Origin of the sequence: Kitasatospora sp. NPDC085464, from assembly GCF_044541955.1 — a bacterium.
Taxonomy (GTDB): Bacteria; Actinomycetota; Actinomycetes; order Streptomycetales; family Streptomycetaceae; genus Kitasatospora.
The window spans coordinates 1-57,671 of record NZ_JBITTM010000055.1; the positions used below are offsets into that span (position 1 = coordinate 1).

Here is a 57,671-nt window from a genome sequence, read left to right on the forward strand (position 1 = left end):
GACAAGCCTTGATAAATTCCGCCTATCGCGCCACAGGAATCACCTCTTTGACGCCCGGCGGCCGCGGCCGACACACTGGGATCGAGAAATCCAGGAAGCTCCGAAAAGGCGAACGGCGGAACATGAGGACCATCGACGATCCGGTCGACGAACTCCCCGCCGGTCCGTCCGGACGGATGGCCGCCCGTGGTGTCCCGACGGCGCCCGCCCGCTGGCTCCCGACGGCGCCCGCCCGCTGGCTCCCGGCGGCGGCCGCCGTGGCCGTCGCCGCCTGGGGCGCGAACCAGTTCACCGCCCTGGCCACCGTGTACCGGGAGCGCACCGACTGGTCGGCGCTGTCACTGGCCGCGATGTTCTCGGTCTACCTGGTCGGGCTGGTTCCCGGCCTGCTGCTGGGCCGGGCCGCTGCCGACCGGTACGGCCGTCGCCGGGTGGTGCGCGGCGCACTGGTGCTGTCCGCCGCCGCGAGCGCCGTCCTGGCCGCGGCGGACCAACCGGCCGTGTACGCCGCCCGGGCGGCCACCGGCTTCGCCGCCGGGCTGGTCTTCGTCGCCGGGACGGCCTGGCTCCGGGAGCTCTCCGGACCGTCCGTCCCCCCGGCCGTCCCGGCCCGCCGTGCGATGTACGCCACCGGGGCCGGGTTCTCGGCGGGCGCACTGGCAGCCGGGGTGCTCGCCGAGTGGCTGCCCGGCCCGATGGTGCTGCCCGCGCTCGCCCACGCCCTCGGCTGCCTGCTGGTGCTGCGCGCGACCCGTCGGCTGCCGGAGACCGCGCCGGACCGCCACCCGGGGCCGCCGACGGAGGCCGCCGACGGACACGGCGACCTCGGCGACCATAACAACCACGGTGGCCCCGGCGACGAGCACCGCAGGACCGTCCGGCACCCCCGCTTCCGCTACGTCGTCCTCCCCGCCAGCCCGGCCGTGCTCGGCTCCGCCACCGTGGCGTACGTCGTGCTGCCCCCGCTGGTCGCCGACCGCGTCCCCGGTTACGCGCCGCTGTTCGGCGGCCTGGTGGCGGCACTGACGCTCGCCGCGGGCGTCCTCGCCCAGCCCCTCGCGGCCCGGCTGGACGACCGCGGCAGTGCCCGGGCCACCCTCACCGCGATGGCCACCGTCATCGCCGGGCTGCTGATCGGCGCCCTCGCCGCCGGGCGCGACTCGGTGGGGCTGGTGGTGGCGGCCGCCGTCGTCCTGGGCACCGGGTACGGGCTGACGCTCGGTGCGGGGCTGCACGAGGTGGAGCGGCTGACGCCGGGGACCGCCGAGCGGCCCGACCGCACCGGGCGGACGGAGCCCGCCGCCCCGGCCGGCCCGTCCGCCGGTCCGTTCGCCGCTCCGAGCGCCGCCTCGCTCTACCAGAGCACCACCTCCAGCGGCTTCCTCACCCCGCTGCTGCTCGCCGGAACGGCCGGCCACGCCTCCTACCCGGCCCTGCTGACCGGCATGGCCGCGGTGGGCCTGCTCTGCCTGGCCGTGACGGCCGCGCACAGCCGCCGTCACCTGCCCGAACCGGACCGCGCTGCGCACCCCGGCCGCCGGAGGAGCGAGGATTCATCCGTAGCGTCCGCCACGACGGCGTCCACGACCCGGCCCACGACGTGCCCCGTGAGATGACCCATGAGGTCACCCACGACGTGATCCACGCCCGGTCCGCGACACCGTCCACGGCGCAGCCCGCACCGACCGATCCGAGGAGCCGACGACCATGGGCCGAGTGACCGTACAGCGCAGGGTGCTGCGCCTGCGCCAGGGCACGCCCACGCACCGCCCCGACACCCTGGCCGCCGAGGAGCCGATGGAGATCCGGGTCGGCGGGCGCCCGCTGACGGTGACCATGCGCACCCCGGGCAGCGACTTCGACCTGGCGGCCGGCTTCCTGGTCAGCGAGGGTGTGCTGCACGCCGCCCACCAGGTGGCCGGGATCCGCTACTGCGCCGGCGCCACGGCGGACGGCGGCAACACCTACAACGTCGTGGACGTCGTCCTCGCGCCCGGCGTGCCCGCCCCCGACGCCTCGCTGGAGCGCAACTTCTACACCACGTCCTCCTGCGGGCTGTGCGGCAAGGCCAGCCTGGACGCGGTGCGCACCACCGCGCCCTGGAGCGTCGCCGAGGACGGGCTGCGCGTCACCCCCGCGCTGCTCTCCGCCCTGCCCGACCGGCTGCGCGCCGCCCAGAAGGTCTTCGACAGCACCGGCGGCCTGCACGCGGCCGGCCTGTTCGACGCCGACGGGCGGCTGCTGTGCCTGCGCGAGGACGTCGGCCGGCACAACGCCGTGGACAAGGTGGTCGGCCACGCCCTGCGCGAGGGCCTGCTGCCGGCCCGCGGCACGGTGCTGATGGTCAGCGGCCGGGCCTCCTTCGAGCTGGTCCAGAAGGCCGTGATGGCGGGCATCCCGATGCTGGCGGCGGTCTCCGCGCCGTCCTCGCTGGCCGTGGACCTCGCCGAGGAGACCGGCCTGACCCTGGTCGGCTTCCTGCGCGGCGACTCGATGAACGTCTACACCCGCACCGACCGGATGGACACGGGGCCGGACGGCTCCGCCCGGGAGGCCGACTAGATGCTCTTCCGCCAGCTCGAATACCTCGTCGCCCTCGCCCGGGAGCGCCACTTCGCCCGCGCCGCCCAGGCCTGCCACGTCTCCCAGCCCGCGCTCTCCGAGGCCGTCCGCAAGCTGGAGGACGAGCTGAAGGTGCTGCTGGTCCGGCGCGGCCGCGCCTACGAGGGGCTGACCCCCGAGGGCGAGCGGATCGTGCTCTGGGCGCAGCGGATCCTGGCCGACCGGGACGCCCTGCGGGACGAGGTGGACGCGCTGCGCACCGGGCTGAGCGGACGGCTGCGGATCGGCTCGGTGCCGACCGCCTCGGGCGCCGTGCCGCTGCTGACCGCACCGTTCTGCGCCGCCCATCCGCTGGCCGCCGTGCAGCTGTCGACCGACCTCCGCGCGGAGGAACTCCTGCGCCAGGTACGGAACTTCGAGATCGACGCGGGCATCACCTACCTGCCCGGGCCGGACGCGGACGAGCTGCGCGCGCTCCCGCTGTACGAGGAGCGGTACGTCCTGCTGACCGGTCCGGCCGACGAGCTGGCCCGCCACCCGAGGGCGACGTGGGCGGAGGCCGCCGGGCTGCCGCTGTGCCTGTTGCACACGGGCATGCACGGCCGGCGGGTGCTGGACGAGGTGTTCGCGGAGCTCGGGCTGGCGCCGACCCCGCGGGTCGAGACGGATTCGGTGGCCTCGCTCTTCGCGCACGTGCGGACCGGCCAGTGGGCGAGCATCGTGCCGTACGCCTGGCTGCACGTGTTCGGCGTGCCGCACGGCATGCGGGCCGTCCCGCTGGTGGAGCCGGTGCACAGCGCGCCGATCGGCCTGGTGATCGCCGCCCGGGAGCCCGGTTCGGTGATGGCCCGCGCACTGCTGGAGGTCGCCCGCCGCACCGGGATCGCCGCCGTCCTCGGCAGCCTGCCGGCGGCCTGGCGCCCGCCCGGCGGCGCGGGCGGTGGCCCGGGCGGTGGCACGGGCGGTGGCACGGACGGCAGCGCGGGCGGTGGCACGGACGGCAGCGCGGGCGGTGGCACGGACGGCAGCGCGGGCGGTGACCCGGGCCGTGACCCGGGCGGTGGCAGGGGCGGCAGCGCGGGCGGGCCCGGTCCTGCTCCGTTCGCCGGCCCCGACCACCCGGCGTAGCCTCGACCCGAGCGACGGGTGTCCGCCGGGCTCCGAGCCGGCCCCCGACGCCGGGGTTGTCCGCCGAGCCGCGGGCCCCGGGCGAGTGCCGGGTGTCCCCCGAGTCGCGGGCCCCGGGCGAACGCCGGGTGTCCGCCGAGCCGCGGGCCCCGACCCGAGCGACGGAAGGCCAGTGCCGTGACCACCTCCGACGACGCCGTGGCGTCCACCGGCGAGCCCGAGCGGGAACCCGACGTCGGCCCCTCCCCCGCCGGGCCGCCTCGGTTCGCGCCGTACCACCACCCCGCCGCTGGCTGGGGCGCGGCCAAGAGCGTGACGCGCTTCCTGGCGCGCGAGGGCGCCTACCTGGACGGGCCGCGGGCGGTCAAGCGGATGAACCACGAGGACGGCGGCTTCGACTGCCCCGGCTGCGCCTGGCCCGACGACACCAAGGGCCTGCACCTGGACATCTGCGAGAACGGCATCAAGCACGTCACCTGGGAGATGACGCGCAAGCGGGTCGGCCGCGACTTCTTCGCCGCCCACTCGGTGACCGAGCTGTCCGGGTGGAGCGACTTCGCGCTGGAGGACCAGGGCCGGCTCACCGAGCCGATGGTCTACGACGCCGCCACCGACCACTACGTGCCGATCGGCTGGAAGGACGCCTTCGAGCTCGTCGGCCGGACGCTGCGCGGGCTGGACGACCCGAACCGGGCCGCGTTCTACACCTCCGGCCGGCTCGGCAACGAGGCGACCTTCCTCTACCAGCTGATGGCCCGCGAACTGGGCACCAACAACCTGCCCGACTGCTCCAACATGTGCCACGAGGCCAGCGGACGGGCCCTGCAGGCCGCGCTCGGCACCGGGAAGGGCACGGTCGACCTCAAGGACTGGGAGGTCACCGACGCGCTGTTCATCCTGGGCGTCAACGCCGCCTCCAACGCGCCCCGGATGCTCACCTCGCTGGCCGAGGCGTACGCGCGCGGCGCGCAGATCGTGCACGTCAACCCGCTGGTCGAGGCGGCGGCGACCCGCACGATCATCCCGCACGACTTCACGGACATGGCGCTGAACAAGGCCACCCGCACCAGCACGCTGAACCTCCAGCCGCGCATCGGCGGCGACATGGCGCTGCTGCGCGGCATCGCGAAGGCCGTCCTGGAGCAGTCCGCGACCGACGACAAGGCGCTGGACCGGCTGTTCATCGACCGCCACACCAGCGGCTTCGAGGCCTACCGGCAGGTCTGCGAGTCCACGCCGTGGGAGGAGATCGAGCGGCAGAGCGGGCTCGACCGGGCCGGGATCCTCAAGGCCGCACGGATCTACCGCGACGCCGACCGCTCGATCTTCAGCTGGTGCCTGGGCGTCACCCAGCACGAGCACGGCGTGGACACCGTCCGGGAGATCGTCAACCTCCTGCTGCTGCGCGGCAACCTCGGCCGCGAGGGCGCCGGCCCCTCCCCCGTGCGCGGGCACAGCAACGTCCAGGGCAACCGCACCTGCGGCATCGACCACCGACCGGCCGGGGAGTTCCTGGACCGGCTCGCCGAGGTGTGCGGGATCGAACCGCCGCGCGCGCACGGGCTGGACACCGTCGGCACCATCGAGGCGATGCGGCGCGGCGCGGTCACGGTGTTCGTCGGCATGGGCGGGAACTTCGCGCTCGCCGCGCCGGACACCCCCTGCACCCACGAGGCCCTGGGCAGGTGCGAACTGACCGTCCAGGTGAGCACCAAGCTGAACCGCAGCCACCTGGTGCACGGCCGGGCGGCGCTGATCCTGCCCTGTCTGGGCCGCACCGAGAAGGACCACCAGCGCGGCGGGGTGCAGTCCAGCTCGGTCGAGGACTCCATGAGCATGGTTCATCTCTCGGTGGGCATGAAGAAACCTGCCTCATCACACCTGCTGTCCGAGCCCGCGATCATCGCCGGAATGGCCCGCGCCGCCCTGCCGGACAGCCCCACCCCGTGGGAGTGGTACATCGAGGACTACGACCGGATCCGCGACACCATGGCGCAGGTCCTGGACGGCTTCGAGGACTTCAACCGCCGGGTGCGGCTGCCGCTGGGCTTCCGGATCAAGCAGCCGGCCCGCGAACTCGTCTTCCTGACCCCGTCCGGCAAGGCCGAGTTCTCCGCCGCCCCGCTGCCCGACGTCGTGCCCGGGCCCGGCACGCTGGCGCTCGGCACGATGCGCTCGCACGACCAGTGGAACACCACCATCTACTCGGACGACGACCGCTACCGGGGCGTCAGGAACCTGCGCACCCTGGTCTTCCTCAACAAGGACGACATGCGCGAGCGCGGCATCTCCGAGTTCGACCGGGTGGACGTCACCAGCACGGCCCGGGACGGCAGCACCCGTTCGGTGACCGGCTACCTGGCCGTCCCGTACGACATCCCGCGCGGCTGCGCGGCCGGGTACATGCCGGAGATGAACGTGCTCTGCGCGCTCGGCGACCACAGCACCCAGAGCGACCAGCCGATCATGAAGCACCTCAGGGTGACGGTCACGAAGTCCTGAGCGCGCTCATTCGGTCGGCTGGGGCGTCCAGCGGTGCAGGCCCTTGCGGTCGTAGTAGCGCGTCATCCCGAAGCCGAACAGCAGGGCCAGGGCCACGCCGATCGCGATCATGACCCAGCCGCGGGTCAGGCCCGCGTCGCCCCGGGCGTCGAAGAACAGGATCGCCCGGATGCCGTCGCTCAGCTGGCGCATCGGCTCGAAGACGCCCAGGAAGCGGTAGAAGCCCGGCACCGCCTGCAGCGGGACGGTCGCGCCGGAGGAGGGCAGGGCCAGCGCGATGAAGACGAACATCGACACCAGCTGCCCGATCCCGCCGAACGCGGCGTTGATCGCCTGCACCCCGAGGCCGACCGCGAGGCTGGCGCAGTAGGCGAAGAGCCAGAGCATCGGCTGGTGCGGGGCGTCCATGCCGAGGATGCCGACCGTGCAGAGCAGCACCAGCGAGGTGGTGAGCAGCATGATCCCGGCCGTCATGACCATCTTGAGCAGCAGCGTCTGGGTGCGGTCGATCGGGACGGTCGGGCGGCGGGTGTGCCAGGGGCCGATCTCGCTGTCGCTGTAGCCGAGCGCGCCGTCGACCCCGCTGTGGATGATGTTGCCGCCGATGAACCCGGTCAGGACGGCCAGCAGGGTGTAGTAGAAGGCGCTCAGGCCGAGTCCGCTGTGGCCGCCGATCGGGTGGCCGACCTGGGTGGCGACGGCGATCGGGTCGGCGAGCAGCAGGCGCGCGGTGGACCCGGTGTCCGGGCCCGGGGCGGGTGCGGGCGGAACGGCGGCGAGCAGGTCCCGGCCGGCCGCCTGGGAGGCCTGGTGGACGGCGTTCTGGGAGATCTGCGAGGCGATCGAGGAGCCGAGGCTGCCCATGCCGGGGTTGGTCAGCACGGTCACCGTGGGCCGCTGGGTGGCGCCGCCGGTGACCAGCGCGGTGACGGTGGCGGTGAAGTCCTCGGGGATGACCAGCGCGCCGTAGACCTTGCCCGAGGCGAGCTGCTCGCTCAGCGCGGCCTCGTCCACCTGCCGCCACTCGACGGTGCTGTCGGGCGTGCCCGCGACGATCGCCGCGGCCATCCGGGTGCCGAGGTTCTGCGGCTGTCCGGGCGGCGGCGCGCCCCGGTCCGCGTTCACCAGGGCGATGGGCAGGCGGTGCAGGTGCCCGGTCGGGTTCACGATGCCGCCCATGTAGAGCAGCGAGAGGACGACGGCCAGCAGGCCGCACAGGACGGTGGGGAAGAGCCACAGCTTCGGGTGCCGGGCGAGTGCCAGCGCCCGGGCCTGCCCTGGGGCCTCCTCGGAGCCTGCGGTCGCCATGCCTGCCACCCCTCGGTTCCGGGCACGGCCTGGTGCCGCTGCCGGTACGGCGGGAAGTCGTTCCGTGGCGACCGGACGGCCAAACCCGGGGCCACCCGGGTGGGCGCACCCGGAGGCAGAAGGTAAAGATTCTACCAAGTACGCAAGTATCGGCCTCCGCCGGGGCTAAGCTCTGACGAGTTGGGGTGAACCGGTGGTCGCGTCGCGCGGACCGGTGAACTCCTTGCCGCGTCGATGACTCGCACCACGGGGTGCGCCGGCCGGGAGGAGGCGAGAGACATGGAATGCAGTAGTCCGGGCCACAGTTGCCCCTGCCCCCGCTTGCCCTCGTTCACCTCCGGCACGCGGTAACGACCTTCCCTGCTCGTCGCTCCGACGACGCATCGAATCAGCACGCGGCTTCGCCATGCCCGAATGCGCCATGAGGTGCACTCATGGGACGACTCATGAGACCTCCTCATGGCCCGGCTCATGAGGCGCGCTCATGGCCGCGGCTCATGAGACCTGCTCATGGGTTCGTCCATGAGGTGCACTCATGGGCGGGCTCATGAGCCTGCCTCATGAGGCTGCTCCACGGGCCCGCTCATGAGCTTCCCTCATGGGCCTGCCTGCCCATGAGGCTTCCTCATGGGCCCGCACCGCCGCGCGCCGATGCACCGCGCCCGCCTGCAGGGAATCACCGCCGCGCGCCTCCGGCCCGCCCCGCCCACGCGGGGCCCACAGGAGGAACTCATGACCACGACCACCCGCACCACGACCACCCGCACCACAACCGGTCCCACCACGACCGGTCCCGTCACCCACGACTCCGGCGCCACGGTTCCCGCACCGCGTCCGGCTGTCCTGGACGACGCCCACGTCGGCGACATCAAGGGCGCGTTCGGCACCATCCGCCTCGATGACGCCGCCCCCGCCAGGGGCTCTCCGCCCGGCTGAAGACCCTGCTCGCGATCGTCGGCCCCGGGCTGATCGTGATGGTCGGCGACAACGACGCCGGCGCGTTCTCGACGTACGGCCAGGCGGGGCAGAACTACGGCACCCAGCTGCTGTGGACGCTGCTGATGCTGGTCCCGGTGCTGTACGCGAACCAGGAGATGGTGCTGCGCCTGGGCGCCGTCACCGGCGTCGGGCACGCCCGGCTGATCCTGGAACGGTTCGGGAGCTTCTGGGGCGCGTTCAGCGTGATCGACCTGTTCCTGCTGAACGCGCTGACGCTGGTGACGGAGTTCATCGGTGTCACCCTCGCCGCCGGCTACCCGGGCCTGCCGAAGGCGGCCGCGGTGGTGCTGGCCGCGGCGGTCATCATCGCGTCCGCGTTCACCGGGTCGTTCCGGCGCTTCGAGCGGGTCGCGGTGACGCTGTGCGTCGGCTCGCTGCTGCTGGTGCCGGTCCACTTCCTGGTCCACCCGAGGACCTCGCAGATGGCGCACGACTTCGTGACGCCCGCCGTGCCCGGCGGCGCGGGGCAGTCGGCCCTCCTGCCCTGGCTGACCGTCCGGCAGAACGTCGAGCTCGGCCTGGAGGCCCGCGGGGTGGCGCCCCGCGAGCGCGCCCGGGCCGCCGCCCAGGCCATCGACCTGATCGGCCTGACCGGCTTCGAGTCCGCGCACCCCCGGGAGCTGTCCGGCGGCATGCGCCAACGGGTGGGCTTCGCCCGGGCCCTGGTCGTCGAGCCCGACGTGCTGCTGATGGACGAGCCGTTCTCCGCACTCGACGTGCTCACCGCCGAGCACCTGCGCGGCGAGCTGCTGGAACTGTGGGACTCCGGCCAGTTCCCCACCCGGGCCGTCGTGCTGGTGACCCACAACATCGAGGAGGCGGTGCTGATGGCCGACCGCATCGTCGTCCTCGGCTCCCGCCCTTACGGCACCATCCGGGAGACCGTCGAGGTCGGCCCGGAACGGCCGCGCGACCGCGACTCCGCCGCCTTCGCCGAACTGGTCGACCGGGTCTACCGGGTCTACCGGGTCTACCGGGTCTACCGGGTCTACCGGGTCTACCGGATCATGACGGGCCGCCCCAAGGACCCCCGCCCCGGCGGCCGTTCCGACGACCACGGGACGGGCAGCCGTACGGCGGACCACGGCGCCGACCGCCGCACGGCGCACGATCCACGGCGACGACCTCGTGCTCACCCCGGACGGCGCCGCGTTCGCCGACGCCGACCCCCGGGACGCCCGCGCCGTCTTCGCCGCCGCAGCCCTCGACGTCCCGCTGGTCAAGCTGATCGTCAACAGCCTCGGCGACCGGCCGGGGCCACCGTCCGCACCGGCTTCCTCCGCGACGTACTCGCCCGCCACCACACCCGCGAGCAGACCGACCGGCAACTGGAGACCGCCACCGACTGGGGGCGCTACGCCGGCCTCTTCGCCTACGACGCCGGGCGGCAGGAGTACCGGCTGGAACCGTCCGCTCCGGCCCGCTGAGGAATCGGTCAGCCGGCCTGGCCGGCAGCCGGGCGCCGGCGCACCGCCCGTACGGCGCGGGCGAAGGGCTGCGGCGCGGTCGCCCCGGCCGGGGCCGCGCCGTCGTCACCACCGTCGCCGCCGTCGCGGCGGGAGGACAGGTCGTGGGCGATCAGCGCGGCCTCGGTGAGCAGGCCGCGCACCTCGGTGGCCCGGTAGAAGATCCGCGTCCCCTCCCGTCGTGCCACCACCAGCCCCGCCGCCCGCAGCTTCGCCAGGTGCTGGGAGGTCGCCGCCACGTGCGCCCCCAGCAGCTCGGCCAACTCGCTCACCGGCAGTTCCCGCCGGCTCAACGCCCACAGCAACCGGTACCGCGACGGATCCGCCACCGCCTTCAACACCGCGACGGCCCGCTCCGCCGCCTCGGCGTCCCAGGCCTCCTGTTCCGCACCACCCATACACCGATCGTACCGACGCCGTCCCGCCCCACCCACGGCCGACCTCCGCCCCGCCCCGGCCCGGTGCGGGCCACCCCCCGTCCGGCGCGGCCCCGCCGGGGGCGGGGTGTCGGCGCCCGGCCGCCGCCGCGGGGCCGGCTCAGCGCACGTCGACGGTGAAGTGCCGCTCACCCTGGTCGGACTCGCCTGGACGGCCCGCGTGATTGGGATCGTGCAGGGTGATGGTGGCGTGGCCCGGGTTGGGGCCGGCGCGGAAGACGAAGTAGTAGCGGCCGCCGGAGCCCGCCGAGCCGGTGGCGCCGACGAGGTCCCGAAGGCCGACGTTCTTGACGTACTCGTCGCCCACGGTCTGCACGGCGGCGGGGTCGGGCGCCGGGTCGGCGACGGTCCAGACCTGGCCGGTCACCCGGTGGGCGCTGACCTCGACGGAGAACAACTCGCCAGGCTTGACCGCCAGTTCACCGGAGGCCACGGTGAACACCGTGCCGTGGTCGAGCTTGCCGGCGCTCATCCGGTGGACCACCACCGCGCCCGCCACGCCCGCGACGGCCAGCAGGGCGACCGCCGCGATCAGGATCCGACGCCAGGTCACGAGGTCGCCTCCCGGTGGGTGACCCGCAGGGCCAGGACGGTGGCCACGGCGTCCAGCCAGCGGGCGACCAGCAGGTCCCCGGTCGGATCGCCGACGACCATCGAGGCGGCCTCCAGCCAGCCGCGCGCCACCGCCGCCGCGGGACCGGGCAGCGGCTCGGGCAGCGCGGCGGCGTAGCGGGTGCCGCCGGAGCGGACCACCTCGCCGAGGAACACCAGGGCGCGCGGCAGGACACCGAGCCGGTCGACGGTGATCGCGGCGGCCACCGCGCCGTCGCCGAACAGCGTGGCGCGGTGCGGGCCGGCGGCCGGCAGGCCGAAGCGCAGCAGCACCTCGACGTCCAGCTCGGCGAGATGAGCGTCGCTCATGGGGGGAGGGGTGGTACTCACCTACGGCCTCACTTGGGCATCTGGACGTGGTCGGCGATCGGCATGTTCCCGCCCTGCGCCGCACCCTCCATGTGGTTGTTGATGAAGTCGTTCTCGCTCACCCAGACGGTGTAGCCCCAGGGGTTGTAGATCTCCAGCTGGTCGCCGCGGTGCCCGATGATCATCATCTGGTGGCCGTCCGGCCGGAACCAGGTGTCCTCCTTGACCCCGATCGGCACCGGCTTGCCCTGGTCCACCGCCGACTCGACCTGGGCCAGCACGTCCTTGCGCTGCTCCGGGCCCTCCAGGTCGACGGTGTGGTAGCCCGCCCCGGTGTGCTTGCCGATCTCGTCGTTGGCAGCGTCCTTGGACTCCCCGTCGCTCATCCCGTCCTGCCACTCGTTCCACCAGTTCTTGGAGTCGTAGACGCGGTCGGTCTCCTTGAGCCAGCGGTCGTACGCGGCCTTGCCGTTGTCGTACTGCGGGTCGCCAGGGTGCCCGCCGGTGGTGAGCTGGAGGGAGTACAGCGGGTCGACCATCGCCCGGGCGGTGACGGTCGAACCGGCCACGCAGGTCGGCTTGTCGCCCTGGTTCCACGCCACGCCCAGGTAGGAGGTGTCCCGCTGGTTCGTGGAGGAGGAGTCGATCTGCACCGGGGACAGGCGCTGGGCCAGCCAGGAGGGGTCGCCGCCGTGCTCGTGGATCTGGTCGTCGAACGCCTTGATCTCGTCGTAGCCGTGCCCGGCGGCCAGCGCCTTCATCAGGTAGGCGCGCTCCTCGGGCGACTTGCTGCCGGCCAGCAGCTGGTCGAAGCGGGCCCGATCGGCGTCGCTCATCTTGTCCATGAACTGGCCGGCCCGGCTCACGTCGTTCGCCGTGAGGATGTTGCCGAACTGGTCGCTGCCGGCGACGGACGCGTCCGCGATGACCAGCTTGTCGGCGGCGCCGAGCCCCTTGTTCTTGAACTTACCCGCCAACGCCTTGCCCGCGAGCGCGTTCAGCTCGCGGGCGGCCGCGCGGCCGGCGTCCTCGGCCTTCACCGCCGCGTCGAAGATCGACTTGATGCCGTCCTTCGCCTTGCCGTGCGCGGTGTGCATCTTGTCGTCGTCCCAGTTGAACGGGTCCGGCGCGCCCGAGACGGTGATGTCGTGCAGCAGGCTCAGCGCCTCGCTCAGCGGCGCGTGGCCCTGCCCGTGCAGGGTCTGCGCCTCGCTGAGCGCGGAGGCCAGCGCGTTGAGCTGGTCCCGGCCCTTGCCCAGCATGTCGCGGCAGCGCGTCAGGTCGTCGGCGGAGGCCTTGACCACCTCGGCCGCCTTCTCGCCGACCTGCCCGGTCCAGGCGTCCGGCAGGTGCTCGGCGCTGACCCTCGCCACCTTCATCTGGATGACGTCCAACTGGCTGTTCGCCGTGTTGTACGCGGTGGCGAACTCGCCGAGCTTGCCCGGATCGCCCTTGGGCGCGGCCAGTTGCAGGGCGTCGTGGACGGCGTACTTGAGGTCACCGGCGCCCCACATGCCGTGGGACTCGTCGATGGTCTTCTTCAGCCGCTCGGCCTGCTGGCGCTGACTGCCCAGGTCGGCGAACGGGTTGAGCGGGTCGACGCTGTGATCGGGCACCGGTCAGCCCCCCTGCTGCTGGTACTGCTGCTCGACACCGTGATCGGTGTTGGTGTAGTTCGCCGCGGTGGTGTGCACCTTGCCGCCGAGGTCCTTCAGCGCATCCACGTTCACGCCCAGCTCGTCCTGCCAGGCCTGCCAGAACGCCTTGGCCGCGTCGCCCGCGCCGTACTCACCGAAGGTCCCCTCGCCGGACATGCCCAGCCTGCCCAGCGCGTCCTTCACCGAGCCGACGTCCGTGCTCGCCGTTATCAGCTGGTCGCCCGCGTCCCCGAGCTTGTCCGGGTGGGCACTGAACCCCGCCCCGGCACCGTCGCTGCCCATGACATCTCCCCCGATACCCCGTCATACAGTCCGAAGATCGCCGGACAGCATACCGGCAGTTCCGCCGCCCTCCCTCCCCCGAGCACCGGCTTCCACGGGCAGTCGCACAACCCGCCCGATCTCCCCGGAACGGTCACACGATCAAGAGGATCCCTTGATGCACCGACCGGTTCGCCCGGCCACACGGTCCTTCGGTCGGGCTGCCACGCCGTCAGACCGCCGGGTCACCTGGTCTCCGGGTCTCCGGGCCGGCCCGGTCGTCCCGTCGGGCGGCCCGGCCGGCGTTCCGGGCGGGCGTTCCAGGCTGGTGTCGATGCGCAGGTCAGAGGGGGTGGAACCGTTCCAGCGTCCCGGGTTCACGGGGAGGGCTGGCGGGTGGGACGGACGGCGGACCAGGGTGGTGGTCGGCGGCCGGAGGCGATGGCCCCGCCGCCCGGTCCGCTCCTTTCCTTCACCCACCACTGTTACGGGGGAACCTCCATGCCCGTTCGCCGTGCCCTGTTCGTTCCGGCAGCCCTCGCCCTGGGCGCCGCACTCACCCTGACCGCCTGCCAGTCCGGCGGTGGCACGGGCGATGCGCAGCAGGGTGCCAAGCCCACCCAGGCCGCCACGGCCGGCGCAGCCGGCGCAGCCGGCGGCACCACCGGTGCTCCCGCCGCCGCGGCCGCCAACCCCACCGGCGCGCCCGGCGCGCCCGGCGCGCCCGCCGCGAACGGCACCAAGGCCCGCCCTACGATCCCCGCCGCCAGTTCCTCCCACGGTGGCGGCGGGGAGGCGGCCGGCGGTGAGGCGTACGCGTACGCGCACCCCTGCGAGGCCGCCAAGCTGTCGGTCCGCGTGACCACCCGGGCCGAGGCGCCCGGCCAGCGGGTGATCGAGGTGCGCAACCAGGGCACGGCGGCCTGCGGCCTGAGCTACTACCCGCAGCTGAGCCTCGGGGACTCGCACGCCGCCGACCACGGCCAGGACGTCAGGCCGCTGGTGCCCGGCGGGCTGGGCGGTGCGCCGGCGTACCCGGTGGCGGCCGGTCAGACGGCGTACGCGGTGCTCGACCTCAACCCCGGCGGTGCGACGGGCGGCGCGGCTTCCGGCATCGACGAGCTGAACGTGCTGGCCGACGGCGACCACATGGCCAACTCCGACACCCACAACTTCCCGCTCGGGAGCGGCGCCAAGGTGGGCAAGCCGAAGCTGGGCCTGTACCGGGGCAGCGTCGCGGAGGCCGCCGCGTCGGCGGCCGGCGCGGACCGGCAGTCCTGAACAGGGCCGTTGCGCTCCCCCTCCTCCGGGCACTCGCCCGCCGAACCGGTACCGTGAGCTGCGGATTCGACGGGATCCGCAGCCGGTTCGGGGTGAGGGGTACGCAGCGCATGAGCGTGGAGACCGACGAGTTCGCGGCGATGCTTCGGGAGCTGAAGGAGCGCTCCGGCCGCAGCTACGGCGTGCTGGCGACCCGGCTGCACGTCAGCACCTCCACGCTGCACCGCTACTGCAACGGTGCCGCCGTTCCGGCCGAGTACGCACCGGTGGAGCGCCTCGCCCGGGTGTGCGGGGCGGGCGACGAGGAGCTCGTCGAGCTGCACCGCCGTTGGATCCTGGCCGACGCGGCCCGCCGCCGGGAGGCGGGCCCGAAGCCGGACGGCCCGAAGCCGGACGGCGCGAGGACCGAAGGCGCGAAGGCGGACGAGGCGAAGGCGGAAGGCGTCGGGACGGAACCGGAGCGCGGACCGGAGTCGTCCTCGGCGCCGAAGGCCGCACGGGAGCCCGCACCGGAGCCTGCGCCGGAGCCCGCACCGGTCCCCGCCATGGCTCCCGCGCCGGCCGGGGAGGTGGAGCCCGTGCACCCCGTGACCCCCGCCGCCGAACCCCGCCACCGCACCCGCACCCGCGTGCTGCTGAGCGCGGCGGCCGTCGCCGCCGTGGCCGTGGTGGTCTCCACCTTCGTCCTGCGCGGCCCCGGAGGCACGCCGGACGCGGCGGGCTCCCCGACGACGACCGCCACGGCCGCCACGACCGCGCCGGCCGCCTCGTCCGCCGACACCGCGGCCCCCGTGGCGGCCGCCGCACCCACGTCCCCCGCGGGCACCCCCACCGGTGCCCCCTCCCCGACGGACTCCCCCACGGACTCCCCCACTCCGACGGGCACCCCCGAGGACGTCCAGGCCCCCTTCCACGTCAACGTCCTCACCGACAACTGGGGCAGTCCCTGCGGCCAGTGGTTCCTCTCCCCGCGCACGCCCGGCCAGGTGACCCGCCCGCCGGACACCGCCGCGCGCACCGGCAGCTGGGCGGCCGCCCAGCACGCCGTCCCGGCCGGGCACCTGCGGCTGCAGCTGACCGCCCAGGGCGCGAGCGCCACGCCGGTGGTCCTGCACGCCGTGTACGTGCACATCGTCAGCACCCAGCCCGCCCCGAAGTGGAACGCCTACACCCCCGGTGCCGGCTGCGGCGGAGGTCTCACCCCGGCGTCGTTCGCGGTGGACCTCGACTCGGCCGCACCGCACGCGGTCCCCGCCCCCGGCTCGGAGGGCGCGAAGAAGCTCCCCGTCACGGACTTCCCCTACCGGGTCTCGGACACCGACCCGCAGGTGATCGACGTGGACGCCACCACCCGTTCCCAGGACGTCTCGTGGTACCTGGACCTGGTGTGGAGCAGCGGGGACCGCCAGGGCACCCTCACCGTGAACGACAACGGACGCCCGTTCCGCACCGCGGGCCTGCACGGCGCGCCGAGCTACTTCCACAACGGCACCGCCTGGGCACCGAGCCCCGCCGAGGACTGAGCGCCTCGGCGGGGCCGGTCGCGGGGCCCGGTCGGCCGGGCCCCGGTCAGCCGAAGGCCGAATCAGACGGCCAGGTCAGAAGGGCCAGGTCAGTCGAGGTTCTTCTCCAACGCGGCGAGGTAGTTGCGCATCAGGTGGTCACGGATGCCCTCCCCGGGCGGCGCGAAGGACGCCTCGCCCAGCCCCTTGGCCCTCCCCGCGAGTGCGGCGACCAGGCCGGTGTCCTCCTGGATGGGGCCCGCCGCGTCGAACCGGCGCAGCTCCGGGACGTGGGTGAACGCGGGCTCCGGCGGCAGCTGGGGGACGATGTCGTTGTTGTTGACGAACCGGTGGGTCCGGCCCCGGAGGCGACCGCGACGGGGGACTGCCTCTCTTCGTAACCGCCGCCGCCCCGGCTGCCCCCGCGACGCCACGCCCCACTCACTCGAACAGGCCCGCGGCGGCGGCGGTCCGGCGGCCTCGGGCGACGTCCCCGTGCGACGTATACCGTCCGACTGACGGCCGTTAGCATGACGGGTGAGGCGCCGGAAGCCGGTGTCCGGTGGGCGGATTCCGCCACGGAGCTGAGGAGTTGACGATGGGTCGCGCATTCCCTCTGGTTCGGACGACCACCCCCGTTCCGGAGGCGGAACGACGCTCCGTCCTCGCCGCTCCGGGCTTCGGCAAGCACTTCACCGACCACATGGCCACCGCCACCTGGACGCCGGGCGAGGGCTGGCACGAGCGCCGGGTCGGCCCCCTGGCGCCGTTCTCGCTGCACCCGAGCGCGTCCGTGCTGCACTACGCGCAGGAGATCTTCGAGGGGCTGAAGGCCTACCGTCACGCCGACGGCGGCGTCTGGCTGTTCCGGCCCGAGTTCAACGCGCGCCGCTTCGCCCGGTCCGCCGAGCGGCTCGCGCTGCCCGTGCTGCCGGAGGAGGACTTCCTCGCGAGCGTCGAGGAGCTGGTCCGCGCGGACGAGGCGTGGGTGCCGGCCCCCGACGGCGAGGCGAGCCTCTACCTGCGGCCGTACATGTTCGCCTCGGAGGCCTTCCTCGGCGTCCGGCCCGCCGAGGAGGTCACCTACTCGGTCATCGCGAGCCCGGCCGGGCCGTACTTCGCCGGCGGGGTCACCGGCATCACGCTCTGGGTCAGCACCCGGTACACCCGCGCCGGGCGGGGCGGCACGGGCGCGGCCAAGTGCGGCGGCAACTACGCCTCCAGCCTGGCCGCGCAGATCGAGGCGAGGCAGCACGGCTGCGATCAGGTGCTGTTCCTGGACGACACCGGCGGCGAGGGCGGCCTGGAGGAGTCCGGCACGATGAACCTGTGCCTGGTCACCTCGGCCGGGGAGCTCGTCACCCCCGAGCTCGGCACCATCCTCGACGGCGTCACCCGGGACTCGATCCTGACCCTCGCCGCCGAGTTCGGCCTGACCCCGGTCGAGCGCACGGTCGGTTTCGCGGAGCTGCGCGCCGGCGCCGCCGACGGCACCGTCACCGAGGTGTTCGCGGCCGGCACCGCGGCGGTGATCACCCCGATCGTCGCGTTCAAGGGCGAGGGCTACGAGTTCACCGTCGGCGGCGGCGCGCCCGGCAAGCACACCCTCGACATCCGCGCGCACATGCTGGACATCCAGTACGGGCGGGCCGAGGACCGGCGCGGCTGGCTGCGGCGGGTGCTCTGACCGGCCGGCGGCCCGCCGCGCCCGCCTTCTTCTCTACGTCAACGCAATTGTCATAACCTGGGGGCATGACCGATCGCGTGGTCCCCGAACCGCAGCGGAGGCGTCGGCGCCCCACCAAGCAGGGCGTCGTCCTCTCCGCCGAGCTGATCGTCGACACCGCGCTGCGCCTGATCGGACAGCACGGCGCCGACGCGCTCACCGTACGGCGGCTCGGAGCCGCGCTCGGCGCCGACCCGAGCGCGGTCTACCGCTACTTCCACAGCACCGACGACCTGCTGATCGCCATCGCCGACGAGCTCATCGGCCGTGCCCAGCACGGCTGGCAGTCCACCGGCGACTGGCGGGCCGACCTGCGCGCCATCGGCCTGCGCATCCACTCCGCGTACCAGGCCCATCCGCAGGCCGCCCTGCTCGCCGCCCACCGCACCACCGGGCGCGCCCACGAGACCGCCGCCGTCGAGACCATCCTCGGCATCCTGCGCACCGCCGGCTTCCCCGACCCGGAAGCCGTCCGGATCTACCACGCCTTCGTCGACCAGAGCCTCGGCTTCGCCGCCCTGGACGCGGCTGCCCTCGCCCTCCCGGCCCCCGCGGCGGCCGCGGACCTCGGGGTCTGGCAGGCCTCCTACGCCCGCCTCGACGCCACCACCCACCCCCACATCGCCGCCACCGCCGGCCTGCTCACCCGCGACATGCGCCGCAGTGGCTACCCGTACGCGCTGGACCTCCTCCTCGACGCCGCCGAGGCCCGCCTGCGGACGGCGGAGCCCGGCCAGACGGGGCCCGGCCGGGACGGCTGACGCGCACCCGTCCTGGCGCGCAGCCGACTGTGAACCGGCACCGGCCCACAGCGTTCGCCGGGCACGGCTCCGCCGGTGGCGGGCGCCGTGCGCCCACCACCGGCGGCCGTCGCCCGGCTCAGTCCGCCGCGTGCACCAACTCCCCGCCCACGTACGTCCGCAGCACCCGGGCGTGCGCGATCTCCTCGGCCGGCCCGGTGAGGATGTCCCGGTCCAGCACGACCAGGTCCGCGAGCCACCCGGCCGCCAGCACGCCCGCGTCATCGTGGCCGTTCACGTACGCGGACCCGGCGGTGTAGGCGGCGATCGCGGACGCGAGGTCGAGCCGCTGCTCGGGCAGGAAGACCCGTCCGTCGGTGGCGTCCGGCTCCATCCGGTTGACCGCCACGTGCAGGCCGGCCAGCGGGTCCGGGCTGCTCACCGGCCAGTCGCTGCCCGCCGCCAGGGTGGCGCCCGCGCGCTGCAGGGCGCCGAACGGGTACTGCCAGGCGGCGCGTTCCGGGCCGAGGAAGGGGATGGTCAGCTCGTCCATCTGCGGCTCGTGGGCGGCCCACAGCGGCTGGATGTTGGCGATCGCGCCCAGCCGCGCGAAGCGGGCGAGGTCGTCCGGGTGCACCACCTGGAGGTGGGCGAGGTGGTGCCGGGCGCCGCGCCGGCCGTTGGCGGCGCGGGCGGCCTCGACGGCGTCCAGCGCCTCGCGGACGGCCCGGTCGCCGAGCGCGTGGAAGTGCACCTGGAAGTCGAGCGCGTCCAGTTCGGTGACGTAGCCGCGCAGCGCGTCCGGATCGACGAAGCTGAGGCCGGAGTTGGCGGTGGCGCAGCCGCAGCCGTCCAGGTACGGGGCGGTCATCGCGGCGGTGAAGTTCTCCGCGATGCCGTCCTGCATGATCTTGACCGATCCGGCCCGGAACCGTCCGTGGCTCAACTCCTCGCGCCGCCGTACGAGTTCGGGGATCTGTTCGGCGCCGCGGTCGCGTCGCCACCAGAGCGCGCCGGTCACCCGGGCGGTCAGGGTGCCGGAGCGCGCCGCGGCGAGGTAGGCGTCGGACGGGTCCGGCTGGCCGTTGAACTCGCCGAGCAGTGCGTCCTGCCAGCCGGTGATGCCGAGCGAGTGCAGCAGCCGCTGGGCGCGCAGCAGCCCGTCCAGCCGGTCGGCGGCGGTGGAGGGCGGCAGCAGCCGGGCGACCAGGGCGGTGGCGCCCTCCTGGAGCGTGCCGCCCGGGGTGCCGTCGGCCTCGCGCTCGATCCGCCCGTCGGCCGGGTCGGGGGTGTCGCGGGTGAGGCCGGCGAGCTCCAGCGCCCGGGTGTTGGCCCAGGCGCCGTGGTGGTCGCGGTTGGTGAGGTACACCGGGCGGTCGGGGACGACGGAGTCGAGCAGGTGCCGGGTCGGCAGTCCGCCGTCGAAGCTCTCCATCGACCAGCCGCTGCCGGTGATCCACTCCTGTCCGGGGTTCGCCTGCGCGTACGCCCGGATCCGCTCCAGGTAGTCGGCGACGCCGACCGTCCCGGTGAGGTCGCAGGTGGCCAACTCCGTTCCGCCGAAGACCGCGTGGATGTGCGCGTCCTGGAAGCCGGGCAGCAGCAGCTTGCCGGTGAGGTCCACGACCTCGGTCTTGGGCCCGATCAGCTCCCGGACCTCGTCGTGCCCGACGGCGGCGATCCGCTCGCCGACGACGGCCAGGCTGCTCGCCCTCGTGCGGGCGGCGTCGCCGGTGTGGACGGGTCCGCGGGTGAAGACCAGATCGGCCTGGGTCATGGGTGGTGCTCCGTTCTCGTGTCGCACGGTTCGTCGTTGCGGGCTTTCGGCTCCGGCTCCTTCACCTTCCGCCCTCGCCTTCGTCCTCGTCCTCGCGCTCGCCTTCGCCTTTACCGTCGCCTTCAATCTCGCCCACGCTAGGCCTCCTGCGCGGCCGGCGCGTCGCACGCCGTCGGCTCGTTCTGCGGGAAGTACGGCGAACGCCGCCGCCAGCGGGCCCAGGCCGCCGCCGGCAGCCCGGTGACGATCATCAGCGTCACCACGGTCAGCTCGAACCACCCGTTGTCGGCGGCCAGTTCGAAGTGGTCGGTGGAGTCGTAGAAGGTCCAGGTGAGGTAGCCGCCGACGGCGAGCAGCGCCGCGGCGCCCAGGAGCGGGCCGACGACCGCGCGCAGTCCCTGCACCGGGTCGGTGCGCAGCAGCCCGCGGAACCGGACGGCGGCGGCGACGGCGGTCAGCGCGTAGTAGAGCGCGACGATGACGCCGATCGCGTTGACGGCGGCGGAGATGAGGTCGTTGACGGTCGGGATGGCGATCGAGGTCAGGGCCAGGGCGACGGCGATTCCGGTGATGAGGAGGGTTCCGGCGGCGGGTGTGGCGTGCCGGGGGTGCAGCCGGGTCCAGACCGGTCCGAGCACCCGGTCGCGGCCCATCGCGTACAGGCCGCGGGCGGTCGGAATCACCGAGGACTGCAGGGACGCCACCGCGGAGAACATCAGTGCGATCAAGGGCAGTGCGGCGAGCGGCTGGTGGGCGAGCTTGGTGCCGAAGTAGGTCAGCCCGTGCGCGCCGTTGTCGGCCAGCTCGTCCATCGGCAGCACCCGCTGGAAGGCCGTGCCGGCGAGCAGGAACAGCAGCAGCATCACCACCAGGGCGATCATGCCGCCCCGGGAGGCGTCGCGGGGGTCGCGTACCTCCTCGCCGACGCTGAACACCGACTCGAAGCCCCAGTAGCAGAACACCGCCAGCACCATGCCCTGCGCGACGGCGTCGAAGGACGGGATGTCGAAGGGGTTGAACCACTGCGGCGAGAAGGGCTGGTCACCCGCGAACAGCCCGTACCCGCAGAAGCCGAGCAGCACGGCGTACTCGAACACCAGCAGTGCCTTCTGGAGCCGGGCGGCCATGTCGAGCCCGCGCACGGCGACCAGCGCGGCGCCGATCAGGATGACCAGGCCGAGCAGGGTGCACTGGACGGTGGAGTCCGCGTCCAGCCGCAGGCCGGCGACGCTGCGCAGGTGCGCCTCGCCGAGCAGCTGGATGACCGACGAGCCGGTGACGGTGGTGGTGTACGCCATGAACACCACCGTGCCGACCGTGTTCACCCATCCGGTGAGGAACCCCAGCCAGGGGCTGAGGGTGCGGCCGACCCAGCGGTAGCTGGAGCCTGCGTCCGGCTCCACCGCGTTCAGCCGCCCGTACCCGCCCGCGATGGCGAGCACGGGCAGGAAGGCCAGCAGCATGATCGCCGGCAGGTGCAGGCCGACCACGCCGGCCATCAGGCCCAGGCCGATCCCGATGCTGCTGGTGGCGGCCGTACTGGACGCGGCGATCACCGCGCCGTCCAGCAGGCCGAGGGACTGTCGCATCACGACGTGGGAACTGCTCGCGCTCGCTCTCGGGCCGCTGCCCGTGTCCTTCACCGTCGATGCCAACGGATCACCGCCTAGGTCGTGGGGGTGCACGTGTGGGGAAGCACGTGTGAGGGGGACGCACGCGCCGGGAAGGCGTGTGCGGAAGGTGCGAGTCATGAAACCGGCGACGCCGGAACACGTCAATGCTGTTGTCATAAGGCCGGACACGCCGCGGCTTTGCCCTCCGCCCGCCTTCCCGACACCGAGGATTCACGTGCGGACGGAAGCTGCGTTCACCTCGGTTGTCGACGTTCCTTCCGCTCACGGCCGTCGAACCCCGTCGACGGGACCCCGTCGACGAAGCTGTGTCAACGAGAGGGAACCACCGATGCTCCAGCGAAACCGCCGGTCCGCCACCACCCTCGGCCTGAGCGCGGTCGCGCTGGCCGGCGCCCTGTCGCTCACCGCGTGCGCCGGCGACGACAACAAGACGGGGACCACCACCGCGAACGGTTCCGCGGCCACCGGCGGCACCCCCTCGGTGACCTGCGGCAAGGGCGGCACGCTCCTCGGTGCCGGCTCCACGGCGCAGGCCAACGCGATGGACCTGTGGAAGACCACGTACTCGGCCGCCTGCCCCGGCACCACCGTCAACTACAGCGGCGGCGGCTCAGGCGCGGGCATCCAGCAGTTCACCCAGGGCAAGGTCCAGTTCGCCGGCAGCGACTACGTGCTCAAGCCCGCCGACGTCGAAGCCTCCAAGGCGGTCTGCACCGGCGGCAAGGCGATCGGCCTGCCGATGGTCGGCGGCCTCGTCTCCCTCGTCTACAACATCAACGGCGTCGACAACCTCGTCCTGGACGGCCCGACCGCCGCCAAGATCTTCAACTCGCAGATCACCAAGTGGAACGACCCGGCCATCGCCGCCCTCAACCCGGGCACCCAGCTGCCGGACGCCGAGATCCAGTCCTTCCACCGCTCCGACGACTCCGGCACCACGTACAACCTGACCTCGTACTTCGCCAAGACCTCCGGCGGAGCTTGGCCCGCGGCCCCGGACAAGGCCTGGAAGGGCACGGGCGGCCAGTCCGCCAACGGCAGCGCCGGCGTCTCCGCCCAGATCAAGCAGGTCGACAACTCCATCGGCTACGTCGAGCTGTCCTACGCCCAGATCAACAACCTCAAGTCCGCGAAGATCTCCACCGGCGCCGCCCAGCCCGTCGAGGCCACCGCCGCCAACGCCGCCAACACCTTCGCCACCTCCACCGTCGTGGGCACCGAAGGCGACCTCGCGCTCTCCCTCGACTACGGCACCAAGGCCGACAACGCCTACCCGATCGTCCTGGTCACCTACGAGGTCGTCTGCGACAAGGGCAACAAGCCCGACAGCCTCGACACCCTGAAGTCCTTCTTCACCTACACCATCAGCGACGACGCCCAGAAGGCCATCGGCGACAAGGGCTACGTCCCCCTCCCCGGCACCATCAGCAGCCAGGTCAAGACCGCCGTCACCACCCTCGCCTGACCCACCCCCGCCCGCCGGGCCCCCGGGGCCGGCGGGCGGTTCCGCCGGCCCCGGACGTGGAGGACCGATGTCGGTGCCCGGAGCCAGAATGGGGACATGCCCTCCTTGGAGACCACGCCGAAGATCCGCGCCCGGATGAGCAAGCAGCGCAGTCACGACACGGGTATCGAGGTCACCCTCCGCAGAAGCCTGCATGCGGCCGGGTTCCGCTACCGCGTCCATCGCAAGCCGCTCAAGGGTGTGCGCCGCGAGGCCGACATCCTCTTCGGCCCGGCGCGCGTCGCGGTCTTCGTCGACGGCTGCTTCTGGCACGGCTGCCCCGAGCACGCGACGTGGCCCAAGAACAACGCCGAGTTCTGGCGGGAGAAGATCGAGAAGAACCGCGCCCGGGACCGGGACACCGATGCCCGTCTCGCCGAGGCAGGTTGGCTGTCGGTCCGCGTCTGGGAGCACGAGAGCGCGGCCGAGGCCGCCGAGCGGATCGCCGCCCTGGTCGACGAGCGGCGGCCCGGGCGCAGCCGGACCGTCGTGGAAGAAACGACCGAGTACATCGCTCGGCCGGTCGCCGGCTAGACTCTGGCCACATGACCAGCTCGGACGCCACGGCCTCATTCCCCGCGAAACCGCACATTCTGGACCTTTTCGCCGGTCCGGGTGGTCTTGATGTGGCCGCGAGGATGCTCGGCGTCGAATCGCTCGGCATCGAGTGGGACAAGGACGCCTGTGAGACGCGCTACGCGGCCGGGCTCAGGACGTGGCACGCGGACGTCAGCGAGGTCCGGAGCAAGCGCTTCGAGGAACTCGACGCGGATCTGAACGTGCTGGCGGGCGGTCCGCCCTGCCAGACGTACTCGGTGGCCGGCAATGGTGCAGGTCGCAAGGCCTTGGAGAAGGTCAAGAAGCTCATCCACCGGTTGGTGGACGGGGCCGGCGAGGACGAGATCGACGAGCAGTTGGAGAAGATGGGCGGCGATCCCCGGACCGCCCTGGTCCTGGAGCCGCTCCGGTACGCCATCAAGGCCCTCGGCTCCCCCAACCGGGACCGGCGACCGTTCGACGTGATCGTCTTGGAGCAGGTGCCCGCGGTCAAGGCGCTCTGGGAGGTCTACAAGGAGGCCCTGGAGACAGGCCTGCCGCGGGAGGACGGAACGCGGGTCCGGTACAACGTCGCCGAGGTCAAGACCCTGCACACCGAGGCCTACGGTGTCCCGCAGACCCGTCGCCGCACGATCCTGATCGCGCGGCTCGCCGAGTACGGGACTCCTGCGATTCCCGCCCCCACCCACCACGTCTTCAACCTGCGCAAGCCGGCGCAGGGCGGCCCCGACGACGCCCAGACCGCGCTGCCGGTGGGCGGCGCCCTGACGCCGCTCAGGCCGTGGGTCGCCATGGAGGACGTACTCGCCGACAGGAAGCCCCCGTTCGTGATCGTGTCGAACTACGGCAGCGGCGGCGATCCCAAGAACCGCGGCATCCGGACGCACCGGCAGCCGTCGTTCACGGTCACCGGGAAGGTCTCACGCAACGCCGTCCGGCTCGGACCGAGCGGTCCCGACCTCGACCCGGACCGCCTGACCATCCCCGAGGCCGGCATCCTCCAGACCTTCCCGCCGGACTACCCCTGGGAAGGCGGCGACCGGTCGCAGCAGGTGGGCAACGCCGTCCCGCCGTTGTTCGGCATGCACGTGCTGGCGGCAGCGTTGGGCCGCCCGCTCCCGCCGGAGGAGAAGCTCCGGGAGAGCTGGGGCCGGCTCGACCGTGACGGCGCGGAGTACCGGAGGCTCCGGGTCGAGGGGTGCGACGCCCCGGGCGATTGCGGTCCCGACTGCCCGAAGCCCGAGGATCAGGCCTCCTCGTCGACTCCCTCCGGTTCGACCCGTCCGCGGACCGGCGCGTCCGCGAATAGTTCGGCGAAGTAGTCCGTCAGCAGGCTCACGGAGAGCTCCGGCGCGGGTTCCTCGTCGGGGCCCGTCGGGAGCGCGTTCCGTGACACCTGGCGGGCGGTCTCGGCCTCGTCGATCCAGTCGATCAGCGGACGCGAATCGCGCTCGGGGTGATCGGGAGCGATCACGTCGTACATCAGCGTCGCGGCGGCAGCGTTGACGGCTCCGGCCAGGGCATTGGCCTCGCGACCACCGGTGACGGTGCCCTTCGCGACCAGTCGGACGATCGCCTGGGCGGTGGGCCGGTGGTTGATCACGGACATCCGCAAAGCGGTGTTGAGGATGTCCTGGTTGCCGCAGGCCGTGACCACGGGACCGTAGTCCGGACCGTCGCGGAAGAGCTCGGCCGCCCACCAGAGCCGGGCGAAGGCCTGCTTGTGGTACTGGCCCCGGAAGCGGTCGGCCGCCACCTTTGCCGGCTTGCCGTCCTTGGGTTCCGCCAGGTGACGCCAGACCACGTAGTCCGGGGCGACCCCGAGCGCGAGGTAGTTCCAGAAACCGGGGTCGGCAGCCTCACGCCGGGTGAGCCGGAGTACCGCGTGGAGGCGCGGGGCGAGCCAGGCGTCGGCCTGCGTGGCCTTGAGCCCGTTGTTCCGGCAGTAAGCCATGGCGTCCTCGGCCAGGTCGCGGACGGGCGCCAGCTCGCCGCGGCGGTCTCCGTGCAGGAGCGGTTCCTTGACCTGATCGAGCTTGATACTCGGAACGTCCTCACGGCCGGTGAGCAGTCCGTCGGTGACGAAGTCGGCCGCCTCGGCGTTGGGCAGCAGGGCGAGGCGTTCCGGGAGGTAACCGGGCCGGTCGGTCATGCGTCGTCCCCCTGCGTGAGGCGTTCCAGGTCGCGGATGGTGGTGGAGAGCGTCCGGGGGACGCCCGCGCGCCGCGAGGCGGCGAAGTGGATCCGGGACTGGAGTTCCCCCCACCCGGTGGCGGAGATGCCGGTGCGCGCCTCGTGGACCTCCCGCAGGGCGTGCTCCGGATCCCGGTCGGGGTACATGTCGGGGAGCATCTCCCGGAGCACCTCGCCCTGCCAGCCGTGCGGGAACACCGGGGCGCCGTCCTCCTCGACTTCGAGGTCGCCGACGGCGGAGTGGAAGACGGCCGTCCAGACCTCGGAGCACATCTGGGCGAGGAGGAGCTCCCGGACGGTCTTCTCCGGGCCGGTGCCGCCGTCGGCGCCGACCAGGTCGCCGAGGCCGTCGAAGTCGGTGTTGACGCGCACGGCCGGGATCCGGCCGGTGGTGTCGACCGACCACGGCAAATCCCTGAAACGTTGGAGCCGGCTCGCGCCGGCCCCGAAGCTGACCATCTTGACTTCGAGTTCGCGGGCCAGCAAGGGCACTGCCTCGATGACGTCGACGAACCACTCCACGTCGGAGGTGGCGATCAGCCGGCCCGGCACGCCGTCGACGGTGGCCACGACGTGCACCGCGAGGGAGGCCCGGTCGAGGAGGTCGCAACGGTGGAGGTACAGCTCGGCCGTACGCTCGCGACCGTCCTCGGAAACCGCGGAGAACTCCGTGGTCGTCCGGGTGTTGGTCGCCCGCTCGGTCAGGACGACGACGACCTTGACGTTCTGCCAGGGCCCGGTCGGATCGACCGCCTTCGCCGGGAGGCCCACGGAGAGCCGGAGCCGGGCCTGGGTCCAGTCGGGTCGGTCATCGTCCGGACCGAGGGCGACGACCCGTTCGACAGTGGAGAGGTACTTGCTCTCCACGTCCTCCCAGGGCGCGCCCTCGGCCTTGAGCTGGGCGCTGTCGACGCGCCAGGACACGTTGCCGGTGAGCCGCCGGTAGGGGTAGACCTTCACGCCTGCTCCCCCTTTCCGGTACGGAGTTCGACGACGAGCCCGGTGAGTTGGGCCCGGACCGGATGACGGGACACGTCGGTGACGCCCCGGAAGACGGCCCTGCGACTGCCGTGCATCAGGTGCAGGGCCCCGTCGACGACCTCGCAACCGCTGATGGCCACGAGATCCTTCCAAGGCGCGGCCGGACGGGGACCTGATCGCACGTCGAACTTGGCCACCGGCGTGACCGGACGGTCCGTGTCCACTCCGGATGCCACCCGCAGGTCGACGGTGACCGACCAGGCGCCCGTCTCGTCGATCAGGGCGTCCACGTTGTCCAGTTCGGGCAGGATCGCGGCTGCCGCGGGGCGCGGCTTCTTCGTCCCGCCGCCCACCTTGAGGCGGCCGGCGATCTTGGCCTCTCCCCCGTTGCGGCGCTTGGCCTTGGGCACGGCCACGAGCTCGCGCACGGCGGTGTTCGCCGCCGTGGTCAGGGAGGCGATGCGCCGGTGGGCGGACGGGGAGTAGGACAGGCGCAGTTCCTCCGTCTGCCCCCACTTGTTGTGCTCCGGTGGCTCGGACGCACGGAGGAACTCCTCCGCGGCCTCGGCACCCGGGGAGTCCGGGCCGGCCGCGCGGCCGGTGAGGAGGATGGCCTGGAAGGGATTGGTGCCCACCGGGATGTTGGTGACGGCGGCGTCCTTGACGGTCATCCGGTTGCCCCGCATGGAGACCATTCGGTTGGGCCGGCCGTCGGCGTCCTCGGCGCCGGTGACCAGGACCACCGCGTCGTGCGGCACGCCTCCGTGCACCTCACCGCCGTGCAGGGGAACGTTGAGCCGGACGACGGCCCGGGCGACCTGGCCGGGGCCGGTGATCCGGTCGACGGTGACCCCTTCCAGGAAGGCCTGCAGGGCGCGCGTACGGGACGGCTGCGCGACCGCCGGATCCACGTGCTCCTCGGGAATCAGGACCTCGCCGTTGCGGAACGTACGGACGGACGCCTCCAGGTGCGGCTTGTGGTCGCCGCCCCCGGTCATCGCGGCCCAGAAGTTGCGGCCGAGCGCATCGACGAGACGGGCGTGCATGCGGTGGACGGAGTCGTCGTCCTCGATGCTCTCGTCCTCGTCGGCGGCGCCGTTGACGGACACCAGGCTTGCCACGTCGTGCGCACCGACGATGAGGAAGGACGTGCCGGGAGCGGCGCTGTCCCGGGTGAGGTGGAGCTTCTCGACGGTCTCCTCGTCGGCCCACCAGGAACGGACCACGTCCGCGGATTCGGTGGTCGGGTCCGGCCGCCCGAACCAGGCCGGACCTGCGCACGCCCGGCCGTTGACCTCCCGCCACGGCAGGTCGAGTCGACCGACGAGTCGCCGCTCGGTCCGGCCCTCGTGGGACTCGGAGAGGGTGGAGTTGATGAGCACCAGGCCGAGGCGGCTGGTGGCCCACAGGGTGGCCTTGCCCAGGCCGTAGGAGCCACCGGCGCCGAGGTCCCTCTTGTGACTGTCGAGTTGACGACGGACGACGGCGGCGAACAGCCCGTCCTCGTAGTCGCCGCCGGTCAGACCGGTGGCATTGTAGTCGTCGACGCGCAGCAGCACGAGGCGGTCGTGCCGGTACATGTCGCGCAGTCCGGCCGCGATCGTGCGCGAGACCTTGCTCTGCTTCCCACCGTCGGCGGTCAGCGCCTCGTAGTGCGGACGGAGGCTGTTCCAGTCGATGGCCTCGTGGAAGCGCGCGAGGGCCTCTCCGGTGAGTTCGTGCAGGGTGTACCGGACCCGCACGGGCTCGGCGGGGTCGAGGCGCGCGTCGAGGCTGTTCTGGGTGGCCTCACGGGCGAGCACGGAGACATCGGCCTCGAAGGCGAACGCGGCTGCGTTGCCGTACTCACGACCTCCGTCGACATGGGCCGGCCGGTGGTACCACTGGACGGGCAGGCCGAGTTGGGCGTCGGCAGTACGGGTGTGGATGGTCTCCAGGTCGGTCTTGAGCACCTCGGCGATCAGCCGGATGGTGTCGTCCCGAGGCACCGACCGGCCGACGATCCAGGCCGAGACGGCGGCCCGGGTCACACCCAGGTCCTCCGCCAGGTCCGTCTGGCTCTTCCCCGCGTTCCTGAGCTGGCGCGCCAGCCAGGGGCCGAAGTCCTCAGCCGCCTTCACGTCCCCACCTGCTTCCGCATGGCCTGTCCTCCCAGATCGGAGCCACGCTACCGCATCGCTATTGACAGCAACAGCCCCTTGTCAACCATCCCTTGACAGGTGGCATGTCCAGCGGAAGCGGATACCGGTCGCCATCGAAAAACTGCCTCGAATACCATTCCGATCCGCCCGATTCCAGCCGCAAGGTCCCGATTCCTTCGCATGCAGGATTCTGCGGGATACCCGTTGCACGGACCACCGGCGCCGTGGTTGACTGCACGTCAGCTCGATCCGGATGGACCGGAAGCAAGCCGGAGTTCGCCCGTGGCGGGCACCCGGGCTTTCCCGGATCCGCTTTCCCGCGCCCCATTCCTCCGCACCACCTCGCACCGTTGCATCGTGCACGTCCTCGCGAAGCGAAAGCGCAGGTAATCCGGTGTTCCCACGGACTCTGCCGTTCCTCCGTACGCATTCCGTCACGTTCCGGGCGCACTGGTCTCGTTGACAGCACGCTCGTCCGCCCTTCCGCCCCGCACCCGAAGTGGACCCATTCGTGGCCGACCCGCAGTCCCCCGTGATCCGCACCGTCGTCGAGCAGTCCCTCCGTGTCCTGGAGACCTACGGGATCGATCCGGGCCTGATCCCCGAACACGCCAACGGCGAACGCCGCATCACCCAGGGTGGATACGGCGACCGGCAGCTCTTCGAGCTCGTCCAGAACGCGGCCGACGAACTGCGCGGCGAGCCCGGTGGCCGGATCCACGTCCTCCTCACAGGCACCCACCTGTACTGCGCCAACCAGGGCGACCCGGTGACACCCGAGGGCGCCGAGACCATCCTGCGCATGAGCATGTCCCGCAAGCGCGGCGGCCAGATCGGCCGGTTCGGCGTGGGGGTGAAGTCGGTCCTGGTGGTGACCGACGCACCGGAGTTCTTCAGCCGCGACGGCAGCTTCGGCTTCGACCGGGCCTGGTCGTACGAGCTGATCCGGAACGTCCCCGGCGTGCGCGAGCGGCTCGGCGAGGAGTTCGGGGCCCCCGTTCTCCGGATGGCCCGCGAGCTGGACATGGCGGCCGAGCGCCTTCGGGACCAGGTGCTGGACGAACTGCTGGACTGGGCCACCACCGTGGTCCGCCTGCCGCTGCTCCCCGGCGCCGCCGACCGGCTCGGCAAGGACATGCACGGCCATCAGGGCTCGGCCGGTCACGACTCCCGCGAGGAGTTCCCCTCCGGATTCCATCTGTTCTCGCCGCACGTGGGCCAGGTGGTCCTGGAGGACCGCCGGCTCCGACCGGTCGCGCGCCGGGCTCTGCGGTCCGAGCGGACCGGAAGCCTGCACACGATCCAGGAGGAGCGGGTCGGAAGGCCGCCGGCCACCTCGCGGTGGCAGGTCTTCACCCACACCCACGAGCCGACCGAGGCCGCCCGCCGCGACGCCGGCGAACTGCACGACCGGTTGTCCATCGACGTGGCCTGGGCTGTTCCGGCGTACCGCACCGACGAACGGACCGGCCTGCTCGGCGCCGCCGACGCCCGGGGGCGTGGTCGGTTCTGGTCCTTCTTCCCGACCAAGTACGAGATGACCCTCAGCGGCATCCTGAACGGGGCGTGGAAGACCAACGAGGATCGCCAGAACCTGCTGGACTCCTCGCCGTTCAACGTCGAGATGATCCGGGTCGCCGCCCGCCTGGTGGTCGATTCGCTGCCCGAACTCGCACCGACGGAGGATCCCGGTGCGTACCTGCCGCTGCTGCCCGGCCGTTCCAAGGGCGTGGAGACGATCAGTTGGGCCGACCGTCTGCTCACCGAGCAGATCTGGGCCGCCGCCGCAGTGCGTCCGTCGCTGCCCGACCAGGACGGCGTGCTGCGTTCTCCCGGCGAGTTGAACATCCACCCGGATCTGGGCAAGGACAGCACCGCAGTCAACCGCTGGCTGCGGACGTGGCATTCCCACCCCGGGCGCCCTCGCGACTGGGTGCACCCGTCGGTCGAGGCCACCGACCTGCGGTCGGGCAAGGTCCAGCACGTCCTGGTGGCGGCCGGACGACGGCGGGCCTCGGTCGTCGAGTGGTTGGAGGCACTGGTCTCCGACGCCTCCGCGGAGGCCTCTGCTGCAGCCGTCCGGATCGTCGCCGACATGATCGCCGCGAACGCCTCCTGCGCCGGCGAGGCCCGCAGAGCCCGGATCGTGCTCACCGAGGAGCACGGCCTGGTCGCCCCGCTGGGCAGCGTGGTGTACCGGCGCACCGAGGAGGACGGTCTGCGGGAGTCGCTGGTCTACGTCGACCGCGCCCTGTCCGACGACCCGTCGCTCTCCTCCGCCCTCACCACCCTCGGCATCCAGGAGGCCGATGTCCGGGGCCGGTTCGTGAGCGTCCTCGACCAGGGCTTCGACGCTTACGGCACGCAGGAGTGGACCCGCTTCTGGGAGTTGTTCCACCGGGCGGGTGCCTCGGTCGTGGGCCACGAGGTGACCCAGCGGGTGCCGGCGCCGGCGGACACCCTGATGGTGCGGACCGCGGACGGCCGCTTCCGCCTCATGCGCGACTGCATGCTTCCCGGAGCCGTCGTCACCCCGGAGAGCGACCCCGAGATCGCGGTGGACATGCGCTTCCACTCCGACGACGCGGGCTTCTTCCGCGAGTCGGGCCTGCGGGACCGGCCGACCTCGGGTCACAGGCCGGATTCGGAGCCCTGGTTCGACGAGTACCGCGAAGCCGTGCACAAGGCCTACTGCCGCACGCTCGACGACCAGGCGAGCCGGCCCTCCCTGGCCAGGACCAGGATCGAGGGCTCTCCCGTCGGTGGGCCGCTGCACCTCCTGCCCCGGCTTTCGGACGAGGCCCGGGCGGCCTTCCTCCGGGCGCTGCCCGAGGACGCGGTGATCACGAACTGGACCCTGCAGATCGGGGTCCAGGCCAACACCCGCCGTCCGGTGCTCTCTCCCGTCCGCTGGATGCTCACCCGACACGGCCGGGTCGAGACCTCGCAGGGCCTCAAGCCCCTCAAGGAGGCCGTGGGACCGCAGCTCGACGCGTACCGTGACGTGCTCCCGGTGGCGTCGATCGGCTCGGAGAAGGCCCGCAAGCTGGGGCTCCCGGACAGTGTCGAGAAGGTCCGCCCGCAGCAGTGGGAACAGCTGCTGGCAAAGCTGCAGGCGAGCGAGGACGACGCGTTCGTCGGCTCCACCTACGCCCTGCTGACCCGACTGGAGATCGAGTTCCCCGAGGACTCGCTGACCCGCTGCCGGATCGGCGACGTCTGGGACACCCGGGAGGACGGCGAGATCGCCGTCGCCGCGGACCCGGAGGAGTACCGCTCGCTGCGCGCCGAGCGCGTGCCCGCGCTGCTGATGCCGGACCGGGAGTCCGCCGACCTCATGGTCGAACGGTGGGGCATGCTGCGCCACGACGACGTGATCACCCGGGAGACCCGGCACGAGTCGAACGTGGAACCCGTACCCCTGGTCGAGGAGTTCCCGACGCTGCGACAGAAAATGGGCACCGCTGTCGGCACGTACTCGCTGCTGCGCTGCTCCACCTTGGAGGAGGTACTGCGCACCCCGAGCGGTCCGAAGCCGAGGTCCCTGGAGAGCGCCCGCCAGGGAAGTGTGATCAAGGTCGTGGACTCGCTGGACCGCCTCGGCACGCTCCGGGCCGTGGACCGTGAACTGGGTCTGCGGATGGGAGAGGCGGGCTGCCGGGCGGTCCTGGACGCCCAGGTCCGACAGGAACAGGACGAGCAGCTGCGGTCCAAGCTGAAGGCGATCCGCGAGGCCTCGGACGTGACGGCCAAGCTGGAGCTGCTGATCGGCGACGCGGCCCTGCGCGAACGACTCCCCGCCGGCCTGATGGAGGCCGAGCGCCAGGAGTCGGGCGGGCAGGAACCGACCGGACGCCGGATCGCCCAGATGGCCTTCAACGCGCACGGCGACACCGTGCTCAAGACCCACGCCCGCGACATCCAGGAACGCATCCCGAACGCCCCGGCCTCCTACACCGGAGGATCTGCGGCGGTGTCCTTCGTCGCCGACTTGGGCCTGCCCGCGCCCTTCGCCGGCTACCGGGCCCCGGTGCTCGAACAGAGCCTGACCGTGGAAGGCCCCCGGGACTTCCCCCGCCTCCACGAGTACCAGGAGCGGCTCGCCCTGAACATCTTCGAGATGCTGGACCGCTTCACCCCGCAGCGCGCCATGCTGTCGCTGCCGACCGGGGCCGGCAAGACGCGCGTCACCGCCGAGGCGGTCATCCGCTGGGTCAAGCAGACCGGCGCACTGAAGGGGCCGATCCTGTGGATCGCGCAGACCGAGGAACTGTGCGAACAGGCCGTGCAGAGCTGGCAGTTCGTCTGGAGCAAGGCGGGTGCACAGGACCGACTGACGATCAACCGGCTGTGGACCTCCAACGAGGCGGCCCCGGTCACCGACGGGCCGCAGCTCGTCGTGGCCACCGACGCGAAGCTCCGGGTGTGTCTGGACACCGACCGCTACGCCTGGCTGCGGGAGGCCGCGCTGGTCGTCGTGGACGAGGCGCACGTGGCGACGGGCCCGAGCTACACCGCAATCCTCGATCTGCTCGGACTGACCCAGCACCGCACCGAGCGGCACCTGCTCGGCCTCACCGCCACCCCGTTCCGCGGCCACAACGAGGAGGAGACCCGCCGACTGGTCAACCGCTTCGGTGCGCGCCGCCTGGACGAGGGGGTCTTCCCCTCCGGCGACGCCTACGGTGATCTCCAGGAGCTGGGCGTGCTGGCCCGGGTCGAGCACCGGGAACTGACCGGCGGAACCATCGAGCTGTCCCGCCAGGAGCGAGAGAGCACCCAGCAGTTCAGCCTGTTGTCCAAGGCCGCCGAACAGCGGCTGGCCGACGACCACGACCGCAGCCGTCGCATCGTGGCGGAGATCGCGGCAATGGACGGGAGCTGGCCGGTACTGGTGTTCGCCACCTCGGTGGAACACGCGAAGTACCTGGCGGCCAGGCTGATGGACCAGGGCATCTCCGCTTCCTCGGTGGACTCCACCACCTCGGACAACGACCGCCGGGCCCGGATCCGGGAGTTCCGTGACGGCAGGGTGCGGGTGCTCACCAACTACGGCGTCCTCACCCAGGGTTTCGACGCCCCCGCCACCCGCGCGGTGGTCGTCGCCCGGCCCGTCTACAGCCCGAACGTGTACCAGCAGATGATCGGGCGCGGCCTGCGCGGCCCCCGCAACGGCGGCAAGGACACCTGCCTCATCCTCAATGTCCGCGACACCATCCGGAACTTCGACACCGCACTCGCCTTCACGAAGTTCGAGCACCTGTGGAGCGCACGATGACCGCCCCCCACGAGGTCGACCCCGGTCTCACCGACGAACAGCAGGCGGTCGTGGACCTGCCGTGGGACACCCGTCTCCTGGTCACCGCCGGGGCGGGCACGGGCAAGACGCACACTCTGGTGCGCCGCATGGACGCGCTCATCGGGCACACCGATCCGGACGAGGCGCTGGAGGCCTCCGAGCTGCTGGTCCTCAGCTTCTCCCGGGCCGCGGTCCGCGAGTTGCGGGACCGCATCGCCCGGCACGGTGAGCACGCGCGACGGGTCCGGGTGCAGACCTTCGACTCCTGGGCGTACTCCCTGCTGCTGCAGGCGTACCCGGACCGGGAGTGGTCGGCGCTCTCCTTCGACGAGCGCATCCGGGCGGCCACCGACGCGATCGAGAAGGGCGCGCTGGAATCCCTGGAGTCCGGCCCGCCCACGCACGTGATCGTCGACGAGGTGCAGGATCTGGTGGGCGCGCGCCGGGAAATGGTGGAGTCGCTGCTCGACCGCCTCCAGGACACCTGCGGGTTCACCCTGGTCGGCGACCCCGCCCAGGCGATCTACGACTTCCAGATCGAGGACCCGGAGGAGTACGCCGATCGCGCCGACCTCTTCCTCCGCTGGGTGCGGATCTCCTGCAACGACGATCTGGTGGAACTCCGGCTGACCCGGAACTTCCGGGCCGTCACTCCCGAGGCACGCACCGCGCTCCCGCTCGGCCCCGCCGTCCAGGGCGTCGGCAGCGCGCCGGAGGGTGCGGACGCCGCGGCCGAACGCCTCCACGGGGAGCTGCGCGAGCTGCTGCTCGACGTTCCCGACCTGGGCCCGCTCACCGACTCGTTCACACTGGACTCGCTGCGGTCCTTCCCCGGCACCTGCGCGATCCTGTGCCGCGACAACCGGCAGGCCCTGGTCGTCTCGGAACTGTTGCACGCCCAAGGGGTACCGCACGCCCTGCGGCGCTCGCTCCGGGACCGGCCCGTGCCGTACTGGGTCGCCGAGGTGTTGCGTCGTACCCAAGCCGCCACGCTCACCGAGGAGCGACTGCGCGACCTGCTCTCCGGGTTCCCCCTGCCCGAGGGCACCGACCCGGACCGGGCCTGGCGGTCCCTGCGGGTCGCGGCGCGCGGCCCGGGTCGGGGCACGCTCGACGTCGCACGGCTGCGCGGGTTGGTGGCGGAACGGCGGTTCCCCGACGAACTGGCGGATCCGGAACAGGCCCGACTCGTCGTGTCCACGGTGCACCGCTCGAAGGGCCTGGAGTTCGACCGGGTGGTGCTGACGACCCCACCTGCCATGGCCGAGATACGGCGTCGCACCGACGACCCGGACGTGCCCGGCGAGGCTCGTGCGCTCTACGTGGCAATGACCCGAGCCCGGGAGGACCTGTACCGGATCGCCGCACCGGACACGGCGACGGTGCTCAGGCACAAGCCGACCGGCCGCTGGTACCGGGGGGTCCCGAATCCGCGCCACAGGTGGCGGCGTGACGGTGTCGAGGTGCGCGCCGGGGACGTGGACGCCGTGGAGCCCGCCGACGCCCGGACGGACGCGCCCGGCGCCCAGGCGTACCTGCTGGAACGGGTACGACCGGGGGCCCCGGTGACGTTCCGGCTGCGCGACACCCTCGCCATGGGACCCGATCAGAGCCCCTCGTACGCCCTGCTGCACGAGGGGCGGGAGATCGGCGAAGCCTCCGAGGCCTTCCGGAGCTCGCTGTACTCCGTTCTGAAGGTGGGTGCCGCCTGGGAGGTCCGGTGGCCCGAGGAGATCGTCGGACTGCGGGTCGACTGCCTGGAATCGGTGGCGGGCAGCCCGGCCGCCGGGACCAACGCGGGCCTGGGCCACCACGGGGTGTGGATCGCCCCACGCATCAGCGGAATCGGACGGTTCCGGCGCACCGCCGGAACCGAGGAGGAGCAGGAATGACCATCCACGAAGGGCGGCACGCCGGCCACTACGAGGTCCGGGAGGACCTGGTGGCCCGACTCCGCCGGGAGCTGCTGGGCCCCGACGTCGACGCCCCCGCCGAGGAGCGCGTCGAGGTCCTGGACCAGGACGCTCCGATCACCCGCTACCCCGTCGGCGTGCTCTACCCCCGACCCGCGGACGCCGAGGCCGGCGCCCGTCTCCTGGAGGACGCGGCCGAGCAGGACGGCCTGGACGAGGAACCCGTGACCAGGGCGGACAGCCTAGACGAGTCCGGGACGGCGGCAGACCGCCCCAACTCCGGCGACCGGCGTCCGTCGAGCGTCGGCCTCACCTTCGCGGTCGACCTCGCCGAGTGCCCGGAGATCGTGGTCTCGGCCCGCGCCGCCGTGTACGAGCCGGAGGACGCGGACGGCCGCAAGGTCTCCGCCCGCCGCAGCGAGGCCCGCACCACGTCCGACCAGCGGGAGCGTTGGCGTCGGGTGGAACTGGACCTGCCGGACACCCCGGTCGATGTCCGGTTCCCGGGCCGCGGCGCCTCACGCGACCTGATCGACGGCACGGCCCGGCTGGAGGTGCACGTGCGCCGCCCGTCCCCGGAGACCGGCACGGTCACCGTCACGGTCACCCTGGTCAACATCCAGAAGGTGGGCGAGCGGGAGCTCCAGGACGCCTTCGCCCTCTTCCAGACGGGGCTGACCGTCCGCGCCGCCGACAGGTCGAGTGCGTTCGTGGAACGCCCGACCGCGCTGTCCGCCGTCGATCCCGAGCTGGAGACCAGCCGGCTGCTGCACCGGCACGCCCCCACCTTCGCCGCCGGCCACGGCTGCGCGGCGGTGTGGGACTGGACCCCGTCCCCGATCGGCGTCACCGACGTGGAGCCGGCGGGCGTGGCCGAGGTGCGCACCGAGTTCGTGCCCACGCACGAGGTGTTGCTCACCGACTCCAACCCGACGATCGACGCCGAGGCCCTCACCATGCTCGGCCTCGCCGAGGCCGGCGACGCCGAGGTGATCGCCGCTTTGGAGGGGCTGGCCGCAGGCTACGAACGGTGGATCGAGCGGAAGCGGGACGAGGCCACCGCGCTCGCCGGCACCTCCTACGAGCAGGCCGCGGCCGGGCAGGTGGGCGCCTGCGAGGAGGCCCTGACGCGGATCCGGGGGGGCATCGCTCTGCTGCGCGACAAGCCCGACCTGATGCGTGCCTTCCGACTGGCCAACCGGGCGATGGCGACCCAGCGCGCCCGGGCCGCCTGGGTCAAGGACGGCCGGGTCGGCGAGCCCGACGAGGCCGCCGCCTGCTGGCGTCCGTTCCAGATCGCGTTCGTGCTGCTGTGCCTGGCCGGGGTGGACGACCCGGAGCACCCCGACCGGGGCGTGTCCGACCTGCTGTGGTTCCCCACCGGTGGTGGCAAGACCGAGGCGTACCTGGGTCTGATCGCCCTGACCGTCTTCCTGCGCCGGATGCGGCTCGGCTCGGCAGGCGGCGGGGTCACCGTCCTGATGCGGTATACCCTGCGCCTCCTCACCCTGCAGCAGTTCGAACGCGCCTCGATCCTGGTCTGCGCCATGGAGCGGATGCGCCGCGAGAACCCCGAAGACCTGGGCCACGAGGAGATCTCCATCGGCATGTGGGTGGGTCGTTCCGCCACGCCGAACACCCTGGACGTGGCTTCCCGGCAGCTCGACGTCGCGCGCTCCGGCCGGGTGCTCCAGACGGAGAACCCCGTCCAGCTGCACGCCTGCCCGTGGTGCGGGACCGCCCTCGATGCCCACCACTACGCGGTGGACGAGGAGGCCGACCGGATGGACGTGCGCTGCCCCGCGACGGACTGCGCGTTCTCCGACGGGCTGCCCGTTCACCTCGTCGACCAGGCGGTGTACGCGGCCCGGCCGACCCTGGTGATCGCCACCGTCGACAAGTTCGCCTCGATGCCGTGGCGCGAGAGGACCGCCGCCCTCTTCAACCGGGACCGGCAGGATGACACCCCTCCGCCGGAGTTGATCGTCCAGGACGAGCTGCACCTGATCTCCGGACCGCTGGGCACCCTGACCGGCCTGTACGAGACGGCCGTCGACGTGCTGGCCGACCGCCCCAAGGTGATCGCCTCCACCGCCACCATCCGTCGAGCCGCGGACCAGGGCAGGGCCCTGTTCTCCCGCGAGGTCCGGCAGTTCCCGCCCGCCGGTCTGGATGCCCGCGACTCCTGGTTCGCCGTCGAGACCCCGGCGAGCGAGAAGGCATCCCGCCGCTACGTGGGCCTGCTCGCCCCGGGCACCAGCCAGTCCACCCTGCTGATCCGCACCTACGCCACGCTGCTCCACCAGGCGATGCGGTCCGACACCACGGAGCGGGTACGCGACGCGTACTGGACGCTGGTCGGCTACTTCAACAGTCTGCGGCTGCTGTCCGCTGCCGAACTCCAGGTCCACGACGACGTCGTGGCCTACCTGGAGCACCTCGCCGAGCGCGACGGGTGCGAGCCGCGCGCCGTCGGCAACCACTCCGAGCTGACCAGCCGGGTCGACGCCAGCGACATCCCGGCCAGGCTCAAGCAGATCGAACGCCGCCTGACGGACGGTGACACGTCGGACGTGGTGGACGTGCTCCTCGCCACGAACATGATCGCCGTAGGCGTGGACGTGGACCGGCTCGGTCTGATGGCCGTGATGGGCCAGCCGCAGACCACCGCCGAGTACATCCAGGCCACGAGCCGAGTGGGCCGTGCCCACCCCGGCCTGGTCGCGGTGATGCTCAACGCGGGCCGCTCCCGTGACCGTTCGCACTACGAGAACTTCCAGCACTTCCACTCCGCGCTCTACCGCGAGGTCGAGTCCACCTCGGTCACGCCGTTCTCCGCCCGCGCCCGTGACCGCGGCCTGCACGCGGTGATCGTCGCCCTGGCCCGCATCGCGATCCCCGCGGCCCGCAGGGACGAGGACGCGGGAAGGATCCACCTCTTCCGGGACGAGCTCCGGGAGACGATCCGCCCGCTGATCCTCGAACGGGTGGGGAGCGTCTCCCCGAAGGAGACCTCGGCCAAGGAGGTGGCCCACGTCGCCGCAGCCTTCGACGAGTTCGTCGGCTGGTGGTACGACGAGGCCGAGAGGCACGGCGGCCTGTACTACGAACCGAAGCGCGGGCGTTCCGTCCCCTCGCTGCTCAAGCCCTACAACGACGCCCTGGAGGACGTCGAGGCGTGGAAGACCCTGTGGTCCCTGCGCGACGTCGACGCCGAGTCCGCCCTGTTCATGGAGGCATCCCGATGACCCCGCCCCCGTCCCGTCGTCGGCGTGGCACCGTCGGCTCCGCCACGCCGGCCCGCACCCTGCCCCGCCGCGGCGCGGTCCGTCGAGCCCAGGCCATCACCACCTACGGCGTGGGGTCCCTGATCGCCGTCGATCAGGAGTCCTTCATCGTCGCGGGCATCGACGGTGCTGCGGATCAGTGGCCGCGCGAGGAGGCCCCGGTGATCCGCGAGCCCCGTCTCGCCCGCGTCCTGGGCGTGCGACACTTCCGCCTCCCGCCCGCCTCCGGCGACGACAGTCGGGACGGCATCCGGGTGCGCCGCTTCCCGCTGTGGCACCACTGCCCCGAATGCCACGCGTTGGACCACGTGGCGAGGTTCAACCCTCCGCCCGGACGCAACGAGTGCGGCGAGTGCGCCGAGCCCCTGGTGCCCTCCCGCTTCGTGGTCGCCTGCGAGGACGGCCACATCTCCGACTTCCCGTACCGGGACTGGCTGCACCGACGGCGGCGAGGCGAGGGTGCGGCCGCAGCCTGTGACGGCCGGATGAGCCTTCGGTCGACCGGCCGCTCCTCCTCGCTCCGCTCGGTGGTGCTCTCGTGTTCCTGCGGGGTGCCCGAGGTGTCCATGGAGGGCTCCTTCCGGGCGGGCGCCCTGAAGGAGCTGAACATCGGCTGCCGGGGCGAGCGGCCGTGGCTGAAGGACGCCCCGAGGGATCGCTGTTCCCTGACGCCCCGTACCCTCCAGCGCGGCTCCTCCTCCGTCTGGCAACCGGTGCTCCGCTCCGCCCTGTCCATCCCGCCGTGGAGCGACACCCGGGTGAACGCCCTGGACAAGCACTGGGACAAGCTCCGCGGCTGCACCAGCCTCGTCGAGATGGAGATCCACCTGAAGCACATCTTCGACGGGGTTTCCTCCCCGGTGAGCGCCCAGGAGGCCCTGGACCTGGTCGCCGCGATGGAGGCCGAGGACTTTTCCGGAGAGGACACTCCCGACCGCGACCAAGAGCGGCGCTACCGGGCCCTTCGCGACCTGGAGTACCAGCGCCTGTGCGCCGGGAACCCGGAGGAATCCGGGCGGCACACCGAGCAGTTCGTCTGCGAGCCGCCGATCGGCGACGGGAAGCCGCTGGTCGGACTGGGCCTGGCCGCCCCGATGCTGGTCAAGAAGCTCCGTGAGGTCCGCGCCCTCAAGGCCTTCACCCGGGTCATCGATCCCGAGACCTCCGCCGAGGGCCACGAGGCTCGCCTGTCCCTCACTCCCACCGACTGGCTTCCCGCCATGGAGGTCCACGGCGAGGGGGTGTTCCTCCGGTTCGACGAGGAGAGGGTCGACACCTGGGCCGAACTGCCCGCCGTCGCGGCCCGCGTGGCCCGCATGCGGTACCGCCACCAGCAGGTTCTCACCGCACGGGCCTCCGATCCGGCCCGGGTCCCGATCTCCCCCGCCGACCCGCGGATGGCCCTGCTGCACACCTTCGCGCACGTGATGATCAACGAGTGGAGTCTGGACTCCGGCTACCCCGCCGCATCGCTGCGCGAACGGATCTACTCGGGCGACGAGATGGCCGGGGTGCTGATCTACACGGCGACCAGCGACTCGGCCGGAAGCCTCGGCGGCTTGGTCGCCCAGGGCGAGATCGACCGGCTCGCCCAGGCCGTGCACTCGGCCGTCCACCGTGCCGAGTGGTGCTCCGCCGACCCGCTCTGCATCGAGACCGAGATCTCCGGCGCGGGTGGCACCAACCTGGCCGCCTGCCACGCCTGCGTGATGCTGCCGGAGACCAGTTGCGAGCACAACAACGGCCTGCTCGACCGGGCCCTGCTGGTCGGCACCCCTGAAGACCCCTCGATCGGGTTCCTCTCGCACCTGCTCGCACACTGAGCACCGGGCTGCACGCCGGGGCGGGACGGAACACCCGATGCCGTCCCGCCCCGGGGTCACGGTCTCCGCGCCGCCCGAGTCACCGACCGCCCCGTGCCGCCGGCGCCGACCGGCCCAGCGCAGCCCTGATGGCGAGCCCGAGGGCCCGGGCCACGGGGGGCGGCGATGCGTGGCCCACCTGGCGGTACCTGAGCGTCTTCCCGCCGGCGAAGGACCAGTCGTGGGGGAAGCCCTGCAATCGTGCCGCCTGCTCGACGGTCAGCCTCACCATCTCCGTGCCGTCCGGTGACGGGTCCCAGTGCTCCTCGGGCCCGGGGACCTCATTGGCGACGGTGCCGCCGTTGACCCGCATGCGGGCCCAGGAGCGCTTCGACCCGGTCGGCCCCAGATCCGGTCCGCCGCGGTTCCAGGAACCCCCCACCAGGGTCGGGGCGACCTGATCGGCTTGTGCGGCCCAGGCGGCGGCGTGCGGCCACCCACGCGCGGCCATCGAGTCACCCAGCGCCTCCCCCACCGTCGGCGGCGGCACGGTGTCACGCGCAGGGGGGACAAAGTCGCGCATGGCACCCCCCTTCAGCGCCACCAGGATCCCCTGCTTGCGGTCCTGGGGCACGCCGTGCCACATCGCATTGACGACGAACCACTCGTACTCGTACCCGAGGTGTTCGAGCTCGGCCTCGACGTCCGAACGGATCGGCTCGTACGCAGGCTTGGCGGCCAACTCCGAGACGTTCTCGATGAGCAGGGCCCGCGGCTGCACACCGTGCAGGAGCATCACGGTCGCGTCGAGCAGACGGAGTTCCTCGTCGCTGTCCTCGCGTCCCACCGCGGCGCTCGCCTTCACCCGGGGCAGACCCGCCGCCAGGAGGTCCACGTCGTAACACTCCCGGTGCTCCTCCGGAACGAAGTCCAGGAGGTCGGTCTCCAGGACGTTCCAATCCGGGCGATTCAATCGCAGTGTCTCGCAGGCCACGGGACGGTTGTCGAGGAGCAGCACGGGGTCGAACCCGGCCTGTTCGAGGCCGAGCGCGAGGCCGCCCGCCCCGGCGCAGACGGCAAGACAGCTCAGGCGTTCGGGGCGGGACTCTTCCATGATCACCATTTGCGCTCGTCGGAACTCGGCGAAGGCTCACGCCCTGGGCCATCGATGATCGCATCCTCGTCGGGAGGAGTCGATGGTCCGGATGCGCACGGCACCGGCCCGGTGGGGGCGGCCGATGTCCGGGGCAGGGCCCGCTGGATCTCCTTGCGGAGGAGTTCCTGAACCTCGTCGAACGATCCGTTCCCGTCGACCACGACGAGATCGGCGAACTCCGGGAGGGAGCGGTAGGCCTCCCGGTACGCGGCCAGGAACTCCAGCGTCTCCTCGTCGATGCCGCGGCGTCTGATCCTCTCCCGGGCGACGGCCGGGTCGACGTCCAGGAAGAGGGTGAGGTCGGGCTTCGGGAGGCCCCGGTTGAGGCGCCGCAGGAAGGCCTCGTTGTCCGCTCCCTGCAGGCGGACGGCGGCGTACTGGCAGACGGTGTAGCGGTCGGCGAGCGCCACGGCTCCGGGGGTGCGCAGGACGTCGCCGACGGGGGCGAGCGCGGACAGCCGCGCGCAAGCGGAAATGAGCCTGATCGTGTCGGCCCCGATCATGTCCAGGTGGCCCGGGAAGCCGTCCTCGCGGGCGATCGCGTCCAGGGCCCGACGGACCGGGAGCTGCGACTGGTTCAGGAAGAGCCGGGTCGGGTGCCCCGAGCCCTCGAACCATTCGGCCAGCCGCTGCACCTGGCTGGTCTTGCCGGCACCGTCGATTCCCACCACCGCGACCAGACGGCCGTTCCGGATCCCGGACTCCACTCTTCGCCACCTCCACGACGACCCGCACGACCGGACGGGAGTGTCCCTCTCCGGACGACATCATGCCGACCGGAGCCCCGGAACGCGTCGGATTCCGCGGACCGCCCCCCCCCCGGGGGGCCGCCGGTGTCCCGGTCGCCGTCGGAAAGGACTGAGACCCGCGCCGGTGTGCGGCGCGGGTCTCCGGGGTGCGGGTACGGGGCCCGGGGCGGGCGCGGGTTCAGCCGCGGTGCCGGGCGCTCGGGCGACGGCGCATCCGCACCAGGAACCAGCGGGCGATGACCAGCACCGCCACCACCACGACGCCCTTCGACACCCAGCCGCCGTACTCCTCCACCAGGTGCCAGTTGTCGCCCAGCCAGTAGCCCAGCAGCACGAACACGGTGTTCCAGATCAGGCTGCCGGCGGCGGTCATGGCCGTGAAGGCCAGCAGCGGCATGCGCTGGATCCCGGCCGGTACGGAGATGAGGCTGCGCACCACCGGCACCATGCGGGCGATGAAGACGGCCTTGCGGCCGTGCCGCTGGAACCACGCGTCCGCCTTGTCGATCTCGTGCGCACTGATGAGCGGGATGCGGGCCGCGAGGGCGCGGGTCCGCTCCAGGCCCAGGAGGGCGCCCGCGGCGTACACGATCCAGGAGCCGACGATGGAGCCGATCGTGGTCCAGACGATGACGGCCGGCAGACTCAGCTTGCCCTGCCCGGCCGCGAACCCGGCGACGGGGAGGATGATCTCGCTGGGAATGAACGGCAGAACGGTGTCGACCAGGTTGGTCAGGCCGGCGCCCATGGCGCCGAGGGTGGTCATGACGTCGACGGCCCATCCGGCGATGCCGCCTGCGGGCTCGGCGGAAGCGGTGGCGAGCGACGCGGAAGCCAACGTTGCGATCATGCCGTTCACGCTAGAGCGCGGGAGCGGGGCGCCACCATGAGGTCAACCGCCCGGTCCTGCTGCGGTTTTCCGTAACCATGACCGAAGCCCGGTCGGTGACGTGACGCCCGGCCGGTGACCGTCGCCCGCGCGCGGGTCGCGCGCCTGAGATTCTCATGCCCGCCGACGTGACGTACGCACCCGGCCCACGGGAGCCAGGCACTGTTCCCGCGGGCGCCGCGAGCACAGTGTCGAGGTACCACGACAGCGACGTAACGGGGCGGCCTCGATGCAGCGGATTCACTTCACCGGTACCGATCTGACACGCGTCCGGCTCCAGAGCAGCCTGGGGCCCCTGATGGAGGGCGTGTTCGCGCTGCGGCTGCTGACCCGGCCCTGGCGCGACGACGCGAGCGTGCGCTGGTGCGTCGCCGTCCGCAACGCCCTGCGGGCCGGCACCCGGGCGGCGCTGCCGGTGCCGCTCACCCGGGGCGCCGAGAACCTGCCGCTGCGGCTGCTCGAACGCGCCGGGCGCGAGGAGACGGCGCAGCGGACGCCCGGGTCCCGCGCGGAGGGCACCCGGCTGGCGCTGGACGTGTGGCGCGCCGGGGTGTCCCCGTACTGGGCGCGGATCCTCGAACGGCTGGAGGCGGTGTGCGAGGCGCACGGCAGGGTCGCGGCCGGCGGCGGGGTGGAGCAGCTGCTGTCGACGCTGCACCCGCGGATCTCCTGGAAGGCGCCGGTCCTGGAGGTGGACGACGGGCCGGACGTGGACCTCGCCCTCGACGGGCGCGGCCTGGTCCTCAAGCCGTCGGTGTTCCTGCCCGGGGAGGCCGGTCGGCTGGTGGCCCACGAGCGGGACAGCGGCCAGGCCGTGCTGGTCTTCGCCGCCGCGCCGGGCCTCGTCGCCGGGTGGGACGACGCCCCGGCCCCGGACGGCCACGCCGGTGACGACGGCGAGTCCCAGGCGCTGAGCGCGCTCGTCGGGCAGACCAGGGCGGCCGCCCTGCGCCTGCTGACCGACACCTCCACCAACTCCCAGCTCGCCGCCCGGCTGGGGGTGTCGCCGGGGGTCGCGAGCCGGCACGCCACCGTGCTGCGGGAGACCGGGCTGATCAGCACCCGGCGGGTGGGGAGCAGCGCCCTGCACACGGTGACCCCGCTGGGCATGGCCCTGCTCGGCGGGCAGTCGCGCAAGGTCCTGCCGTTCACGGCCCCCGGCGGCCCGAACGGCGGCCCGGTCCGAGCCCCGTACGAGGGCCCGGCCGGCGTCCGCTCGGCCTGAGCCGGGCCGCCGGTCGGCCCGGCTCGCGCCGTCCGTCGACCCTCCGGTCGGCCGGCCGGTATGACGTCTTCACACGCCGGAGGTGACCGCAGCACTGTCCCCGCCATTTCCCCGTTTCGCAGAATCTTGGCGCGGGCCCCGCAACAGCGTGGGCCTCGCAACTGATCGAGAGCGACGACCTAGGAGTTCCGGCAGCAATGAGCACCTTCCTGACCTTCGGCACCGTCACCGGCGACTCCGCCTTCGGCACCGCCTCCACCCCCGGCCTGGTGATCGAGGACGTCGACACCGTCGCGCCGCAGAGCGTGGCCCTGTTCACCGTCTGCGTCATGTCGGCCCAGCCGGCCCCCGCCTCGACCACCGGGGGCCAGCCGGGCGCATGACCGACACACGGGGGAAGAGACTGCAGCTGGTGACCAGCGACACGGACCGGGTGGGCTTCAAGAGCCACCTGCGGCCCGAGACCGTGCCCGGGCAGGCGGTGTACCTGGTCTCCCAACGCGGGCTGACCACACTGCGCGGAGATCACGCCGAGGTGCTGGCGCCGCTGCTGGACGGCAGCCGCAGCACGGCCGCCGTGCTGCGGGAGGCGGCACCGGCGCTCGCCGCCGAGGAGACCCTCGGCTCCCTGCGGGCGCTGGCCTCCGCGGGCCTGCTCCGGGTGCGACCCGCGTGGGCGGACGAGGCCGGCAACGACGGGGCGGACGGGAACCCGGCGGAGCACCGGACTCGGACGGATACCGAAGGCCCGGCGGAGCACCGCGCGCGGCCCGGCCCGCCGCCCTCCGCCACCGACGCCGGCCCCGCCGGCCCCGCCGCCGAGGCGTTCTGGGACCTGCTGGGGCTCGACGGCGGCCGGGTACCGGCCTCGCTCGCCCGCGCCCGGGTGCGGGTCCTCGCACTGACCGGCACCGACACGGACCCCGCCGTGGCCCGCGCGGCCCTGAGCGGCGCCGGGCTGAACCCGGCGGCGGACGGGGACGCGCCCGCGGACGGGGACGCGCCGGCGGACCTGTCCGTGGTGCTGTGCGACGACTACCTCTCCCCCCGCCTCGCGGACGTGGACGCCGCGCACCGCCGGGAGGGCACGGCCTGGCTGCCGGTCCGGCTGGGCTGGTCGAACCCGTGGTTCGGGCCGGTGTTCCGCCCGGGCGAGGGCCCCTGCTGGCACTGCCTGGCGTCCCGGCTGCGCGGCCACCGCCACTCGGAGGAGCTGCTCCGGTTCTCGCTCGGCCGGCCCGACCCGGTGCCGCTGCCGCCCGCGAGCCTGCCCGTGGTCCGCATGCTCGCCCTGCACCTGGCGGCGCTGGAGGCCGCGAAGTGGCTCGGCGGGCTGCGCGGCCCGGAGCACTCCTCCGTCCGCACCCTGGACACCGCGACGCTGGCCACCACCGCCCATCCGGTCTCCCGGATCCCGCAGTGCCCGTCCTGCGGGGACCGGGGCCTGGCGGCGCGGCGGGTCCGGGCGCCCTTCCGTCCGGTGTCGCGCCCCAAGGCCGCCGGAACGGGCAACGGGCACCGCGCCCTGACGCCCCGGCAGATGCTGGAGCGCCACGGCCACCTGGTGGACCCGGTCACCGGGATCGTCAAGGAGATCCGGCGCGCTCCCGGCAGCCCGGACTTCCTCCAGGCGTTCCTGTCCGGGCCCAACCTCGCCATGCCCGGCCGCTCGCTCGCGGGCCTGCGGGCCGGGCTGCGCAGCCTGAGCGGCGGCAAGGGCCTGACCGAGACCGAGGCCCGGGTGAGCGCCCTGTGCGAGGCCGTGGAGCGCCACAGCGGCACCCGGCACGGCGACGAGCCGGTGGTCCGCGACTCGCTGCGCGGGCTCGGGCCGGCGGCCCTGCACCCCAACGCCGTGCAGCTGTACGGCGAGGAGCAGTTCCGGGAGCGGGACCGGTGGAACGCGCGCGGTTCGCGCTTCCAGTACGTGCCCGCGCCGTTCGACCCGGCCCGGCCCACCGAGTGGACGCAGGTCTGGTCGGTGACCGGGCGCACCCACCGGCTGCTGCCGACGTCGATGCTGTACTTCGGCGCGGAGGCCGCACCCGACGGCCTGTGGGCGGACTCCAACGGCAACGCGGCCGGCAGCACCCCCGAGGACGCGCTCGTCCAGGGGTTCCTGGAGCTGGTGGAGCGGGACGCCGTCGCCCTGTGGTGGTACAACCGCACCCGGCAGCCCGGGGTGGACCTGGCCGCCTTCGACGACGACCACCTGCCGGAACTGCTGGACGGCTACCGCGGGTTGAACCGGTCGGTCCACGTGCTCGACCTCACCTCGGACTTCGGGATCCCGGTCATGGCGGCCCTGTCGCGCCGCACCGACAAGCCCGTCGAGGACGTCGTCTTCGGGTTCGGCGCCCACTTCGACCCGCGGCTGGCGCTGCGCCGCGCGCTGACCGAGATGGGGCAGCTCCTCCCGGCCGTCGGCGCGGTGACGGCGGAGGGCACCGGGTACCGGATCGACGACCCGGACGCGCTCGACTGGTGGCGCACCGCGACGCTCGCGGGCGAGCGCTACCTGACGCCCGATCCGGCGGTGGCGCCCCGCCGCCCCGGGGACTGGGCGTACGCGCCGACCGGGGACCTCCTGGACGACGTCACCGCGATCACCGGCCTGGTCCGGGACCGCGGCCTGGAGCTCCTGGTGCTCGACCAGACGAGGGAGGACCTCGGGATCCCGGTGGTGAAGGTGATCGTGCCGGGGATGCGGCAGTTCTGGGCGAGGTTCGCGCCTGGCCGGCTCTTCGACGTGCCGGTGGCCCTCGGGCGGCGGAACGAGCCCCTTCGACGGGAACAACTCAACCCCGTACCGCTGTTCGTCTAGCAGAGCAGGACGGGTGCGCCCGGACGCGTGCACCTGCGGCCCCTGCCGATCGGGTCTCCCGGAGCCCTCGACCGGCCAGGGGTCGCGTTCGCGTGCCGGGGGTGCCCGTCCCGGGGTCATCGACGACCGCGCGCCGGGCAGGTCATCGGATGTGTTGATTAGTCAACTTTCATCCGTACGCCAAGATATGATCGACGGACGTGCTCGCAGGGGGATGTGAGCAGAGAAGGCCGCGGAGACAATGCAAGTTCCCGATGAGCTCAGCCACGACGACAGCAGTCGACCGGATGGTAGCGGAGGGCAGGGAACGGAGAGAGGCCAACGCACACCGCCCGCCCCGCGTTTCGCCCTCCTCATCCTGACGTCTGCGCTCCTGAGTTACCTCGGCATCACGGCCCTCAACATCGCGGGCACCGAGCTGGCCCCCGTCAACATGGCGGTCTGCCTGCTCTTCCTGGTCGCCATCTTCTGCCTCCAGTTGAAGCACTCCCGGCCGGGGGCCGAACAGGCGCCCGCCGCGCAGAAGTGGACGACCCTCGGCATCCAGGCACTGCTCACCTACCTGCCGATGCCGGTCTTCAACGCCCAGTGGGGCGCCATGGCGGGGTTCCTCGCCGGATCACTGCTGCTGCTCCTGCCGCCCCGGGCCGGCTGGCCGCTGTACGGCGTGGTCGGACTCAGCATGCTGGTGCCTCCGGCGATCGACGAACGCCCGCTGCTCGACAGCATCTACCTCTCGCAGTCGACCCTGCTGACCGGCCTCGTCGTCTACGGGCTGTCCCGGCTCGCCGCCCTGGTGCGGCAGTTGCACGAGACGCAGAACGAACTGGCCCGGCTGGCGGTGATCCAGGAGCGGCTGCGCATCTCGCGCAACCTGCACGACCTGCTCGGCTACAGCCTGTCCGCCATCACCCTGAAGAGCGAGCTGATCCACCGGCTCGTCCTGGCCCAGCCGCAGCGCGCCAAGGCGGAGGTCGAGGACGTCCTGACGCTGTCCCGGCAGTCCCTGGCCGACGTCCGCCGGGTCTCGCGCGGTCTGCGCGAGATGTCCCTGGAGAGCGAACTCTCCTCGGTCGTCGCCCTGCTGGAAGCCACCGACGTGGAGCTGACCACCAGCGTGCGGCTCGGCGAGCTCGGCCCGCAGGTCAACACGGTGCTCGCGGCCGTCCTGCGCGAGGCGATCACCAACCTGCTGCGCCACTCACGGGCCGGCCGCTGTTCCATCGAAGCCGTCCAGAACGGCGGCCGGGTACGGCTCGTGGTGACCAACGACGGGGTGGACCCGGACTACCGGGACACCTCGCAGCACAGCGGCGCAGGCCTGGAGAACCTCCGGATGCGACTGCACTCCGTCTCCGGCCGGCTGACCATCGCCCACGGGTGCGACGGAACGTTCCGGGTCGTCGCGGAGGCCCCGGTCTCCGCCGTCCCCGGGCAGCGGGAGGCCGCGGAGGACACCGAGCCCTGGGAGACCGGGGAGCCGTCCGCACTGCCGCACAGCGGCCCGGCCGCCTGACCGCCCGCCACCCGAGCCCGCTCCGGACCCCCCACGTCCGGATCCTCCCGCCCCCACCCCAGGCCCGCGCGGCCGCAGAGGAGTGTTGTGTCATGGAGATCCGCATCCTGCTGGCCGAGGACATGCACATGGTGCGCGGCGCGCTCGTCGCGCTGCTGGACCTGGAGGACGACCTCACCGTCGTGTCCGAGGTCGCCCGCGGCGACGAGATCGTGCAGGCGGCCCTGGAGCACCGGCCCGACGTGGCCGTCGTCGACATCGACCTGCCCGGCGTCGACGGGCTGACGGCAGCCGCCCGCCTGCGGGAGCGGCTGCCCGAGTGCCGCACCCTGATCCTGACCAACCTGGGACGCCCCGGCACCCTGCGACGGGCCCTGATGGCCCAGGTCTCCGGCTACCTGCTCAAGGACGCGCCGCCCGGTGAACTGGCCAGCGCGATACGCCGGGTGGCGGCCGGGCAGCGGGTGATCGACCCGCAGCTCGCACTGGACACCTGGAACAGCGAGGAGACCCCGCTCACCGAACGGGAGACCGAGGTCCTCCGGCTCGCCTCCGAGGGCCACGACCCGGTCGAGATCGCCAAACTGCTGCGGCTCTCCGCGGGCACCGTGCGCAACTACCTGACGACGATCGTCTCCAAGCTCAACGCGCGCAACCGGGTCGACGCGATCCGCGCCGCCCGCGAGGCGGGCTGGCTGCTGTAGGGCCCGACCGTCCGTCACCGGGGCGGGCCCGTACGGGCGTCGTCCCGGGGCGGACGGACCGGGTCGACCGGAACGGCCATCCCGGCCGCCCGCAGGTACCCGATGACACCCCGGGTGACACCGGGCGGCAGCGGGAGCGCGGCCACCGCGTCCTCCAGCAGGCACGGCCGCGCCAGCATGCCGATGACCCAGAACGCCTCGGGGCGGTGCACCACCACCCGGTACGGGCTGGTCGGCGTCTCCAGCACCACGCCCTCGGTCCGGACCACCAGGGACGCGCCGAGCACCAGCCGCAGGCGCCGCACCGGAAGTCCGACCAGGGTGAAGGCCGCCTTGGGGCTCAACGGGTACACCGACAGCAGCGGGCCCACCAGGTCGTCCATCGCGAGGGTGCGCACCACCAGGTGGGCGACCTGCCGCAGGGCCGGCAGCAGGATCCGGTCCGGCGGCACGCCCCCGCCGGTGCCGGGCGGGTGTTCCACGTTGCTCAGGCGCACCGGCCCCAGCTGCATCCGGCGCAGGGCCTCGCGCACCAGGCCGTAGCCGTCCACCCTGAGCCGTTGGACACCCCACCGACCGCTGAGGACGGTCTCCGTCTCGCCGTCGCCCGGGACGACGGCGACGTCCTCGTCCAGCGACCAGAGGTGCACCACCTGATGCTCACTCGTGTCGCTCACTGGGGCCTTCCCGGCCGAAACTGATGTCGCCGCCAGTATGGCGCGGCCGGTCCGGCGCAGACACCTCCGGGGTCACGGCGTCCGCGTGAAGATTTCACATCCGCCCGCACGGAGCGGGCAGTTCAGGGGCCGGCGGCCGGCTGCGGCGGTTGTGGGGGCCGCCGCAGCCGGAGGCCGACCGCGGCGGTCGTGGGGGAACCGACGCGGCGGGCGGCCGGCCGCTGCGCCCGAGGCCCTCGCCGTCGTCGGGGGGCGACGGCGAAGGCCTCGGCGATCAGGGGCCCGGCGGTCAGGGCGCGAGGGGAAGGGCCGGCTCCGACACCGGCAGCGGCTCCGACACCGGCAGCGGCAGCGGCTGCGGCACCGGCTGCGGCGCGGCGCTGGTGATCCGCCGGGTGATCTTGCGCCGGCCGGGCGCGGCCGGCACGGCCTTGTGCAGCACCGAGGTGTTGTCCCAGACCAGGACGTCGCCGACCGCCCAGCGGTGCCGGTACACGTTCGCCGGCCGGGTCACCGTGCCGTAGAGCAGCCCGAGCAGGCGCCGGCCGTCGGCCGGCGAGCGGCCCGGGACGTCCCGCAGCCAGTGCTCGTTGAGGACGAGGACCTCCCGCCCCGTGGCGTGGTGCGTCGCCACCAGGGGCCGGACGAAGTCGGTCAGTTCGGCGAGCTTGCGCCGCCGTTCCTCCTCGGACAGCACCACGGTGCGCATCGCCGTCGCCCGCCGCATGTCCTGCTCGGCGATCTGCCGGCACGGGAAGCCGCCGTTCAGGCCGGACACCTCCGCCCGGAGCTCCTCGGGCAGGTCCGCGTACCCGGCACGCAGGTCCGCGAAGAGCGTCTCGCCCTCCTCCTGCGGAGCCTCGTCGCAGGTCAGCAGGGTGACCAGGGAGCGCGTCGGCGCGAAGGACCCGTCGGCGTGCCAGTACTGCCCGCCCGCGTTGGCACCCAGCCCGCGGACGTTCGTCTGGAGACGCACCTCGGGGTGGCCGGGCGCCCGGTGCTCGGCGGGGAAGACCGTCTCGGGCTCGCCGAACCAGCGCGCCAGCCCGCTGAACTCCGCCGGGTCGCGCGGGAACCCGGTCAGGTGCAGCACGCCGTACTCCCACAGCAGGGTGCGCAGCATCCGCGGGCTGTGGGAGCCGGGCTCGAAGCCGTCGATCCGCAGCCCGAGGCCGAAGTCCGTCAGTTCCGTCGTCCTCATGACCGCTCCAGCGGGGGCACCCGGATCAGGGTCGTGTGGTAGCCGCGCGGGTACGGCTCGTCGACCGGTTCGCCGTCGACCTCCACCCAGGCGTGCGCCAGGAAGGGGACCACCCGTACGCCCGAGCACCAGGTGGGCCAGTGGCCGTGCAGCCGGCAGAGCAGGGCGGTGGCCAGGGAGCGCTGGACGCAGCCCTCGCCGGCGCAGCTGACGCTCACCGCGACGACCGCGGACCGGGCGCGGCTCGCCTCCCGGACGGTGGACGGCCGGGCGCCCCGGCGCAGGAACTCCAGGACCGTGCGGATCCGGGCCGGCGGCTGGTGCATCAGGGCCCGGGCCACCACCGTCGCCAGCCACGGCAGCAGGCGCCGGTGCGCGGCCAGCCGGGGGCGGTCGGTGATGGCGACGGGCGAACTCACGGCGTCACCAGCCCGGCCGCGCGCAGCTTGGCGAGGAGGCCGGCGGCGTCCTGCGCGGCCTGCTCGGGCGCCACCCGGGCACTGCCGGCCGCGTCGACGGCCGCCTCCCGGGCGTCGCGCCCGGCGAGCAGGCCCTGGAGGACGCGCGCGCCCGAGCTGTTGAGCCGCCAGTAGCGGCCCGACCGCTCGTCGAGCAGCACCGCGCCGTCGTCGGTCTCGGCGATCGACACGCCGTCAGCGAGGTTGAGGGACACGGTCGTCCTTCCCGTGGTTCGAATCGGTCGGTTCGGTTGCGGGGGCGTCGGCCGGCGCCAGGTTCCACCGGGCCCGGGCGCGCAGCCAGTTCTCGACGGCCATGGTGGAGTCGAGGGCGCCCCAGGGCAGGCCGGGCGGGTAGGCGGACAGCGCCATGTGGCGCAGCGTCGCGGCATCGACCAGGCCGAGCCCGGCCAGCAGCGGCTGCTCGAACAGTTCGGCGAGCTGGCCGCGGTGGCGCTGCTGGCCGCGGAAGAAGTCGTCGGAGAACTCGCCCTTGGTCGCCCGGTTGAGCGACCCCTCGGGCATGGTGCCGCGCATCGCCTCGACCATGAGCGGCTTGTACGTCCACGGGGAGCTGCGCTCCTCCGGGCGGACCGCCAGGCAGGCCTCCATCACGCGGTCGTCCAGGTAGGGGGCCTGGAGGACGGCGCCCTCGGCGCCGGTGACGAACTCCGCGAGGCGCACCGCCGCGCCGAGCTGGCGGGCCAGGTCGATGGTGGTGTGCGCGGAGCGGGTCGGTGCGTAGGACCGCGCCCCGTCGGCACGTCGGCGCATCTCGGCGATCAGGCCGGACGCGGCGTCGGCGGTGACCCACGGCGGCAGACGCAGCGGGTACTCCCAGCCGAACAGCGGCGCGTTGGCCGGCGGGAAGGGCTTGGTCAGGTCCTCGGCCTCGGCGGCCAGCCAGACGCCGTACGGGCGACGGTCGGCCAGGGCCCGGACGGTGGCGGACGCGGACCAGCGGCGCATGGCGCGCATGCCCGCGAGGTGTTCGCGGGCCAGGCCGGGGCGGCGGCGCGTCAGGTCGTGCAGGTAGCTGGGCTTGACCGCCAGCACTTCGTCGCCGCCGTGTCCGGTGAGGTGCACGCGGGCGCCGACGGCGGCCAGCCGGCGGGCGGTCTCCTTGAGCCTGGCGACCGGGCGGATCCAGCGGGTGGGCTCGTCCAGGCCGGTGATCGGGCTCGCCACGTCCTCGAACATGTCGGGCAGTTCGCCGGGCCGGAAGACGGTGTGCGTGATGTGGTCGCCGTCGAGCAGGTCCTGCGCCTTGGCGGCCCAGATGTGGTCGTCGTGGGTGGGGTCCGCCACCCCGATGCGCACGGTGACGAGGCCGCCGGAGGCGCGGCCGGTGGCTTCGGCGGCGAGGAAGCTGAGGGGGGTGGAGTCGAGGCCGCCCGACAGGTCGGAGCCGACCACGGCGCCGTCCCGGGCGCGGACCGCGACCGCCTCGGCGAGGGCCTGGCGCAGGGCGGGCGCGCCCTGCGTGCGGTCCAGGTCCTGCGGCGGCGGCTGCCACCACGGCCGGACCGTGGCGCGGCCGTTCGCGGCGATCAGCAGGCAGCTGTCGGCGGGCACGAGGTCGACACCGGTCCACAGCGGTTCGGTGAGCGACGACGGGGTCATGGCCAGCAGCCGCGCGGTGAGGCGGACCGGGTCCAGTGGGGCGTCGGCCAGGGCGGCGAGCAGGTCGGCGCGGTCGGACGCGAGGGCGCAGCCGTCGACGGTGGCGGTGAAGACGCGGCGCACCCCCGTGGCGGTGCCCTGGACGCGGATCTCGCCGTCGATGCTGGCGACCAGGTGGGCGCTGCCGGCGAGGGAGCGGGCGAGCGCGTCGAGGTCGGCCGGGTGCCGTACGCGCTTGGCCCAGCCCTCCAGCTGATCGGCGGTCAGCGCGTGGGTGCCGGTCACCAGCAGCGCGGTGGTGCCGTGCCGGGCGTGGACGGCCGAGGCGACACCGGTGCTCCCGTCCGGGGCACGTCCGACCACCCAGGGACGCCCCGAGGCATGGTTCAGGGTGAATCCGACGTGGCCGCCCAGTCGCCGGGCCACCGGGAGCGCGGACGCGCAGTCGGGCAGGACGACGAACCAGGGACCAGGGGGATCCGGGTTCTCTTGCATGGTTCCTCCGTGATTCCGGGAGCAGCGGCGGGCGGAATGCGGAGGGAATCCCCCGCATTCCGCCGCCGTCTGGCACCGTTCAATTCATCCGATCAACGACCGGCCTTTGTGAGGCTTAGTCGAAGTGGATGAAGAAGTCGGCCAGCGGGAAGCCGACACCACGGGTCAGCTCGTCGTAGTCGCCGAGCTCGGAGAGCTCCGGGGCCTCGTAGACGAGACCGGTCTCGATTTCCTTCTCCATGTCTGACCTCCGGTTGTGAGGGATGGATTCGCTCGAACGAACCGCTCGAACGAGATCCAACGTAGCCCCGGACCGACAACCCGGAAAAGGAAATCCGAGCGGGTTGGCAGGAAAGGGTCAGCGGCGTTTGCCGCGCATTCCGGCGACCGCGGCGCCCGGCCCGGGCCGGGCGCGCGGACCCTCCGGGTTTCCGCAGGACCGGCCCTGCGGAGAACACCACCGGACCGGACGGCAATCCTCATACCGCCGCTGAACAGCGCTTCCTAGGTTGGAGGGGCATCGGGGCAGCCGCCCCGGCCCACCGACCCCGCCGGCCTTGGAGACCACCATGAACCCCATGCTCCTGGCGCTGCCCCAGGAACCCGCGGACGGCATCGCGGGCTGGGCCGCCGACCTCGTCGACACGATGGGCGGCCCCGGGGCCGGCCTGGCGATCGCCCTGGAGAACCTGTTCCCGCCGCTGCCCAGCGAGGTGATCCTGCCGCTGACCGGTTTCGCCGCCGGCCAGGGGGTGCTCAGCCTCGTGTCGGCCCTGTTCTGGACGACGCTGGGCTCGGTCGTCGGCGCGGTGGTCCTCTACTGGACAGGCCTGCTCTTCGGCCGCGAGCGCATGCACGCGATCTGGGCGCGGCTGCCGCTGGTGAAGGTCTCGGACCTGGAACGCACCGAGCAGTGGTTCGCCAGGCACGGCACCAAGGCGGTCTTCCTCGGCAGGATGGTGCCGATCTTCCGCAGTCTGATCTCCGTGCCGGCCGGCGTCGAGCGGATGGCCCTGCCGCAGTTCATCATGCTCACCACCCTCGGCAGCCTCATCTGGAACAGCGTGCTGGTGCTGGCCGGCTACTGGCTGGGCGACCGGTGGGACATGGTGGAGACGTACGTCGGCGTGCTGTCCAAGGTCGTCCTGGCCGTGGTCGTGGTGGCCCTGGTCGGCTACCTGACGCTCCGGCTGCGCAACCGCAACCAGTCGCAGCAGCGGCGCAGTTCATGACCGGGACCGTGCTGCCGGAGCGCACCGCCCAGGCCGCCGCGCCGTCCTGGCGATCTTGCCCGGGCTGCGCCGCCGCACTAGGCTCGGGCCTCGTGCGAGGAGATTCAGCGGGCGCGGCATCCCACCACCCGACGGGGTTTCCGGACGGTCAGGGCGTCGCGGAGGACGAGGCCGTCGCACCGGCCCCCTCCTGGCCGCGCCGCAGCCTGGGAGTGCTGATCGGCTGTCTGACCGCGATGCTCGGCGCGCTGCACTTCCTCGTCGTCGGCGCCGCCCTCGGCCCCTTCCTGCTCTGGCCGCGCAGCCGGCCGAGCGCCCTGGAGGTGCTGATGGCCGGGGCCCGCCGGCTGACGCTCCTGGAGCGCAACCGCCGCTCCGTCTTCTTCGGCGACCGCTTCCCCGAGCACTACAAGGCGTCCGACCAGAAGCTCCTGCGCTACCTGGCGGTGCGCTGCTACACCGGGCTGCTCTGCGCCGTCGTCATCGGACTGCTCGGCTTCGGCGTCCTGCTGGCCGGGCTGATGGTCAACGGGGCGACCCGCGGGACGCTCGACTGGGACCAACTCCTCACCCAGGCCCTGCTGGGCGGGGTCCTGCTCTTCCTCGACCTGCAGGGCCTGTACTCGCTGGCGGCCCTGGACACCCGGATCGCCCGCGAGTGCTTCGGGCCCTCCGAGCAGGAGCTGCTCCGGCGGCGGATCGACGAACTCGCCACCAGCCGTGCCGCGGTGGTCCAGGCCGTGGACGCCGAGCGCCGGCGCATCGAACGCGATCTGCACGACGGCGTCCAGCAGCGGCTGGTGGCGCTGGGCATGCTGCTGGGCAGGGCCCGCCGGGGCCGCAACCCCGAGCAGGCGGGCGCGCTGCTGCTGCAGGCCCACGAGGAGTCCCAGGGCGTGCTGACCGAACTGCGCGAGGTGGCCTGGCGGGTGTACCCGTCGGCGCTCGACAGCCTCGGCCTGGAAGAGGCGCTGGGCGGGGTGGCCGAGCGGTGCAGCATTCCGCTGCGCACGCAGTTCGAGGTCGGCGCGGCGCTGCCCAAGCCGGTGGAGACGGCCGCCTACTTCGTGGTGTCCGAGTCCGTGACCAACGCCGCCAAGCACTCCTCGGCCACCGCCATCTCGGTGCGGCTGAGCCTCAGCGGCACCCTGCTCACCGTCCGGGTCGAGGACAACGGGACGGGCTGCGCGGACCCGGCCGGCAGCGGCCTGACCGGGCTGCTCAGCCGGGTGGCCGCGCTGGACGGCGTCCTGCATGTCGACAGCCCCCCGGGGGGACCGACCACCATCACCGCGGAGATCCCATGCGCGTAATCCTCGCCGAGGACTCGACCCTGCTCAGG

General features: G+C 72.9%; 44 protein-coding genes and 2 pseudogenes (1 of these 46 running past the window's edge). 25 read left to right on the plus strand and 21 right to left on the minus strand.

The window, feature by feature from the left end; translation table 11 throughout:
- The first annotated feature begins 122 nt into the window (after positions 1-122).
- The 4 genes and pseudogenes from ACIGG8_RS35580 (at position 123) to ACIGG8_RS35595 (ending at position 6,192) form a co-directional block, all read left to right on the plus strand.
- Positions 123-1,616, plus strand: a complete 1,494-nt coding sequence (locus ACIGG8_RS35580; RefSeq protein WP_396552763.1) for an MFS transporter — start codon at positions 123-125, stop codon at positions 1,614-1,616.
- A gap of 91 nt (positions 1,617-1,707) precedes the next feature.
- A complete protein-coding gene (fdhD, locus tag ACIGG8_RS35585) occupies positions 1,708-2,562 on the plus strand; it encodes a formate dehydrogenase accessory sulfurtransferase FdhD (protein WP_350519206.1) in 855 nt (284 codons plus the stop codon).
- Positions 2,563-3,477 (plus strand): annotated as a pseudogene (locus ACIGG8_RS35590) (LysR family transcriptional regulator); the annotation flags it as partial.
- Between the two features lie 390 nt (positions 3,478-3,867).
- A complete protein-coding gene (locus ACIGG8_RS35595) occupies positions 3,868-6,192 on the plus strand; it encodes an FdhF/YdeP family oxidoreductase (RefSeq protein WP_396552764.1) in 2,325 nt (774 codons plus the stop codon).
- Positions 6,193-6,198: 6 nt separating this feature from the next.
- Here the strand turns inward: ACIGG8_RS35595 and ACIGG8_RS35600 are convergent, their stop codons facing one another.
- Complete coding sequence (locus ACIGG8_RS35600) at positions 6,199-7,500, minus strand: YhgE/Pip domain-containing protein (protein ID WP_396552765.1); 1,302 nt, start codon at positions 7,498-7,500, stop codon at positions 6,199-6,201.
- A 732-nt stretch (positions 7,501-8,232) separates the two neighbouring features.
- On the opposite strand from ACIGG8_RS35600, the pseudogene ACIGG8_RS35605 reads away from it, so the two are divergent.
- Positions 8,233-9,143 (plus strand): annotated as a pseudogene (locus tag ACIGG8_RS35605) (divalent metal cation transporter); the annotation flags it as partial.
- A 363-nt stretch (positions 9,144-9,506) separates the two neighbouring features.
- Positions 9,507-9,926 (plus strand): AAA-associated domain-containing protein, encoded by a 420-nt coding sequence (locus tag ACIGG8_RS35610; protein WP_396552799.1) that lies wholly within the window; start codon positions 9,507-9,509, stop codon positions 9,924-9,926.
- 8 nt (positions 9,927-9,934) lie between these two features.
- On the opposite strand, the gene ACIGG8_RS35615 is transcribed toward ACIGG8_RS35610, so the two are convergent.
- From ACIGG8_RS35615 to ACIGG8_RS35635, 5 genes are all read right to left on the minus strand, one after another.
- The gene (locus ACIGG8_RS35615) at positions 9,935-10,363 is read right to left on the minus strand and encodes an ArsR/SmtB family transcription factor (RefSeq protein ID WP_396552766.1); all 429 of its coding nucleotides are present in this window, start codon (positions 10,361-10,363) and stop codon (positions 9,935-9,937) included.
- A gap of 139 nt (positions 10,364-10,502) precedes the next feature.
- The gene (locus ACIGG8_RS35620) at positions 10,503-10,955 is read right to left on the minus strand and encodes a protease inhibitor I42 family protein (protein ID WP_396552767.1); all 453 of its coding nucleotides are present in this window, start codon (positions 10,953-10,955) and stop codon (positions 10,503-10,505) included.
- On the minus strand, positions 10,952-11,323 hold the full coding sequence (locus ACIGG8_RS35625; protein WP_350519218.1) for a hypothetical protein: 372 nt from the start codon (positions 11,321-11,323) through the stop codon (positions 10,952-10,954). The genes ACIGG8_RS35620 and ACIGG8_RS35625 overlap by 4 nt, the downstream gene beginning before the upstream one ends.
- A 29-nt stretch (positions 11,324-11,352) precedes the next feature.
- On the minus strand, positions 11,353-12,939 hold the full coding sequence (locus ACIGG8_RS35630) for a hypothetical protein (RefSeq protein ID WP_396552768.1): 1,587 nt from the start codon (positions 12,937-12,939) through the stop codon (positions 11,353-11,355).
- Positions 12,940-12,942: 3 nt separating this feature from the next.
- On the minus strand, positions 12,943-13,263 hold the full coding sequence (locus ACIGG8_RS35635) for a type VII secretion target (protein WP_350519220.1): 321 nt from the start codon (positions 13,261-13,263) through the stop codon (positions 12,943-12,945).
- 480 nt (positions 13,264-13,743) lie between these two features.
- On the opposite strand from ACIGG8_RS35635, the gene ACIGG8_RS35640 reads away from it, so the two are divergent.
- Together ACIGG8_RS35640 and ACIGG8_RS35645 are read left to right on the plus strand one after the other, a co-directional pair.
- The gene (locus tag ACIGG8_RS35640; RefSeq protein WP_396552769.1) at positions 13,744-14,523 is read left to right on the plus strand and encodes a DUF4232 domain-containing protein; all 780 of its coding nucleotides are present in this window, start codon (positions 13,744-13,746) and stop codon (positions 14,521-14,523) included.
- A 110-nt stretch (positions 14,524-14,633) separates the two neighbouring features.
- Positions 14,634-16,046: a helix-turn-helix domain-containing protein gene (locus tag ACIGG8_RS35645; protein ID WP_396552770.1), complete on the plus strand. Its 1,413-nt coding sequence runs from the start codon at positions 14,634-14,636 to the stop codon at positions 16,044-16,046.
- 89 nt (positions 16,047-16,135) lie between these two features.
- Here the strand turns inward: ACIGG8_RS35645 and ACIGG8_RS35650 are convergent, their stop codons facing one another.
- A complete protein-coding gene (locus ACIGG8_RS35650; RefSeq protein ID WP_396552771.1) occupies positions 16,136-16,459 on the minus strand; it encodes a hypothetical protein in 324 nt (107 codons plus the stop codon).
- 164 nt (positions 16,460-16,623) lie between these two features.
- On the opposite strand from ACIGG8_RS35650, the gene ACIGG8_RS35655 reads away from it, so the two are divergent.
- Both ACIGG8_RS35655 and ACIGG8_RS35660 read left to right on the plus strand, forming a co-directional pair.
- On the plus strand, positions 16,624-17,712 hold the full coding sequence (locus ACIGG8_RS35655; RefSeq protein ID WP_396552772.1) for a branched-chain amino acid aminotransferase: 1,089 nt from the start codon (positions 16,624-16,626) through the stop codon (positions 17,710-17,712).
- Between the two features lie 65 nt (positions 17,713-17,777).
- Positions 17,778-18,512 (plus strand): TetR/AcrR family transcriptional regulator, encoded by a 735-nt coding sequence (locus ACIGG8_RS35660; protein ID WP_396552773.1) that lies wholly within the window; start codon positions 17,778-17,780, stop codon positions 18,510-18,512.
- Between the two features lie 118 nt (positions 18,513-18,630).
- Here ACIGG8_RS35660 and ACIGG8_RS35665 read toward each other — a convergent pair whose 3' ends face one another.
- Both ACIGG8_RS35665 and ACIGG8_RS35670 read right to left on the minus strand, forming a co-directional pair.
- The gene (locus ACIGG8_RS35665; protein WP_396552774.1) at positions 18,631-20,268 is read right to left on the minus strand and encodes an amidohydrolase; all 1,638 of its coding nucleotides are present in this window, start codon (positions 20,266-20,268) and stop codon (positions 18,631-18,633) included.
- Between the two features lie 137 nt (positions 20,269-20,405).
- On the minus strand, positions 20,406-21,857 hold the full coding sequence (locus tag ACIGG8_RS35670; protein WP_396552775.1) for an APC family permease: 1,452 nt from the start codon (positions 21,855-21,857) through the stop codon (positions 20,406-20,408).
- 373 nt (positions 21,858-22,230) lie between these two features.
- Between ACIGG8_RS35670 and pstS the strand changes: the two genes are divergently transcribed.
- The 3 genes from pstS to ACIGG8_RS35685 all read left to right on the plus strand — a co-directional run bounded on the left by pstS (position 22,231) and on the right by ACIGG8_RS35685 (position 25,286).
- Positions 22,231-23,367, plus strand: a complete 1,137-nt coding sequence (pstS, locus tag ACIGG8_RS35675; protein WP_396552776.1) for a phosphate ABC transporter substrate-binding protein PstS — start codon at positions 22,231-22,233, stop codon at positions 23,365-23,367.
- A gap of 96 nt (positions 23,368-23,463) precedes the next feature.
- Entirely contained in the window at positions 23,464-23,940 is a 477-nt protein-coding gene (locus ACIGG8_RS35680; protein WP_396552777.1) for a very short patch repair endonuclease, read from the plus strand.
- Between the two features lie 11 nt (positions 23,941-23,951).
- Complete coding sequence (locus ACIGG8_RS35685) at positions 23,952-25,286, plus strand: DNA cytosine methyltransferase (protein WP_396552778.1); 1,335 nt, start codon at positions 23,952-23,954, stop codon at positions 25,284-25,286.
- On the opposite strand, the gene ACIGG8_RS35690 is transcribed toward ACIGG8_RS35685, so the two are convergent.
- From ACIGG8_RS35690 to ACIGG8_RS35700, 3 genes are read right to left on the minus strand one after another with little or no spacing between them, the layout of a single operon-like run.
- The gene (locus ACIGG8_RS35690; protein ID WP_396552779.1) at positions 25,211-26,116 is read right to left on the minus strand and encodes a DUF6339 family protein; all 906 of its coding nucleotides are present in this window, start codon (positions 26,114-26,116) and stop codon (positions 25,211-25,213) included. The two genes, ACIGG8_RS35685 and ACIGG8_RS35690, sit on opposite strands and share 76 nt — an antisense overlap.
- Positions 26,113-27,117: a hypothetical protein gene (locus ACIGG8_RS35695; RefSeq protein WP_396552780.1), complete on the minus strand. Its 1,005-nt coding sequence runs from the start codon at positions 27,115-27,117 to the stop codon at positions 26,113-26,115. The genes ACIGG8_RS35690 and ACIGG8_RS35695 overlap by 4 nt, the downstream gene beginning before the upstream one ends.
- A complete protein-coding gene (locus ACIGG8_RS35700; RefSeq protein ID WP_396552781.1) occupies positions 27,114-29,258 on the minus strand; it encodes a helix-turn-helix domain-containing protein in 2,145 nt (714 codons plus the stop codon). Before ACIGG8_RS35700 ends, ACIGG8_RS35695 begins: the two co-directional genes overlap by 4 nt.
- Before the next feature lie 532 nt (positions 29,259-29,790).
- Between ACIGG8_RS35700 and ACIGG8_RS35705 the strand changes: the two genes are divergently transcribed.
- Genes ACIGG8_RS35705 through drmB form a run of 4 tightly spaced genes read left to right on the plus strand, consistent with a single transcriptional unit; the run spans position 29,791 to position 41,601 of the window.
- On the plus strand, positions 29,791-34,557 hold the full coding sequence (locus ACIGG8_RS35705; RefSeq protein ID WP_396552782.1) for a DEAD/DEAH box helicase: 4,767 nt from the start codon (positions 29,791-29,793) through the stop codon (positions 34,555-34,557).
- The gene (locus ACIGG8_RS35710) at positions 34,554-36,470 is read left to right on the plus strand and encodes a UvrD-helicase domain-containing protein (RefSeq protein ID WP_396552783.1); all 1,917 of its coding nucleotides are present in this window, start codon (positions 34,554-34,556) and stop codon (positions 36,468-36,470) included. Before ACIGG8_RS35705 ends, ACIGG8_RS35710 begins: the two co-directional genes overlap by 4 nt.
- Entirely contained in the window at positions 36,467-39,739 is a 3,273-nt protein-coding gene (locus ACIGG8_RS35715; RefSeq protein WP_396552784.1) for a helicase-related protein, read from the plus strand. Before ACIGG8_RS35710 ends, ACIGG8_RS35715 begins: the two co-directional genes overlap by 4 nt.
- A complete protein-coding gene (gene drmB / locus ACIGG8_RS35720; RefSeq protein WP_396552785.1) occupies positions 39,736-41,601 on the plus strand; it encodes a DrmB family protein in 1,866 nt (621 codons plus the stop codon). Before ACIGG8_RS35715 ends, drmB begins: the two co-directional genes overlap by 4 nt.
- Before the next feature lie 79 nt (positions 41,602-41,680).
- Here drmB and ACIGG8_RS35725 read toward each other — a convergent pair whose 3' ends face one another.
- From ACIGG8_RS35725 to ACIGG8_RS35735, 3 genes are all read right to left on the minus strand, one after another.
- Positions 41,681-42,703 carry a DNA cytosine methyltransferase gene (locus tag ACIGG8_RS35725; RefSeq protein ID WP_396552786.1) on the minus strand — a complete coding sequence of 341 codons (1,023 nt, stop codon included), beginning with the start codon at positions 42,701-42,703 and terminating at the stop codon, positions 41,681-41,683.
- On the minus strand, positions 42,697-43,443 hold the full coding sequence (locus ACIGG8_RS35730) for a dTMP kinase (RefSeq protein ID WP_396552787.1): 747 nt from the start codon (positions 43,441-43,443) through the stop codon (positions 42,697-42,699). The genes ACIGG8_RS35725 and ACIGG8_RS35730 overlap by 7 nt, the downstream gene beginning before the upstream one ends.
- A gap of 220 nt (positions 43,444-43,663) precedes the next feature.
- On the minus strand, positions 43,664-44,335 hold the full coding sequence (locus ACIGG8_RS35735; protein ID WP_350519243.1) for a DedA family protein: 672 nt from the start codon (positions 44,333-44,335) through the stop codon (positions 43,664-43,666).
- A 268-nt stretch (positions 44,336-44,603) separates the two neighbouring features.
- Here ACIGG8_RS35735 and ACIGG8_RS35740 point away from each other — a divergent pair, with 268 nt between their 5' ends.
- The 5 genes from ACIGG8_RS35740 (at position 44,604) to ACIGG8_RS35760 (ending at position 50,643) form a co-directional block, all read left to right on the plus strand.
- On the plus strand, positions 44,604-45,599 hold the full coding sequence (locus tag ACIGG8_RS35740; protein WP_396552788.1) for an ArsR/SmtB family transcription factor: 996 nt from the start codon (positions 44,604-44,606) through the stop codon (positions 45,597-45,599).
- Positions 45,600-45,796: 197 nt separating this feature from the next.
- The gene (locus ACIGG8_RS35745) at positions 45,797-45,982 is read left to right on the plus strand and encodes a hypothetical protein (RefSeq protein WP_350519245.1); all 186 of its coding nucleotides are present in this window, start codon (positions 45,797-45,799) and stop codon (positions 45,980-45,982) included.
- Between the two features lie 29 nt (positions 45,983-46,011).
- Positions 46,012-48,423, plus strand: coding sequence for a TOMM precursor leader peptide-binding protein (locus tag ACIGG8_RS35750; RefSeq protein WP_396552789.1), 2,412 nt, complete (start codon positions 46,012-46,014; stop codon positions 48,421-48,423).
- A gap of 241 nt (positions 48,424-48,664) precedes the next feature.
- Complete coding sequence (locus tag ACIGG8_RS35755; protein ID WP_350519247.1) at positions 48,665-49,939, plus strand: histidine kinase; 1,275 nt, start codon at positions 48,665-48,667, stop codon at positions 49,937-49,939.
- A gap of 92 nt (positions 49,940-50,031) precedes the next feature.
- The gene (locus ACIGG8_RS35760) at positions 50,032-50,643 is read left to right on the plus strand and encodes a response regulator transcription factor (RefSeq protein WP_396552790.1); all 612 of its coding nucleotides are present in this window, start codon (positions 50,032-50,034) and stop codon (positions 50,641-50,643) included.
- A 14-nt stretch (positions 50,644-50,657) separates the two neighbouring features.
- Here ACIGG8_RS35760 and ACIGG8_RS35765 read toward each other — a convergent pair whose 3' ends face one another.
- From ACIGG8_RS35765 to ACIGG8_RS35790, 6 genes are all read right to left on the minus strand, one after another.
- On the minus strand, positions 50,658-51,320 hold the full coding sequence (locus ACIGG8_RS35765) for an NADH oxidase (RefSeq protein WP_396552791.1): 663 nt from the start codon (positions 51,318-51,320) through the stop codon (positions 50,658-50,660).
- A 289-nt stretch (positions 51,321-51,609) separates the two neighbouring features.
- Positions 51,610-52,521, minus strand: coding sequence for a TauD/TfdA dioxygenase family protein (locus tag ACIGG8_RS35770; protein WP_396552792.1), 912 nt, complete (start codon positions 52,519-52,521; stop codon positions 51,610-51,612).
- Positions 52,518-52,940 (minus strand): lasso peptide biosynthesis B2 protein, encoded by a 423-nt coding sequence (locus ACIGG8_RS35775; RefSeq protein ID WP_396552793.1) that lies wholly within the window; start codon positions 52,938-52,940, stop codon positions 52,518-52,520. Before ACIGG8_RS35775 ends, ACIGG8_RS35770 begins: the two co-directional genes overlap by 4 nt.
- Positions 52,937-53,194 (minus strand): lasso peptide biosynthesis PqqD family chaperone, encoded by a 258-nt coding sequence (locus ACIGG8_RS35780; protein ID WP_396552794.1) that lies wholly within the window; start codon positions 53,192-53,194, stop codon positions 52,937-52,939. Before ACIGG8_RS35780 ends, ACIGG8_RS35775 begins: the two co-directional genes overlap by 4 nt.
- On the minus strand, positions 53,175-55,097 hold the full coding sequence (locus ACIGG8_RS35785; RefSeq protein ID WP_396552795.1) for an asparagine synthase-related protein: 1,923 nt from the start codon (positions 55,095-55,097) through the stop codon (positions 53,175-53,177). Before ACIGG8_RS35785 ends, ACIGG8_RS35780 begins: the two co-directional genes overlap by 20 nt.
- A 115-nt stretch (positions 55,098-55,212) precedes the next feature.
- Complete coding sequence (locus tag ACIGG8_RS35790; RefSeq protein WP_350519254.1) at positions 55,213-55,338, minus strand: lasso RiPP family leader peptide-containing protein; 126 nt, start codon at positions 55,336-55,338, stop codon at positions 55,213-55,215.
- A gap of 328 nt (positions 55,339-55,666) precedes the next feature.
- On the opposite strand from ACIGG8_RS35790, the gene ACIGG8_RS35795 reads away from it, so the two are divergent.
- The 3 genes in view from ACIGG8_RS35795 to ACIGG8_RS35805 are tightly spaced (each overlapping or abutting the next) and all read left to right on the plus strand, a layout consistent with a single transcriptional unit that may run on beyond the window.
- A complete protein-coding gene (locus ACIGG8_RS35795) occupies positions 55,667-56,329 on the plus strand; it encodes a DedA family protein (RefSeq protein ID WP_396552796.1) in 663 nt (220 codons plus the stop codon).
- The gene (locus ACIGG8_RS35800; protein ID WP_396552797.1) at positions 56,326-57,642 is read left to right on the plus strand and encodes a sensor histidine kinase; all 1,317 of its coding nucleotides are present in this window, start codon (positions 56,326-56,328) and stop codon (positions 57,640-57,642) included. Before ACIGG8_RS35795 ends, ACIGG8_RS35800 begins: the two co-directional genes overlap by 4 nt.
- On the plus strand, positions 57,633-57,671 hold the 5' portion of the coding sequence (locus ACIGG8_RS35805; RefSeq protein ID WP_350519256.1) for a response regulator transcription factor. It continues 606 nt past the right edge of the window; only the first 39 of its 645 coding nucleotides appear in the window; it begins with the start codon at positions 57,633-57,635; its stop codon lies beyond the right edge, outside the window. The genes ACIGG8_RS35800 and ACIGG8_RS35805 overlap by 10 nt, the downstream gene beginning before the upstream one ends.

What these genes read in the sequence shown, in the direction of transcription:
- ACIGG8_RS35580 (WP_396552763.1), top strand. Translation starts at nt 123, where the DNA reads ATGAGGACCATCGACGATCCGGTCGACGAACTCCCCGCCGGTCCGTCC.
- fdhD (WP_350519206.1), top strand. Translation starts at nt 1,708, where the DNA reads ATGGGCCGAGTGACCGTACAGCGCAGGGTGCTGCGCCTGCGCCAGGGC.
- ACIGG8_RS35600 (WP_396552765.1), bottom strand. Translation starts at nt 7,500, where the DNA reads ATGGCGACCGCAGGCTCCGAGGAGGCCCCAGGGCAGGCCCGGGCGCTG.
- ACIGG8_RS35610 (WP_396552799.1), top strand. Translation starts at nt 9,507, where the DNA reads ATGACGGGCCGCCCCAAGGACCCCCGCCCCGGCGGCCGTTCCGACGAC.
- ACIGG8_RS35615 (WP_396552766.1), bottom strand. Translation starts at nt 10,363, where the DNA reads ATGGGTGGTGCGGAACAGGAGGCCTGGGACGCCGAGGCGGCGGAGCGG.
- ACIGG8_RS35625 (WP_350519218.1), bottom strand. Translation starts at nt 11,323, where the DNA reads ATGAGCGACGCTCATCTCGCCGAGCTGGACGTCGAGGTGCTGCTGCGC.
- ACIGG8_RS35635 (WP_350519220.1), bottom strand. Translation starts at nt 13,263, where the DNA reads ATGGGCAGCGACGGTGCCGGGGCGGGGTTCAGTGCCCACCCGGACAAG.
- ACIGG8_RS35640 (WP_396552769.1), top strand. Translation starts at nt 13,744, where the DNA reads ATGCCCGTTCGCCGTGCCCTGTTCGTTCCGGCAGCCCTCGCCCTGGGC.
- ACIGG8_RS35645 (WP_396552770.1), top strand. Translation starts at nt 14,634, where the DNA reads ATGAGCGTGGAGACCGACGAGTTCGCGGCGATGCTTCGGGAGCTGAAG.
- ACIGG8_RS35655 (WP_396552772.1), top strand. Translation starts at nt 16,624, where the DNA reads ATGGGTCGCGCATTCCCTCTGGTTCGGACGACCACCCCCGTTCCGGAG.
- ACIGG8_RS35660 (WP_396552773.1), top strand. Translation starts at nt 17,778, where the DNA reads ATGACCGATCGCGTGGTCCCCGAACCGCAGCGGAGGCGTCGGCGCCCC.
- ACIGG8_RS35665 (WP_396552774.1), bottom strand. Translation starts at nt 20,268, where the DNA reads ATGACCCAGGCCGATCTGGTCTTCACCCGCGGACCCGTCCACACCGGC.
- ACIGG8_RS35670 (WP_396552775.1), bottom strand. Translation starts at nt 21,857, where the DNA reads ATGCGACAGTCCCTCGGCCTGCTGGACGGCGCGGTGATCGCCGCGTCC.
- pstS (WP_396552776.1), top strand. Translation starts at nt 22,231, where the DNA reads ATGCTCCAGCGAAACCGCCGGTCCGCCACCACCCTCGGCCTGAGCGCG.
- ACIGG8_RS35680 (WP_396552777.1), top strand. Translation starts at nt 23,464, where the DNA reads ATGCCCTCCTTGGAGACCACGCCGAAGATCCGCGCCCGGATGAGCAAG.
- ACIGG8_RS35685 (WP_396552778.1), top strand. Translation starts at nt 23,952, where the DNA reads ATGACCAGCTCGGACGCCACGGCCTCATTCCCCGCGAAACCGCACATT.
- ACIGG8_RS35690 (WP_396552779.1), bottom strand. Translation starts at nt 26,116, where the DNA reads ATGACCGACCGGCCCGGTTACCTCCCGGAACGCCTCGCCCTGCTGCCC.
- ACIGG8_RS35710 (WP_396552783.1), top strand. Translation starts at nt 34,554, where the DNA reads ATGACCGCCCCCCACGAGGTCGACCCCGGTCTCACCGACGAACAGCAG.
- ACIGG8_RS35715 (WP_396552784.1), top strand. Translation starts at nt 36,467, where the DNA reads ATGACCATCCACGAAGGGCGGCACGCCGGCCACTACGAGGTCCGGGAG.
- drmB (WP_396552785.1), top strand. Translation starts at nt 39,736, where the DNA reads ATGACCCCGCCCCCGTCCCGTCGTCGGCGTGGCACCGTCGGCTCCGCC.
- ACIGG8_RS35725 (WP_396552786.1), bottom strand. Translation starts at nt 42,703, where the DNA reads ATGGTGATCATGGAAGAGTCCCGCCCCGAACGCCTGAGCTGTCTTGCC.
- ACIGG8_RS35735 (WP_350519243.1), bottom strand. Translation starts at nt 44,335, where the DNA reads ATGATCGCAACGTTGGCTTCCGCGTCGCTCGCCACCGCTTCCGCCGAG.
- ACIGG8_RS35740 (WP_396552788.1), top strand. Translation starts at nt 44,604, where the DNA reads ATGCAGCGGATTCACTTCACCGGTACCGATCTGACACGCGTCCGGCTC.
- ACIGG8_RS35745 (WP_350519245.1), top strand. Translation starts at nt 45,797, where the DNA reads ATGAGCACCTTCCTGACCTTCGGCACCGTCACCGGCGACTCCGCCTTC.
- ACIGG8_RS35755 (WP_350519247.1), top strand. Translation starts at nt 48,665, where the DNA reads ATGCAAGTTCCCGATGAGCTCAGCCACGACGACAGCAGTCGACCGGAT.
- ACIGG8_RS35760 (WP_396552790.1), top strand. Translation starts at nt 50,032, where the DNA reads ATGGAGATCCGCATCCTGCTGGCCGAGGACATGCACATGGTGCGCGGC.
- ACIGG8_RS35770 (WP_396552792.1), bottom strand. Translation starts at nt 52,521, where the DNA reads ATGAGGACGACGGAACTGACGGACTTCGGCCTCGGGCTGCGGATCGAC.
- ACIGG8_RS35785 (WP_396552795.1), bottom strand. Translation starts at nt 55,097, where the DNA reads ATGCAAGAGAACCCGGATCCCCCTGGTCCCTGGTTCGTCGTCCTGCCC.
- ACIGG8_RS35790 (WP_350519254.1), bottom strand. Translation starts at nt 55,338, where the DNA reads ATGGAGAAGGAAATCGAGACCGGTCTCGTCTACGAGGCCCCGGAGCTC.
- ACIGG8_RS35795 (WP_396552796.1), top strand. Translation starts at nt 55,667, where the DNA reads ATGAACCCCATGCTCCTGGCGCTGCCCCAGGAACCCGCGGACGGCATC.
- ACIGG8_RS35800 (WP_396552797.1), top strand. Translation starts at nt 56,326, where the DNA reads ATGACCGGGACCGTGCTGCCGGAGCGCACCGCCCAGGCCGCCGCGCCG.